Annotated in this window: 41 protein-coding genes, 3 tRNA genes, 1 other RNA gene and 1 pseudogene; 18 read left to right on the top strand and 28 right to left on the bottom strand. The window is 46.7% G+C overall.

The genetic code is table 11. The features are described 5' to 3' along the window. Positions 1-320: 320 nt before the first annotated feature. Together ACO5GU_RS07070 and ACO5GU_RS07065 are read right to left on the bottom strand one after the other, a co-directional pair. A complete protein-coding gene (locus ACO5GU_RS07070; protein ID WP_484853695.1) occupies positions 321-752 on the bottom strand; it encodes a hypothetical protein in 432 nt (143 codons plus the stop codon). Between the two features lie 93 nt (positions 753-845). After that, positions 846-1,979: an acyltransferase gene (locus ACO5GU_RS07065; RefSeq protein ID WP_484930580.1), complete on the bottom strand. Its 1,134-nt coding sequence runs from the start codon at positions 1,977-1,979 to the stop codon at positions 846-848. Between the two features lie 72 nt (positions 1,980-2,051). Here ACO5GU_RS07065 and ACO5GU_RS07060 point away from each other — a divergent pair, with 72 nt between their 5' ends. After that, positions 2,052-3,278, top strand: a complete 1,227-nt coding sequence (locus ACO5GU_RS07060) for an Mbeg1-like protein (protein WP_484813941.1) — start codon at positions 2,052-2,054, stop codon at positions 3,276-3,278. Here ACO5GU_RS07060 and ACO5GU_RS07055 read toward each other — a convergent pair. Both ACO5GU_RS07055 and ACO5GU_RS07050 read right to left on the bottom strand, forming a co-directional pair. After that, a complete protein-coding gene (locus ACO5GU_RS07055; protein WP_035427752.1) occupies positions 3,247-3,624 on the bottom strand; it encodes a phage holin family protein in 378 nt (125 codons plus the stop codon). The genes ACO5GU_RS07060 and ACO5GU_RS07055 overlap by 32 nt on opposite strands. Before the next feature lie 68 nt (positions 3,625-3,692). Next, the gene (locus ACO5GU_RS07050) at positions 3,693-3,965 is read right to left on the bottom strand and encodes an HPr family phosphocarrier protein (RefSeq protein WP_035427753.1); all 273 of its coding nucleotides are present in this window, start codon (positions 3,963-3,965) and stop codon (positions 3,693-3,695) included. Positions 3,966-4,148: 183 nt separating this feature from the next. Here ACO5GU_RS07050 and ACO5GU_RS07045 point away from each other — a divergent pair, with 183 nt between their 5' ends. After that, on the top strand, positions 4,149-5,459 hold the full coding sequence (locus ACO5GU_RS07045) for a hypothetical protein (protein WP_484891295.1): 1,311 nt from the start codon (positions 4,149-4,151) through the stop codon (positions 5,457-5,459). Between the two features lie 119 nt (positions 5,460-5,578). On the opposite strand, the gene queA is transcribed toward ACO5GU_RS07045, so the two are convergent. The 3 genes from queA to ACO5GU_RS07030 are packed head-to-tail and all read right to left on the bottom strand — an operon-like array spanning position 5,579 to position 8,230. Next, positions 5,579-6,742, bottom strand: a complete 1,164-nt coding sequence (gene queA / locus ACO5GU_RS07040) for a tRNA preQ1(34) S-adenosylmethionine ribosyltransferase-isomerase QueA (RefSeq protein WP_314018596.1) — start codon at positions 6,740-6,742, stop codon at positions 5,579-5,581. Further along, positions 6,732-7,364, bottom strand: a complete 633-nt coding sequence (locus tag ACO5GU_RS07035; protein WP_232215568.1) for an epoxyqueuosine reductase QueH — start codon at positions 7,362-7,364, stop codon at positions 6,732-6,734. The genes queA and ACO5GU_RS07035 overlap by 11 nt, the downstream gene beginning before the upstream one ends. Next, complete coding sequence (locus ACO5GU_RS07030; RefSeq protein WP_484885588.1) at positions 7,364-8,230, bottom strand: CPBP family intramembrane glutamic endopeptidase; 867 nt, start codon at positions 8,228-8,230, stop codon at positions 7,364-7,366. Before ACO5GU_RS07030 ends, ACO5GU_RS07035 begins: the two co-directional genes overlap by 1 nt. 127 nt (positions 8,231-8,357) lie before the next feature. On the opposite strand from ACO5GU_RS07030, the gene ACO5GU_RS07025 reads away from it, so the two are divergent. The 5 genes and pseudogenes from ACO5GU_RS07025 to ACO5GU_RS07005 all read left to right on the top strand — a co-directional run bounded on the left by ACO5GU_RS07025 (position 8,358) and on the right by ACO5GU_RS07005 (position 15,712). Further along, on the top strand, positions 8,358-10,397 hold the full coding sequence (locus ACO5GU_RS07025; protein WP_484845527.1) for a class I tRNA ligase family protein: 2,040 nt from the start codon (positions 8,358-8,360) through the stop codon (positions 10,395-10,397). A gap of 21 nt (positions 10,398-10,418) precedes the next feature. Continuing rightward, entirely contained in the window at positions 10,419-11,315 is an 897-nt protein-coding gene (locus tag ACO5GU_RS07020; protein WP_484930579.1) for an alpha/beta fold hydrolase, read from the top strand. Between the two features lie 144 nt (positions 11,316-11,459). Next, positions 11,460-11,924, top strand: a complete 465-nt coding sequence (locus ACO5GU_RS07015) for a MarR family winged helix-turn-helix transcriptional regulator (protein WP_484930578.1) — start codon at positions 11,460-11,462, stop codon at positions 11,922-11,924. Next, positions 11,909-13,810 (top strand): ABC transporter ATP-binding protein, encoded by a 1,902-nt coding sequence (locus ACO5GU_RS07010; protein WP_484930577.1) that lies wholly within the window; start codon positions 11,909-11,911, stop codon positions 13,808-13,810. Before ACO5GU_RS07015 ends, ACO5GU_RS07010 begins: the two co-directional genes overlap by 16 nt. Beyond that, a pseudogene (locus tag ACO5GU_RS07005) lies at positions 13,803-15,712 on the top strand (ABC transporter ATP-binding protein). Before ACO5GU_RS07010 ends, ACO5GU_RS07005 begins: the two are co-directional and overlap by 8 nt. A 71-nt stretch (positions 15,713-15,783) precedes the next feature. Here ACO5GU_RS07005 and ACO5GU_RS07000 read toward each other — a convergent pair. Continuing rightward, positions 15,784-16,494 carry an HAD family hydrolase gene (locus ACO5GU_RS07000; RefSeq protein ID WP_484824749.1) on the bottom strand — a complete coding sequence of 237 codons (711 nt, stop codon included), beginning with the start codon at positions 16,492-16,494 and terminating at the stop codon, positions 15,784-15,786. Between the two features lie 171 nt (positions 16,495-16,665). Here ACO5GU_RS07000 and ACO5GU_RS06995 point away from each other — a divergent pair, with 171 nt between their 5' ends. Further along, positions 16,666-18,936, top strand: coding sequence for a tetratricopeptide repeat protein (locus ACO5GU_RS06995; protein ID WP_484930575.1), 2,271 nt, complete (start codon positions 16,666-16,668; stop codon positions 18,934-18,936). 88 nt (positions 18,937-19,024) lie between these two features. Here the strand turns inward: ACO5GU_RS06995 and ACO5GU_RS06990 are convergent, their stop codons facing one another. Beyond that, positions 19,025-21,670: an N-acetylmuramoyl-L-alanine amidase gene (locus ACO5GU_RS06990; RefSeq protein WP_484930573.1), complete on the bottom strand. Its 2,646-nt coding sequence runs from the start codon at positions 21,668-21,670 to the stop codon at positions 19,025-19,027. A 113-nt stretch (positions 21,671-21,783) separates the two neighbouring features. On the opposite strand from ACO5GU_RS06990, the gene ACO5GU_RS06985 reads away from it, so the two are divergent. Beyond that, positions 21,784-22,446 (top strand): HAD family hydrolase, encoded by a 663-nt coding sequence (locus ACO5GU_RS06985; RefSeq protein ID WP_484809950.1) that lies wholly within the window; start codon positions 21,784-21,786, stop codon positions 22,444-22,446. An 87-nt stretch (positions 22,447-22,533) separates the two neighbouring features. Here ACO5GU_RS06985 and ACO5GU_RS06980 read toward each other — a convergent pair whose 3' ends face one another. Next, positions 22,534-22,737 (bottom strand): cold-shock protein, encoded by a 204-nt coding sequence (locus ACO5GU_RS06980; RefSeq protein WP_012808976.1) that lies wholly within the window; start codon positions 22,735-22,737, stop codon positions 22,534-22,536. A gap of 345 nt (positions 22,738-23,082) precedes the next feature. Between ACO5GU_RS06980 and ACO5GU_RS06975 the strand changes: the two genes are divergently transcribed. Continuing rightward, entirely contained in the window at positions 23,083-24,801 is a 1,719-nt protein-coding gene (locus ACO5GU_RS06975) for a hypothetical protein (RefSeq protein ID WP_484930571.1), read from the top strand. A gap of 48 nt (positions 24,802-24,849) precedes the next feature. Continuing rightward, positions 24,850-27,102: an N-acetylmuramoyl-L-alanine amidase family protein gene (locus ACO5GU_RS06970; protein ID WP_484930569.1), complete on the top strand. Its 2,253-nt coding sequence runs from the start codon at positions 24,850-24,852 to the stop codon at positions 27,100-27,102. Positions 27,103-27,183: 81 nt separating this feature from the next. Here ACO5GU_RS06970 and ACO5GU_RS06965 read toward each other — a convergent pair whose 3' ends face one another. The 7 genes from ACO5GU_RS06965 to dnaE all read right to left on the bottom strand — a co-directional run bounded on the left by ACO5GU_RS06965 (position 27,184) and on the right by dnaE (position 36,085). After that, positions 27,184-27,579 (bottom strand): hypothetical protein, encoded by a 396-nt coding sequence (locus tag ACO5GU_RS06965; RefSeq protein ID WP_313993388.1) that lies wholly within the window; start codon positions 27,577-27,579, stop codon positions 27,184-27,186. Positions 27,580-27,593: 14 nt separating this feature from the next. Next, a complete protein-coding gene (gene ruvB / locus ACO5GU_RS06960; RefSeq protein ID WP_035428715.1) occupies positions 27,594-28,661 on the bottom strand; it encodes a Holliday junction branch migration DNA helicase RuvB in 1,068 nt (355 codons plus the stop codon). After that, positions 28,661-29,293, bottom strand: coding sequence for a Holliday junction branch migration protein RuvA (ruvA, locus tag ACO5GU_RS06955; RefSeq protein WP_311409391.1), 633 nt, complete (start codon positions 29,291-29,293; stop codon positions 28,661-28,663). Before ruvA ends, ruvB begins: the two co-directional genes overlap by 1 nt. After that, positions 29,290-29,793 (bottom strand): crossover junction endodeoxyribonuclease RuvC, encoded by a 504-nt coding sequence (ruvC, locus tag ACO5GU_RS06950; RefSeq protein WP_035428717.1) that lies wholly within the window; start codon positions 29,791-29,793, stop codon positions 29,290-29,292. Before ruvC ends, ruvA begins: the two co-directional genes overlap by 4 nt. Positions 29,794-29,854: 61 nt before the next feature. Then, positions 29,855-31,642, bottom strand: a complete 1,788-nt coding sequence (locus ACO5GU_RS06945) for a nitrilase-related carbon-nitrogen hydrolase (protein ID WP_484930567.1) — start codon at positions 31,640-31,642, stop codon at positions 29,855-29,857. A gap of 131 nt (positions 31,643-31,773) precedes the next feature. Next, positions 31,774-32,139: a desulfoferrodoxin family protein gene (locus ACO5GU_RS06940; protein WP_035435483.1), complete on the bottom strand. Its 366-nt coding sequence runs from the start codon at positions 32,137-32,139 to the stop codon at positions 31,774-31,776. 109 nt (positions 32,140-32,248) lie between these two features. Beyond that, a complete protein-coding gene (gene dnaE, locus ACO5GU_RS06935) occupies positions 32,249-36,085 on the bottom strand; it encodes a DNA polymerase III subunit alpha (protein ID WP_484873722.1) in 3,837 nt (1,278 codons plus the stop codon). Positions 36,086-36,412: 327 nt separating this feature from the next. On the opposite strand from dnaE, the gene ACO5GU_RS06930 reads away from it, so the two are divergent. Further along, positions 36,413-37,771 (top strand): C1 family peptidase, encoded by a 1,359-nt coding sequence (locus tag ACO5GU_RS06930; protein ID WP_035435478.1) that lies wholly within the window; start codon positions 36,413-36,415, stop codon positions 37,769-37,771. A gap of 75 nt (positions 37,772-37,846) precedes the next feature. Continuing rightward, on the top strand, positions 37,847-39,316 hold the full coding sequence (locus ACO5GU_RS06925) for a C1 family peptidase (RefSeq protein ID WP_035428722.1): 1,470 nt from the start codon (positions 37,847-37,849) through the stop codon (positions 39,314-39,316). Positions 39,317-39,608: 292 nt separating this feature from the next. Here the strand turns inward: ACO5GU_RS06925 and ACO5GU_RS06920 are convergent, their stop codons facing one another. Together ACO5GU_RS06920 and ACO5GU_RS06915 are read right to left on the bottom strand one after the other, a co-directional pair. Next, positions 39,609-40,250 (bottom strand): IMPACT family protein, encoded by a 642-nt coding sequence (locus ACO5GU_RS06920; RefSeq protein WP_484930565.1) that lies wholly within the window; start codon positions 40,248-40,250, stop codon positions 39,609-39,611. A 21-nt stretch (positions 40,251-40,271) separates the two neighbouring features. Then, the gene (locus tag ACO5GU_RS06915) at positions 40,272-40,802 is read right to left on the bottom strand and encodes a PTS sugar transporter subunit IIA (RefSeq protein WP_484930563.1); all 531 of its coding nucleotides are present in this window, start codon (positions 40,800-40,802) and stop codon (positions 40,272-40,274) included. A 206-nt stretch (positions 40,803-41,008) separates the two neighbouring features. Between ACO5GU_RS06915 and rnpB the strand changes: the two genes are divergently transcribed. Next, positions 41,009-41,376, top strand: an RNA gene (rnpB, locus tag ACO5GU_RS06910) — RNase P RNA component class A. A gap of 504 nt (positions 41,377-41,880) precedes the next feature. Here the strand turns inward: rnpB and ACO5GU_RS06905 are convergent. Then, positions 41,881-42,690: a class I SAM-dependent methyltransferase gene (locus ACO5GU_RS06905; RefSeq protein WP_484930561.1), complete on the bottom strand. Its 810-nt coding sequence runs from the start codon at positions 42,688-42,690 to the stop codon at positions 41,881-41,883. Between the two features lie 68 nt (positions 42,691-42,758). On the opposite strand from ACO5GU_RS06905, the gene ACO5GU_RS06900 reads away from it, so the two are divergent. Next, a complete protein-coding gene (locus ACO5GU_RS06900; RefSeq protein WP_484930560.1) occupies positions 42,759-44,612 on the top strand; it encodes an elongator complex protein 3 in 1,854 nt (617 codons plus the stop codon). A 127-nt stretch (positions 44,613-44,739) separates the two neighbouring features. Here ACO5GU_RS06900 and ACO5GU_RS06895 read toward each other — a convergent pair whose 3' ends face one another. The 3 genes from ACO5GU_RS06895 to ACO5GU_RS06885 form a co-directional block, all read right to left on the bottom strand. Then, positions 44,740-46,383: an FAD-dependent oxidoreductase gene (locus ACO5GU_RS06895; protein ID WP_484930558.1), complete on the bottom strand. Its 1,644-nt coding sequence runs from the start codon at positions 46,381-46,383 to the stop codon at positions 44,740-44,742. Positions 46,384-46,399: 16 nt separating this feature from the next. Next, positions 46,400-46,963, bottom strand: coding sequence for an alkyl hydroperoxide reductase subunit C (gene ahpC, locus ACO5GU_RS06890; protein ID WP_314008521.1), 564 nt, complete (start codon positions 46,961-46,963; stop codon positions 46,400-46,402). Positions 46,964-47,109: 146 nt separating this feature from the next. After that, positions 47,110-47,185: transfer RNA gene (locus ACO5GU_RS06885), tRNA-Val, on the bottom strand. A gap of 271 nt (positions 47,186-47,456) precedes the next feature. On the opposite strand from ACO5GU_RS06885, the gene ACO5GU_RS06880 reads away from it, so the two are divergent. Then, positions 47,457-48,005, top strand: a complete 549-nt coding sequence (locus tag ACO5GU_RS06880) for a DUF6609 family protein (RefSeq protein WP_484815244.1) — start codon at positions 47,457-47,459, stop codon at positions 48,003-48,005. 7 nt (positions 48,006-48,012) lie between these two features. On the opposite strand, the gene ACO5GU_RS06875 is transcribed toward ACO5GU_RS06880, so the two are convergent. The 5 genes from ACO5GU_RS06875 to ACO5GU_RS06855 form a co-directional block, all read right to left on the bottom strand. After that, positions 48,013-48,216, bottom strand: coding sequence for a hypothetical protein (locus ACO5GU_RS06875; RefSeq protein ID WP_035436856.1), 204 nt, complete (start codon positions 48,214-48,216; stop codon positions 48,013-48,015). 97 nt (positions 48,217-48,313) lie between these two features. Next, positions 48,314-49,612 (bottom strand): lysylphosphatidylglycerol synthase transmembrane domain-containing protein, encoded by a 1,299-nt coding sequence (locus ACO5GU_RS06870; protein ID WP_484875558.1) that lies wholly within the window; start codon positions 49,610-49,612, stop codon positions 48,314-48,316. A 107-nt stretch (positions 49,613-49,719) separates the two neighbouring features. Continuing rightward, a complete protein-coding gene (gene mnmA / locus ACO5GU_RS06865) occupies positions 49,720-50,805 on the bottom strand; it encodes a tRNA 2-thiouridine(34) synthase MnmA (RefSeq protein ID WP_484930556.1) in 1,086 nt (361 codons plus the stop codon). Continuing rightward, positions 50,793-51,992: a cysteine desulfurase family protein gene (locus ACO5GU_RS06860; protein WP_484930554.1), complete on the bottom strand. Its 1,200-nt coding sequence runs from the start codon at positions 51,990-51,992 to the stop codon at positions 50,793-50,795. The genes mnmA and ACO5GU_RS06860 overlap by 13 nt, the downstream gene beginning before the upstream one ends. Before the next feature lie 57 nt (positions 51,993-52,049). After that, positions 52,050-52,925, bottom strand: coding sequence for a putative ABC transporter permease (locus ACO5GU_RS06855; RefSeq protein ID WP_484930552.1), 876 nt, complete (start codon positions 52,923-52,925; stop codon positions 52,050-52,052). Positions 52,926-53,127: 202 nt separating this feature from the next. Here ACO5GU_RS06855 and ACO5GU_RS06850 point away from each other — a divergent pair. Both ACO5GU_RS06850 and ACO5GU_RS06845 read left to right on the top strand, forming a co-directional pair. Further along, a tRNA-Gly gene (locus tag ACO5GU_RS06850) sits at positions 53,128-53,203 on the top strand. Positions 53,204-53,241: 38 nt separating this feature from the next. After that, positions 53,242-53,315, top strand: a tRNA-Cys gene (locus tag ACO5GU_RS06845). Positions 53,316-53,317: the final 2 nt, after the last annotated feature.

Raw genomic sequence — 53,317 nt, 5'->3', positions numbered from 1 at the left:
GACTTAGGTGTGTTCCGTAGATACAGAATTTATCGATAGTTAAATTTCTTATATTAGTATATTCATTTTCTAGCATATTAGATGAAGTTTATGCATAGAGATGCATATCGGGTAGTACGACCGCCTAACTGCCTAGCTATCTTGATTAAGAACATGTCGATTCTTCGGCAGAACCTACCAAAGCTGCGCTATTTTGTGCGCCAGGCCTAAAAGCCGACGCTAACACGCTGCAGAATCATAATCACCCGCATATGAACCGCCTCCCATTTCTTGGACATACGAAATGGGAGGCAGTTCAAATTTTTATGCAGGCTTATTTGTTAACGAATCACAATCCGACTAAGACAGATAAATACAAAAAGACCTATACCTGTATTGACAATTTTTCCGTCTAAACCCAAATCTATGTACGCTAAGCAGTAAATAAATAGAGCTGAGAACAACCAAATAACAAAGCATAAGCATAGGCTTTTAATTATCTTTTGAACTGTCCCATCATTAAGAATGCGATAAGCCTTATCAAAAACACAAGCAACAAAAATGCACATCACAAACGACACCAATGGTACATTGCAATAAACATCATCACCTGTAATTAAGATCATAGGAAAAGGCAGTCCACAGATTAAACTAAGCAAACAAAAGCCCAGTATTCTAGTGGAATTGAACGCATGATACTGTGGCACTTTTATTGCATTTTCGGGTGCGCTAACAGAAAAATCTTTATGTTTAAAAAACGTAAAAGAGCTCATCTCTGTACTCCTTCAGTTTATATAAACTATATTTTATATGATATTAAAATTATTTCTAATATCAACTCAATTTCTCTGATGACATAGTAAAAGCTATTTAGCAGAAAATTTCTGTTTGACCTGTCCCATCAGCCACTGGAACGCCATAACTACAACAATTGTGACTACAAAGACAAAGATGCCTCGTACAAAAGCATTCCCAAGCAAGCTGTATGGGAATCGACCAAGTCTTAGTCCCAAGAAATTAATAACAGGAATCTGGAACAGATAGACTCCTAAAACACCAGCAGATACCGTGCTGATGCATTTCTTGGCACCATCGGAAAGCTCCTGCAGCCTTGGCTCAAGATTCAGCACAAACAGGAACAAAGATGCCGCTTGTACTACACAAAGGAAGTTTTTAATAGCAACTGGATAACTCTGATACGTCATTTCTGGAGTCAATGGGGTTCCAAAGTTGTTAGCAATAAGTCCCCAGCCAAACATAGCCGCAGACGAAAGTAAGAAAATTACAGCAAGTACTAAATTGTTTTTAGTAAATATTGGAAGCTCATCGTAATACGTCTTAACGTAATATCCCAGCAGATAGTAGAAAAGGCCATCGCTGTTAAACGCAGCCCATCTAAACAGCTGATCAAAGTAAACACCACGAACACCAAGAAACTCAAGAAGAGGCAAACCAAAGCTCACAAAGAGCGTAAGTGCCATAACATAGAGCAGGGTTTCTTTCTTTTGAACTACCAAAGAAAGCACAGGCGTCAAAAGATATAGATACAAAATGGTATAGATGAACCAAAGAGTGCTGTTAACGTTATTGGTTAGAAAGCGCTTTACAAAATCAACAACACCAGCACTTGCGGCAACCTCTTCGGCACCCCAAAACTTTGTAGGAAAAAGCACGTACATCAAATACACTGTTACGCTGCCAAAAATGAGCGCCATCAGCGTCTTTCTCGCACGCTTCATAAAGAATGTTTTAGTGGAATATTTGCTTCTATACCCAAGCAGATTCATACCGCTCAGCATAAAAAAGATAGGAACCGCGTAAATAAACGCAGCTTGCAAAGCTAAAGAGAAGGCCCACGTTTTAGTGTGCGCAAGAGAAAAAACGTTAAGCGAGGTATGCAGCATAACAACAGCAATACCTGCCAAAATGGTAAGAACATCTGCAAAAACAAAGCGCTTCTTGGTAGCAATTGCTTTTGAAGAAACTGTAGCTTTTTCCACGGGCTTCTCCCCAAATCAATCAATCTTCATCTATGCTTAGTATACGAAAAGTACCAACAGGAAAGAGGCATCATGGCAAATGTCGTTGACTATCTACACTGGCGCGGCGATCTGACGTTTGAGAATGACCCTTTTAACAACGTCGATAACCTGATTCTCTCAATCCTTTCATATCTGGGATTTGGCGGCGTCGTGCCTTCTGAGCGTAGCGAGAAACGCGTTCAGCTTGGTGATGCCTGCGCCAAAATGCTGGAAAAGCTTAAAGATGACCCATCTCTTATCACGGGATTTTCTCGCGTTGATGGAACCTTCCTTGAGGCACTGGTTAACGCTCCCCGCTTTGCCAACATTGAACTTGGTCGCTATGTAGACCGCATTAATGTCGAGAAAAGCCTGCAGTTTGCAGCGTTTACCGCCTATCTGCCTACGGGACAGATGTTTGTTTCTTTTAGAGGAACTGACGGCACGCTCGTTGGCTGGCGAGAAAACCTTAACCTTAGCTTCCAGGTTACTTCCGCTGATAAATCAGCAGCACTATACCTTGAGAAACGTATTCGAGAACACCTTGCAGATGGCAATAGCACTACCTGCGCAAACGTTATGGTTGGCGGTCACTCTAAGGGTGGCAATCTTGCGGCATACGCAGCAACAGTCTGCCCTGACGAGCTGCTTGGCACAATTGATCGCGTCTGGAGTAACGACGGTCCTAACATGTGTCCAGAAATTCTTCCCACCACAGCCCATAAGGTGCTTGGAGATAAATACATCAGAATTTTGCCTGAGTTTAGTGTAGTTGGCATGATTTTTGATGATCCTGCTGTTCCAAAGCTCATCGTAAAAAGCTCCGAGACAGGTATGATGGCTCACGACGGCGTTTCATGGCAAGTCTCTCGCAATACCTTTGAGTTTGCTGACGACTTCCAGCTGGAATGTAAAAAGATTAACGAGGCGTTTAGCAACTGGTATAAAGAACTCCCGCTCTCTGATCGTGAGCACTTTACTAATGAGCTCTTTGACGCTCTCTCGGCAGGCGGAGCAGTCTATTTCAGCGACATTATTAGCTCGCCCGCAAACTTACAGCCTGTTGTTGCAGCACTCACTAAAACAGAAAAGCAAACCAAAGAAGTCTTCTTTGACCTCCTTAGTTCGCTTGTCAATGCATCAGCAACATCTTTGATTGAAAACATTACCGAGTCATCGCAGATCTCTCAGATTACTTCTGCTATCTCAGAAAGCTTTGCCAAACTGGATAAAGCCCAGAAGGAACTTACGAAAGGTTCTCCTTCTTCAGACCAGTAAGGCTAATCACAATTGAAGAGACAATTGAGATAACTATTGATCCCAGGATAGCGGTGCCTAAAGAATCAATAGCAACGCCCGCATGCAGCAAATTCCTAGAAATAAAACTTGAAAGCTCAAGCATAAAGGCATTAATAAAGAGCGAGAAAATACCTAGGGTTAGCACATTAATAGGCAATGAGAGTAGCTTAACAACAGGCTTAATGCCCGTATTGACTGCTGCGAGTACTAATGAGAACAGAATAGGACCTGCCCACGAGCCTCCCACAATAGTTAGACCTGGAATTAAGGTGCAGGCCACCAACGTAGCAACAGTAGTTACAAGCCATGTTGCAACAAATGTCATACTAACCTCTCTTTGAAAAAAGCCCGGCAAAAGCCGGGCTTAACATGCACAGTATGTAAGCCGTTAGCTTACTCGCCGAAGCCGCTGTCAACAAGAGCAACAAGAGCGTCAAGAGCTGCCTGCTCGTCAGCGCCGTCGCATGCAATCTCAATCTTGGTGCCAGTACCAAGGCCAGCAGCAAGAATCATCATGATGGACTTAGCGTTAACTGGTGCGGAGTCCTTGTCAACATTCTTGATGGTGACGTTGCTCTCAAACTTCTTTGCCTCAGAAACAAAGACGGATGCTGGACGAGCGTGAAGACCAGTTGCATTGATGATAGTAGTCTGCTTTGAAACCATAAGTGGACTCCCCTTCCGGAAACCAAAAATCTACTCGAGAGTTATTCTCGATTAATCGTTACTATCGTAACAAAACATAACGTATTATATCCAATCTTATTTCCAGAAAGAACCAAATTAGACTATGATTTGCTCAAAAACAGGGTAAAAATAAAAAGTCGGAACTCTTATAGGAGGTTCACCATGGCTGAAAACGATATCCAAAACTCTAAAACCGAGGATTTGGACACAATAGATACTCAAACAACAACTTCTGATGAACAGAATGAGTCTGAGAACACACCTGAAGTCAGCAAGTCCCAGGACATTCAAAAGATTGCCAAAGACACTACTCAGGTTGTAGCAAAGGGCGTAAGCAGTGCGTTTGAGAGCGCCACAACCGCTGTTGCAGAAGGTTTCCAGGCTACCAAAGAAGTCCACAACGCTGCCAAAGAGACAAACTCTGCAAAGCAAGAGCTTAAGCAGATGCAAGAACACCTTGCTCAAGACAAGCAAAACTTAGAGCACAGAGACTACGTGCAGAGTTCGTTTGATCAAATAATTGCTGAGCAAGAGAAAATTTTTGCAGAGACCGCTCAGGTCATGAGTGATCAATCTACGCAAGTGGATCTTCTCACGGTTAAGAAAAACCAGCTTATTCAGAAGCTTGAACAGCAAAAAGTTGACGACGAAGCAAAGATTAAGCCTTACAAAGAAGTTGCTGCCACAGCAAAAGGCAGGCTTGACGACATCTCAAAGACTATCTCTGAGGCGCAGCGTGGTGTTAAAAATGCTGAGGCTCAGCTCAAAGAAGTTACCGAGAAACGCGATGCTGCAGTAGCGTCTGCAAATAAAGCACTGGAAAACTCCCAGGCAAGACAGCTTTCTCTAAGAGAGGAGCTTGCTGGTCTTAAGACAGACCCTGCTGCTAACCACGATGCAATTGTTCGTATTGAGGAAGACCTAAAGTCAGAGCTTGCTCGTGCAGAGCAGGCCCAAAAGCAAGTTGAGGAACTACAGAACTCTTTCCAGTCTTCACTTGAGATGGCACAAACGCATTACTGGACCCAGGGCAAATCGTTGGAGTCTTCAGAGTCTTCTATTGATGCGGCTCGCAAAGATTATGAGCAGAAACAGCAAGAATATGACGCCGTAGTAGCTGAGGCTAATGCTCGTCAGAGGATTCTGAGCAAAGATATAGAGGATCTTGAAGAGAAAATTAAGACAGCCAAGGAGCTCTTTAACGAAGCAGCAGATAAACATGATGAAGCACAGTCAGTCATTGATGACGCTAAAGAAATTCATGCAACACCAGAAATTACTGAGGAGCTTAGAAAGTCTGTTGACGAGCAGGTAATTAACATCAATACCAAGCAGCTCACCCTTAAAGAGCTTATTACTGGCGAGAAAATCCTTCGAGAGACAACTCGTGGTCAGCGCATTGGCTTCATCATTGTTGTTCTTGGCATGATAGCGATTCTTGCGTCTTTTGTTTGGCTGATTTTTAACTGGTAATTTAGTCTTTGCCCAGACAAATCATCGTATGAAAAAAGTGCTCACAATACTGTGGGCACTTTTTCTACATATAAACTCTCAAGTTAAACGTAAGGGTCATGGTCACGTAACCAAACTCGCTAAATGATGATCATGGCATCACCAAATGACAAGAAGCGGTACTTCTCGTCAATGGCACTTTGATAGGCGTCCATAATCTGCTCGCGCGTTGCAAAGGCAGAAACAAGCATCATCAAAGTTGAACGTGGAACGTGGAAGTTAGTCACCATGGTGTCTACCACGTGGAACGTAGAGCCTGGCATCAGGTACAGATTAGTAGTTGCATTCTCTCGAGCAACCATATCGCCTTTATGAGTCACTGCAGCAGAGTCTTCTGCCTCCTCAAAGCGGCGAGCAACAACAGGAGGCTCAGCTGCAGGAATCTGATTATCCCAAGCACTTTCAAGCGAGCGAACACTGGTAGTACCAATGGCAATAACCTTATGACCAGCGGCTTTGGTAGCCTTTACTGCTTCTACAACTTCTGGAGCTACGTGGTAGCGCTCGGTATGAATGACGTGCTTAGTAGGATCGTCCTCTGTTACCAACCTGAAGGTATCAATACCCACCTCTAACTCAACAGATGCCCACTGGACACCCTTTGCTTTGATGGTTTCAATGAGCTCAGGAGTAAAGTGAAGACCCGCGGTAGGAGCTGCAGCAGAATGCTCGTCCTGCATAGCATAGACCGTCTGGTACTTCTCTGGGTCTCCCTCGTACTGCGTAATATACGGGGGCAGCGGAACGTGTCCTGCCTCATGAATAGCCTCGTCAAGAGTACGGTCTCCCTGTGCTTCAAAACGCACCAGACGACCTCCCCTGTTGTCGTCAACAAAATCCACAATGGTGCCCGTCAACACAACAGGAGCTGAGTCAGGAGCATGCAAGCCACCTGCACGGTATTCAATTACTGCACCAGGCTTAAGGCGCTTACCAGGGTTTACCAGACACTCCCATACACTACCCAAAGCATCAATGTCTTCTCGACGTTTTAAAAGCAGCGTTTCTGAGACGCCGCCCGTATTTTGCTTTTTACCTACAAGGCGAGCTGGCATAACGCGCGTCTGATTAACTACAACCAAATCGCCCGGCTCAAGATACTCCACAATATCAGTGAAGTGCTTATGCTCTATGCGCCCATCTTCTCTATGCAGCACCAAAAGCCTACAAGAGTCTCTTGGCTCAGCAGGAGCTTGTGCAATACGCTCTTCTGGAAGGTTGTAATCAAAATCGTCAGTTCGCATGACGTGCTGCCTTTCTTGCGTCACGAGCTTCATGACGCTCTATCTGAGCCTCGGCTGCAGAATATCTGCAACCGCAATAATTTTGTCGATACATACCAAGCTCACGAGACTCTTTTGTAGCCTCTGGGTAATACGGACGGAAATCTCTCCATACAGGCGTCAGTCCATGAGCATGCGCAATGGACACCAGCTCATCCTCGCACGCATCAAAGAGCTGATAGGGCGAGACAGCCAGTGTTGTAGAAACGTATTCAAACCCACGCTCGGCCGCCACACGACAACTCTCTGCCAAGCGGATTGCGTAACAAGCACGACAGCGACGATCTCGCTCAAATCCCTGAGGGGCCACAGCTCGCTCCCACTGCTCTCGCGGATCTCCTGCCACAATCACCTCAACATGAGCCTCTTCTTGAGCCCACGTAAGTAATGTCTGCAGACGCCTATCGTGCTCTTCAACTGGCTGAATATTAGGATTAGTCCAGCAGATGGTTGGTTCAAAGCCCTCTTCCCTCAGATGTTTTAAAGGTTCAAGTGAGCATGGCCCACAGCATGCATGGAGCAGCAGCGGTGTTCCCGGCTCTACTGAAAGAGTCTCAATTGACTGAAGCATGTTTGAAGCCATTAGTTCTTCTCGCCTTGTGCCTTATAACATTTCCAACCTACTATAGCGCAGGCAGCAAGGCATACAAAAATGGTAACAACGCTTGCTTCAATACCGTAGGCGCCACCCGAGATAAACTCAGATGCTGCAGGATACGCTGTTAAGAGCGTGGTAGGAAGAAGCGTAGTAGTAACCGAGATGCCCAGAATAGGGCCGGTTACAAAGTTCCAGATAAAGTGCATAGCAATGGTCATGAGCAGATTATCGGTAAGCCAAAACACCAAGCCATAAAGAATTCCCATCAAAAAGACTGAGATTGCTGCGGCAATAGAGATGTTAGGCGTTAGTCCATACGTTGCGGTAAAAAGCACTGCTTGAAGCACAAGCGCTACAGGGAAAGAACTCTTAGCCGCAACACCAGTTTGTAGATAGCCTCTAAACAAGATTTCTTCTGCTGCGGACTCAATAAGGGTTGCCACAAGTAAGAAGAGAGCAGCAAAAACGTTATAGGAAGCGTTGAAATTAAAATCAAAGCCTTCAATGAGCATGATAGAACCAAAGGTAAACAGCACCATCAAAAAACCAAAGGTAACTCCGCGCATAAATCCTGGCCAGGAGCTTACTCGAAGACCCAAAGACCTAAAATCTCGCTTATTGACGCGGGTAATCCACACGAGGATCAAGCCGCCTGCCAACATGCTTCCTAGAAGACCCAACACGGCTGGAAGGATGTCATTGGGTGGGAGCTCTCCCATAACCATCAAAGGAATATGACACACAAACATAAGCAAAAGTGCAAGGTCAGCCACAAGGAAGGGCGTCACCACAGACTTTGGTGGATCCTTTAGAACAAACTCAAGGCTTGTCTTTGGCTTTTTTCTTCCCACAAACTCTCCTTACATGATTTCTACTCACTATAGTATCGACTTCTGAATCTATTCGTGTAGTGAATCAAAAAAGATTAGAATAAGAAGATAATTTGCGTAATCTACTAATTCCAACTGCGAGGTATCCATGGCCGAAAGCTACGACATGAACAACCGCCCTCATTTTCCTAAGCGCGCTGTCATTACCGGTGGTATGCCCTACGGTAATAAAAATCTCCACTTCGGACATATTGCGGGCGTCTTTGTCCCAGCAGATTTCTTTGCTCGTTTCTTAAGAGATCGTATTGGCCAGAAAAACGTTTTGTTTATCTCGGGAACTGACTGCTATGGCTCTCCTATTGCAGAGGGCTATCGCAAAAAAGTTGAAGAAGAGGGCTACGAGGGCACCATTCTTGATTACGTTAATCATAATCACAACCTGCAGAAAAGCGCTCTTAACGCCTACAATATCTCGCTTGATTTCTACGGCGGTTCCGCGCTAGAACCCGCTGCAAAGATCCACGAAGAGATGGCTGACAGCATCATGCACCGCCTCTATGAGCGCGGCAAGCTCTCCAAGCTCTCAACCAAGCAGTTCTATGATACCGAGGCTCAAACATTCCTTAATGGTCGCCAGGTCAATGGACGCTGCCCTATCAAGGGTTGTAAGTCAGAGAAAGCTTATGCAGAAGAATGCGACCTGGGCCATCAGTTCAACCCAGAAGAGCTCATTGCTCCTGTTTCACAGCTCACCGGCACCACACCAGAGCTTCGACCTGCACCAAGCTGGTACTTTGACCTGCCACAATACAAAGAGTTCCTAAACAATCTTGTAGAGAAGTGGAAGAACAACCCACAGATTCGCTCAGTTGTTACCTCTACCGTTCAAGAGACTCTGACCGAGCCTATTATCTACATACAAAATTCCTACCGCCAAGACTTTGACGGCGTTGCCTCTTCCCTCCCAGCTCATAGCGTTATCGAGCCAGAAGGCAATGCATCTTCTTTCTCTGTTGTCTTTGAGAACTGGCAGGACAGAGATGAAGCCCGCGAGAAACTCAAAGAGGCAGGAATTCGCTTTAGAACAAGCAAGACGCTCCTGCCTTACCGTATGACGGGCAACATTTCTTGGGGCCTTAAGTCTCCAGACATTGAAGATCTCAAAGACCTTACCATCTGGGTTTGGACTGAGTCTCTCTGGGCTCCTATTACCTTCACCCGTGCTGCTCTTTCTGAAGACGCCAACAATGGCGGTAGCCGCTACTCTTCTGACGAGTGGCGCGATTGGTGGTGCAGTGACGATGCTGCTGTGTACCAGTTCATTGGTCAAGACAACATCTTCTTCTACTGCATTGTCCAGAACCCACTGTGGGATGCACTTGATTGGGGTCTTATCACCGATACTCCCGTTGCTAACTACCACATTCTCTTTATGAACAAGAAGGCTTCCAGCTCTGGTGCTATCAAGCCTCCAATGGCTGAAGAGCTCCTTGAGTTCTACACTCCAGAGCAGCTCCGTGCTCACTGGCTCTCGCTTGGCCTTGATCAGCGCGCCGTGTCCTTCTCGCCTAAGGCTTTTGACACCTCCGTTTCCAGGAAGGGCAAGGACGGCGAGCCGGATCTTCTGGTAAAAGATGACCCTCGCGTTGTTGATCCAGCGCTCAAGGAGTCCGCATTCCTCACTAACATCTTTAACCGCATGGCTCGTAGCTGTCTGTATGGTGCCGCCAATGCTTGTGGTGGTCACCTCCCTGTCAGCGAGCCTCACCAGGAAGTCATTGATGCCGCTCAAGAGGTACTGCTTAAGTACGAGCAGCTTGCATACGGCTTTGACGCACATTCCGCGCTTGCCGCTGTTGATGAGTACGCTCGTGCAGAAAACAAGCGTTGGGGCGAGGCTTCCAAGGCTGCTCAGGGCAGTGACGAGGCTTACGACCAGGCACTTGCAGACGCATTCTATGCACTTAAGACCATCACGCTGCTCATGCACCCAGCTGTTCCAGAAGGCTGCGAGCGCATCGCAGATGCCCTCAACTTCCCACATGAGGAGTTCTTCTCCTGGGAGAACGCCTTTATGGGTCCAAAGGAGCTTGCAGCAAAGCTTGGTCAGAGCGCGGAAGAGCACCAGCTTGAAGAGCTTCCTCCTCGCTTTGACTTCTTCAAAGCACATCCAAGCCAGAAGAATTAAAACACGCAGCTAGGAGCACACGTGGTCGAGTTTCCACCCGTCTATCGTCCAAAACCCTATAACAAGCCAACAGCACACCTGAAGAGCCATCTTCAGGTGTTGCTTGATGACGGTGCGGAGATTGCAACGTTTGTCTACACTCCCCACACCTCTGCTGGCGAGAAACCCTGTGAAGACCTTGCTTCAACTGCGGCTTATTTGAAGTCTGTTACCGACGATACAGTTGCTACTCCTATTGTTTTTCTCCATGGAAACGGCGAGGAACACGGTATCTTTGGAACCATCATTGATGAAGTATGCAAACGTGGCTACAACGCAATAGGTATAGACTCCAGAGATCAGGGACAAAGTACCCGAGGAACAGCTGCCTTTACCTACGAGCAGATGGCAGAAGATGCATACGTTGTCCTGAAGCAGCTTGGCGTTACATCTGCTCATATTGTGGGCTTTTCTGATGGCGCCATCCTAGGTCTTCTTTTAGCACGCGATTATTCAGATATTGTTGCCTCTCTCGTGTCTATTGGCGCAAATCTTGAGCCTGATACGCTAGGTGATATGACTTGGCTCTATGAAAGCATCCAGGGTAATAAACGTTGGGCGGCTCAAGGCTGGGAAGGCGCCGTTCTAGAAGACGGCTACCCTGTTCCTTCACCTGCAGAAGCCGCTCGTATTGCAGAGCATCTTGAGCTCATGGTAGACAATCCACATATTGATCCTGCAACCCTGGGACATATCTCTGTTCCTGTTGTTGTCATGGCTGGTGAGTACGACGAGATTTATCCAGAAGAAACCCGTCGAATTGCTGAAGCAATTCCAACCGCACGACTTCTCTTCATTCCAGGATGTCCTCACAATGTTCCCAAGGTATCTCCGGGTGCAGTGGTGAGAAGAATTTTTGCAAATCTTTCCTACTTTTAAAAACAGAGCTAGAACTCTAACCTGATTTACCTGCTTTTGTTTCAAGAAAATAAAACTTAGGTACTTAATTGTTAAGTACCTTGCTATCTCAGAAATTTTGAGTAAAATACCTAGCAAGAATTATTTCTGTTACGGGAGGTACTCATGCATCAGGCATCAACCTCACCTACTCAAGAGATGCGCATCATTCGCAATCTTGGCCACCTAGGCCATTATCTTTACATCACGCGTGGATGTCGTGGTGGTCAGCAGTTTATTTTGACCACACTATATCGTGATGGAGAAATGACCCAAAAAGATCTTCTCGCCAAAACTAAGAATGCATCTGCATCACTTTCAGAAATGGTGAGCAAACTTGAAGCAAAAGGTCTTGTTGAACGTGCTCGTGTAGACAAAGATCGCAGGCAGACACTTCTTTCTTTGACAAAAGAAGGTCGAAAACAAGCAAAAGAAGCTCAAGAGGCTATTGAGTCATTTGAAGCGCGCGCATTGTCTATTCTTTCTGTTGAAGAAAAAGTTACATTCTGCGCATATCTAGATCGTTTAGTTGAACATTGGGACACAATTAACAGAGACGAGAAGGGAGAAACAGCATGTCAGAAGAAGTAACTTCAACTGAAGAACTTGAAAACATAATTGAATCAACTGAAGCAGAAACTGCTATGGTTCCCTCTGCTCTGACAGGTATTGTAGATGTCAGCAATCTTTCCATTAAAGAGATTGCTTTAGTGCTTTCAAAGAGTATCGGTGAGTTCAAAAGAGACACTATCCTCACTCCTCTCTTTGTGTTAATTGAGACCATCTTAGAAATCCTCATTCCTTTTAGAACAGCTAATCTTGTTGATACGCTTCGCACGGGGGCAGAACTAAACGTTGTCATTCAGTCTGGAGCTGTTCTTGCTGCTATGGCAATGCTGTCGCTGCTGTTTGGAACACTATCCGGTATTTCTGTTGCCAAAGCTTCCACAGGCTTTGCGCGCAATCTTCGCCGTGATATGTTCCGTAATATCCAAAATTTCTCGTTTACCACTATTGATGCATTCTCTTCGTCATCGTTAGTAACACGCCTTACTACGGATATTTCTAACGTACAGATGGCATTTATGATGCTCATCCGCATGGCCGTTCGTGCTCCATTTATGTTTATTGCAGCGTTTATTGCTGGCTTTATCATGGGTGGCTGGCTTGCCATTATTTTTGTTGCCGTCATGCCTCTTCTAGGAATTGGTCTCTACTTCATTATTTCTAGAGTCATTCCTATTTTTAAAAAGGTATTTAAGAGGTACGACGCACTCAATGAATCCGCTGAAGAAAACTTGGCTGGTATCCGTGTTGTTAAGTCATTTGTAAATGAAAATTTTGAGCGTCAGAAATTTGATAAGGCTTCAGAAGAGCTGCGCGAAGATTTTACAGCAGCCGAGAGGCTCATGGCTCTGAACTCTCCATTTATGAACTTCACTATTTACGTGCTGTTTGTCTTCATTCTGTACTTTGGCTCGTATCTGATTGTTTCTTCTCAGGGAACTGCATTTGGCGTTGGACAGCTTTCTTCGCTTATTACGTATGGCTTTATGATGCTTATGTCACTCATGATGCTTTCCTTTGTCTTTGCCATGATCATCATTGCGGAAGAAGGTGCTCGCCGCATCTGTGAGGTACTTCTTGCAACTTCCACTATTAACAACCCAGAAAATCCTCTGACCGAGGTTACAGACGGATCCATTGATTTTGAGAACGTTGGATTCTCCTATTCCGGTCCAGAGGGTCGAGAAGCCCTGTCTGGTGTAGATCTTCACATCAACTCTGGTGAGGTCATCGGTATCATCGGTGGTACCGGTTCTGCAAAGTCCACGCTGGTGCAGCTCATTCCTCGACTATACGATGTAACCGCTGGTAGCGTTTCTGTTGGTGGACACAATGTCAAAGACTATGACATTGACACTCTTCGTGGTGCTGTTGCCATGGTTCTTCAGAAAAACGTTCTCTTTAGCGGCACCATCAAAGAGAATCTCCTGTGGGGTAACCCTGACGCTACCGATGAAGAGATTCTTGAGGCAGCTCGTCTTGCTCAGGCTGATAGCTTTGTTCAAACCTTCCCTGATAAATATGAGACTCATATTGAGCAGGGTGGCAACAACGTTTCTGGTGGTCAGAAGCAGCGACTCTGTATTGCGCGCGCACTGCTTAGGCGCCCAAAAGTACTTATTCTTGATGACTCTACCAGTGCTGTTGATACAAAGACAGATTCTTTAATTCGCTCTGGTCTTAAAGATTTCTTGCCTGATACCACCAAGATCATCATTGCTCAGCGTACTTCCAGTATCGAAGAATCTGACAAGATTATTGTTCTTGATAACGGTCGCGTTAACGCAATTGGTACGCACGAAGAACTCCTGAAAGATAACCCAATCTACCGCGAAGTGTACTTCTCACAGAACAAGCAAAGTGTTGATGAAAATCAGTCTCAGGAAGGTGAGGTGACTTCTCATGAGTAGGGCAACAGAAACAAATAACACAAGACCAAAGCTTCCCGTGGGAAAAATTCTTACTCGAACCATTAAAATGCTCTGGGAGTTCTATCCTGTCCTTCTCCCCGTAGCACTCCTTGGTGCTGTTATCCAAGCAATTATGCAGTCACTCCCAAGTGTCTTCTTGGAGCGAATTCTCTCTATCATCTCTAACTTTATTGATACTGGAGTTCTGCTGAAGGCTTAGTCTTCCAGAACGTGGCTCTTCTCGCCACCTTCTACGTCATTGGACTTCTTGCGAATATCATCTCTACCCAGGGTATGGCTATTGTCACCCAGGGAGCTCTGCAAAAATGGCGTTCAAAGATGTTTTCGCACATGCAGGACTTGCCTATTAGGTACTTTGATACACACCTCAATGGCGACATCATGAGCTATTACACCAATGATATTGACGCAATGCGCCAGATGATTGGTACCAGTCTTCCAAACCTCCTCTTTACCTCTGTGGTTATCATCGCAGTTATATTCATCATGTTTTACTACAGCGCACTTATGGCCATGGTTGTTCTGTTTGGCTTCTCTTTGATGGGCCTTGCTACTAAAAACCTTGGTGGTAAGTCCGCAAAGAACTTTGTTAAGACTCAGAAAACCACCGCAGATGTAGAGGGACACATTCAGGAAATGATGAATGGCGAGAAGGTCGTTAAGGTCTTTAGTCATGAGGCAGAAACTATTGAATCATTTGACAAAATCAACGATGAACTGATGGTTGTTGCAAGAAATGCAAACCTTTATGCCAACACGCTTATGCCTATCCTTAACAATCTGGGCAACATTATGTACGTTGTAGTTGCTGTAGTTTCTGGTGTGTTTATTACTCTGAACATTCAAAACGTTTCTTTGTCTGGACTGCCTTTCACCATTGCTGTAGCTGTCCCCTTCCTCAACATGACACGTCAGTTCTCCGCCCAGATCAACCAGATTTCTAGTCAGATTAACTCTGTTGTTATGGGTATCGCTGGTGCTAATCGAGTTTTTGAGCTACTTAATGAACCAGCAGAGACTGAAGAAGGTTACGTTACTTTAGTCAACGCAGAAACCATTGACGGTAAAGTTCAGGAAGCTGAGTACCGCACCGGTTACTGGGCTTGGAAGTATCCACACAGTGACGGCACGGTTACTTACACCCCTGTTAAGGGAGACGTTCGCCTCTTTGATGTTGACTTTGGCTACGAGCCTGGCCACACCGTACTGCATGATATTTCTCTTTATGCAAAACCTGGTCAGAAGGTTGCCTTTGTTGGTGCAACAGGCGCTGGTAAAACAACCATTACTAACCTGCTCAACCGCTTCTACGACATCGAAGACGGCAAAATTCGTTACGATGGCATCAACATTAACAAGATTAGGAAGAGCGCTCTTCGTCGTGCTCTCGGTATTGTTCTGCAAGACGTCAACCTCTTTACAGGTACCGTCTTGGATAACATCCGCTACGGGCGTCTTGATGCTACTGATGAGGACTGCGTAAAGGCCGCAAAACTTGCTGGTGCCGATGACTTTATCAAACGTCTTCCAGAGGGTTACCACACTATGCTTAAGGACAACGGTAGCGCCCTCTCCCAAGGACAGCGCCAGCTCATCTCCATTGCTCGCGCAGCAGTCGCAGATCCACCAGTCATGATTCTGGACGAGGCTACCTCCAGCATTGACACACGTACTGAAGCAATTGTCCAGCGTGGTATGGACGCTCTGATGTACGACCGCACCACCTTTGTTATTGCTCACCGTCTTTCTACGGTTAGAAACGCAGATGTTATTGTCGTACTTGACCACGGTCGCATTATTGAGCGCGGCACGCACGATGAACTTCTCGCCAAGCGAGGAACGTACTACCAGCTCTACACAGGCGCCTTTGAGCTTGAGTAACGTCTGACACGTAAAACGCAAAACGCCTTGTCATCTTAGTGACAAGGCGTTTTTTGTGTATGTAACGATTCTTAGGCGAGAAGAACGTGGTGTAGATCTTCTACGGTATCTACAATTGCAACCGCTCCCGCATCAATAAGCTCCTGTTTATTGGTAGTTTTGCCATACAGAACGCCAATGCACGGAATCTTATTTGGGAATGCTGCTTCCATATCAAAACGACGGTCGCCAATCATGACGCTTTCAGAAGCTTCAAAGCCAAGCTGGCGCATAACGTAAGCAATAGCAGTGATTTTATCAGTTGCTGCCTCATCTATTCTTCCAGCATAGGTATCAAGAACACCAATAAGGTTGTTGTCCCTAAGGCCCATCTCTAGCATGGGCTGATTCTTTGAGCTTGCTACCGCAACCTTTTTACCGGCGGCATGAAGGTCATCAATGAGGTCTCTCATTCCCTCAAAGAGTGGCCATTTTCCTGTAGTTACATAAAGCTCTCGGTAACGCTTAGTAACCGCAGCAGCGTCCTCATGGCTGAGTCCAAAGACCAGCTCAAACGCATAAGGAAACGGTGGTCCTACAAGCTTTTTAAGGTCTGATTCTATAAAGTCTGTGTGACCGCAGTCTGTCATTGCCATCTTCGCGGTAGAAACAATGGTGGGCAACGTGTCTGCCATAGTCCCATCAAAATCAAAAATAATAAGCGAACGATTCTGCAGATCTGAAATTACATCAGAAGCTACCAGCGATTTATTTGTATCAGTTGCGTTTTGCATTATTGCCATGTCAATCCAATCATCTACGTATGTGAGTATACCGTTCATGGCGCAAAACTAACCAGTCAATGACATTTTCTTCTCGCCTGCCGAATTAACTATTGACAGCTGAAATGTCGTACACCAGCAAAGGTATATAGTTAACTATAGATGAATCAGTATGCCTAACTTGGGAGGTGTATGATGACTCGTCAGGAAAATAATCCAGAAGCTAAGCAACCTGGAAGAAACAGGCTTGGAAAACTCTATCCGTCTCTCGTCAATACAGACGTTCTGCTTGATGAGTCTCTAGACGCTGCCCAAAATAATCAACATGTTGGTTCTATTGATCAGACTGGTTGGCATACAAAGCTCAATATTGAAGCGCTTTCTCTTGCGCTTACGGAGTCCGCTACTCCCCTTGAAGTGCTTAAACATTTTGTGAATACGGCGTTTTTGCGAGAAAAAGATTCTCACCGAAAAGGTGGATCTGTTGCCATCCCGCCTAGTGACTTTGAACTACATCTGGCTCAAAGACTAAAAGATGCTGGTGTTCTCGATGCGCAAGACATTACTATCCCCTGCCGCGTGGTGCGCCTGCGTACCAATGGCCTCTTTTATCTGCGCGCTAATCAAAAAGCACTTTCCTATGAACAGAAGATTCAGCTCCTTACTATTGAAAGCGCACTGAACACTGCCCTCTTTGCAGAGCGATACTTTCTTGATGCAAATATGGCATCTGAACTTGACTTACTTGCTTTTGAGCAAAAGATTGTCTCTACCATGATGAAGCAATCTCGCCCCCGTTGTGCCACTACTCAAAGCACCCAAGAAGACGGCGAGTGGGTTGTCCGCAAAGCCATCTCTCTACACATTGAAAGCCTGCGTCTATCTCAGCGTCTTGTCACTGAGTTTAGGACCAACGTACACAAAGGTATTGCTGCCTTTAGAGTGCATCTGGCCCTTCCTGAGCAATTCCCAAGAAGCTTTCTTAGCTCAGATGGAAGCATCAAAGAGGCAACCTTTGATGACCTCAGCCGTGCGGCAACCGCTTACAACTTACACCTTGGTATGCTCATCACCGCAAGTGCTTTTAGAAGCTCGAAGAGGATTAACGAGGTATGGCTCTCTGGCATATGCAATACAAACAAGCTGCATGCCTGTCTTTTCTCGTTCCACATTACTCGCAAGCAATTTGAAGATACAAACATTACAGAAGAGACTAATCCGCTTTCTGTCTATCAGCTCTGGAACGCGCAAATCGACGAGGCAGATGGCATTCTTCATGCGGTTCATCCACTCTTTACCTTAGATGATGAGATTTTCTGTCCACCCAGTAGATACGATTTTGTTGAATCGTCTCAAAAACGCCTTGATAGCGTCGCAGCTCACGCACTAGGCACCGATGAAGTGTCGGGGCTTTCTATTGATGAAGGTCAGGCGCGAGAAGAAATTATCACCAAAATTTTGCGCAACCTCTCTTCTTCTACAGAAGAAAACGTCCGCACTATCTTGTCGTATACCGCAAACTCCACCGATCCTACGGTGCGAGCTGCAGGAGAACGCGTGGTTTCTCGCTTTATTAAGGGCACGCTTGCAGAAGATGACTTTGAGGCTATTTCAGAAGAATTTGTTGACGGAGGCGTTCTTTCCTTGGCGGTCACCAAGGCCCAGCGTCTTATTAGCGAGAAAAACTATCAAGACGCAGAACTGCTCCTACGTGAAGCGCTGGACTCCGTTGATGGCAATAACACCTACACGGACTCAAGCACTACTCAGTGGCGCGTATTTATGAACTACGTCGATCGAGTGCTCTACAACAGAATTCTCTCTAATCCCGAGAAAAACACTCGTCTAGCTCCTATGTCTTACTTTGAAGCACATCTTCTGATATCTATTGCTCAGACGCTCCAGGGGCAAACTCAAAGTGCTCTTCAGCACGCGAGAAGGGCTGTTGAGATTGCTCCTCTTAGCATGAGTGCAAGGCTACACCTCTCCCACTGTCTTGAAGAGTCGCTGGACATTACTGCAGCGGCAGATGAGCTCAAGAAGCTCCTGCTGCTTGCCCATGACCCCGAGAGTATTGGGTTTGGCTATTACCGCATGGCATTCTTCCAGTGGCGTTTGCGACATCTGAAAGCCGCCCAAGCCTGTTATCAGTTTGCCTTGAAGTTCTTACCAGGAGCTACATTTATTATTGGCACCGAGACAGCAATTCTCGCGCAAAGTGAGCCTGAGTTTAGTTGCGAAGATATGAACGATGATGAGATTTACGCCACGCTCATAGAAAATCAAATTCCTGTTGCTCCAACAGATGAGGTCTCTACTATTTTCTTAGATGGTACCCGCGCCTCGCTTGACGCAGAGCTTTTCAGTGTGGCCAAGAACTTCATGATGAACCTAGGAATTATGACGAAAGATGACGTCTACTTTGACATGCTCAACTCCATTGAAGGAGAGCCTGATAGATAAGATAACTCAACTCAAACTCACAAAGAATTGGCATAAAAAAAGGAGTTCCGATTTCTCGGAACTCCTTTTGCACAATGTGCTGTGGCTTTTACAGCTCATTCATTACGCGAACAAGCTTGACAGCATAGTTCTTATCCATTGCCCAGGTGCCAGCAAGCTTGCGGATAATATTAGCCTTCTTAGAAAGAATCCAAGCACCATAGCGAGGGTCAACGTCTCTAGCCTTGCTTGGGTCAACGGTCAGTGGCTCATAGCCTGCATATGCACGAAGATGTAGTGCCTGTGCACGAAGTCCCTTAAGAACGGTATCAAACGAGAGTCCGCGCTCACCGTTTCCGGTTGCACCAAGACCACCAAAGTTACACTGCTCAGGGAGGACATCGCCACCAAAGCGGAGGTTACCCGTCTCAATCATGACCTGTGCATAGAGAAGTTCTGGACGAACTCCCTCATCAATTGCAGCCTGCCATAGCTGATTTACAAAATCGGTTCCTGTTGCAGCACCCTTCTCGGCATAGACATCTGGATAAGCAGAACCTACGCGCTTGTTGAAATCTCGCTGAAGATCCTCTTTCGTGACAAGAGGCGCTCCAAGAACGCTAGTGCGATCAGAGAAATTACCACGAGTTGGCTCAATTGGAGAACCGTCATCAGCTGGAGTGTTGTTAGCGTCTCTGTTATCTCCGCCATTACCACCGTTGTTGTTATCTGCAGACTTGATGTTAAGAACGCCATTTGCATCTGCGTAAGCAACACGACCATCAGGAAGAGTGACATTTTGAGAGCGCAACAATCCATTACTCTGGTCAAAGTAATAGTATGAGCCGTTAATTACCTGAAGACCAAAGAGAGCACCGTGCTCTTTTGTATTTGGATCAAAGTACCATGTCTTGCCATTTGGTGTATTAAACCAACCAGAAACAAGAGCACCATTAGATTGAGCCCAAGCCCAGACATTATTAGGCATCTCTACCCAGTCATTAGCCTTCATGCCGCTATTGGCATCAACGAAGTATGAGCCGCTAGCTGTGATAACAAGTCCAGTCTTCATCAGTGGATACTCAGCATTCTCATCAAAGTAGAACCACTTGCCGTTAGACATGTACTTCCAGCCAGAGTAAAGAGTACCGTCGTCATTAAGCCAGATCCAATCTCCATTAGCAAGATTGACCCAACCGCCGTAAATCAGACCACGATTCTGATCAATGTAGTACTTCTTGTTTCCGTCAGTCATAAGACCAAAGGTAGCGTGATAGCTGTTGTTAGCATCAAAGTAGAACCACTTGCCATTTGGCATGTACTTCCAACCTGCGTGCAGAGAGCCATCTCCTGTCGCCCAAGACCAAGAATCATCAGCCTGGTGGACCCAGGAATTCTTTGCCATTCCATTAGTCTCATCAAAGTAATAAGACTTGCCTGAAATGGTCCTCTGGCCAAGAGCGGCAGCGTTATGAGTTGCAGCTGCGTCAAAGTACCAAACTTTACCATTTGGCGTAGTAAACCAGCCAGAAACAGCAATTCCCCTAGCATCAAAATAATGCCAGCCATCATCGTCTTTAAGCCATCTGCTTACATAAGCAGTGCCGTTGTCATCAGAATACATCCATCCTTCAGCAGCTCTGCGCCAGCCATAGGATTCTTTAATCTTAGCGTCATAGTTTGTCTGGCGGGTTACTTCTTGACCATCAGAAGATCTTGCTGTGATATACAGGGTGTAACGGCCGCTAGCAGGAAGTGTAAAGGTAGATGAAGTTGCCGTAGTGTTAGATGCAACCGTTACCTTTGTTCCATCTGGACCAACATAGCTGTAAGTAAATGTTGCGTCAGTAACTACGCCAGTAAGAACTGGCTTTAAAGTGACATCGTTATCCTTTTGAGCTACTGAAACACTACTCATGCTCCACCAGGTATCAGAACTGTACATTTCCCAAATTGCCCATGCATCTGCCCAGCCAATGTAGTCAATCTTGGAATTATCGCCAAGGTCTTTAAACTCAGCAGCATGTGCTGGATTAGAAATGAATTGATGCTCAATAATTACGCCAAGAATTCCCTTTTGACGAGCATAGCGGACAATACCGTAATAATCAGACTCATCGCCATTCTCGTAATAGTCTGTTCCGTATTGGTCGTTGTAGCCACGTTCTGTTGCGCCGTCACCGCGGGTAACAATACCAACTTTATTTCTGAGGTAATAGTTAACCTTACCGGCAAAAATTTGACCGGAGAGATAAAGGTCATAGTTGTAGCTTACCTTATGAGGAACAAGTACCTCTGAGCCCGTTGCAGATGCAGGGCCGGCATTGTAGTGAAGCGAGATGATGGCACAAGCGTTTGCGTCAACAGCACGCTGTACGCGCGTCTTGATCGATGGATCCTCGTGTTCTCCACGAACAACAACAACCTGTACACCCCATTTTTCCAGATACTTCTTGGCGTACATGGCAGTTGCCCAAGCCAGATCTCCCTCTTTGAGTCCAAAGTAGGTAGCACCTGGATCTCTGCCTTCAAGGCCATCACTGTGACCTGGGTCAAGCGCAATAGGTCTGCCAGTTGCACGAGCAAGTGCTACGGCATCTTTTAGTGATTCACTCTGGATAATGTTTCCTTGGGCATCCATTGTGGTGTAGGTAGTTGCATATGCGCTTTGAACTGTTGTTGTAAACAATGCTGTGACAACAAAGAACAAAACAGCAAGCAATTTACCGCGAGTATTAAATAAGCTGCGTTTCATGCGGTCCTCCGAAAAGTATTGGTTTACTCCTCTTCATACTTGCTAAAAGTTTACACTAGACTGGCACGTCAACAATAAAAAACACAAGCTCACCGCAACTTGATTGGAACTCTGTGATTTTCTCGACACTTGAAGATATTCTTGCAACAGATTTTGAAGCAGCAATCTTTGATTTTGATGGCACTATTGCTCATACGCATCATATTTGGAAGCTTGTTGACCAGGAGTTTTTTGAGTCGCGAGGAATTCCTTATACACCAGAAATTGGCAAGATTCTCTCCCCTCTTGGATTTGAAAAGGGAGCCGAATGGGCAATTGCCACCTATGGGCTAAAGGAAGATCCAGAAGAAATTGTTGCCGAGTGGAAAGAGCTTAGTAAAAGCTTCTTTGTAAACTCCGTGCAGCTTAGACCTGGTGTTGTTGATTTTATTGGCAAGTTACAAGAAAAAGACATCCCTACTGCATTGGCAACTGTCAACGAGCCGGAGCTTCTTGCTCTCCTTGAACCTCGTTTACATCTATCCACTCTGTTTGATACTCAGGTGTTTGCAGCAGATGTTGGATCTGCAAAAGATGAGCCTCATCTGTATCTTGAGGTGCTTAAACGCCTTAATACTCCAGCCGAGAAAACAATTCTGTTTGAAGACATTCCACTGGCTCTTCAGACAGGAAATTCTGTTGGCCTTATCACCTGTGCTGTTAATTGTGATGATGAGCATCAAGATATCGAGAAACTCTCTGAACTTGCCGACCTTACCATCAAGCATTGGTATTAAAGCTCTTGGTAACTGTAACTGTAAAAATAGCGATGTAACAAAAAAGGAGACCCGAAGGTCTCCTTTTGATGGTAGTGTTCGCAAGTACTAGATCTTGTGGACGCTAGAAGCCTGGAGCTTACCGTTCTGGCCGGTGGTAATCTCAAACTCGACAGGCTGACCCTCATCGAGAGTCTTGAAACCGTCCATCTGAATCTCGGAGAAGTGTACGAACAGATCGTCGCCATCCTCACGAGAGATGAAGCCGTAACCCTTGTCTGGATTAAACCACTTTACAGTACCCTGAGCCATTTCGTGCCTTTCTTTCTTAGCCCCGCAGGGCAAAACTGCGCCTGTGGAGCGCGATACCGTGACGTTTAGCCACATGAAATATAATAACCTTAATCAACAACTTATGTGGCGAGAAACCACTCATGGAGATTTTCACACCATCTACCGGAAGAGCCACAGGTAATCAAGCTGTTTTCCAGCATTTATTTATGGATATATCTGCTATTAAACGTTTTTTATCTCATTAGTTGAGCATTTTTTCATAGAAGATAGAGAATTTGTATAGGATTAATTTACGGGAACAATAACAGACATATCAAACTATTATTTATATAGAAAGTTATCCCTTCAAAAAAGGATATGCCCATGAAAAAGAAGACATGTTTGTCCAGCAGGCCTTCAATGCAAAAGCTCATTGCAGTTGCTTCGTTGAGTGCAGCTCTACTTTGCGGACTCCACGCTACTCCTGCTCTTGCAGAGACTACTGATACTTCCACAGTAAGTGCTCCTGAATCAACTTCTAAATCCTATTATCCAAAGTGGAAAAAAGTTGATGGAAAGGTATATTTTTATACTGAAGATGGAACTATTCTAAAAAGTCAGTGGATTACTTATGACAGTCATCAATACTATGTAGATGAAACAGGTGCAGCAGCATCTGGTTTCTATACTACACCTGATGGCAAAACCTGGTATTTTGAGCCAGAGACATGGCTACCGCACGCTAGATATGGCTTATTTTATATTCTCGAAAATAAAAATACTCCTAATTATCACTACACTTACTACTACGTAGATAAAGATAACGGCTTGATAAAAAACAATTGGGTTAAAACAGATAAGGGTTGGAGCTGGGCAGGCGCTGATGGTCGTTTTACTGAAGGATGGTTTACTGCTCCTAATGGTAAAACCTGGTATTTAACTAGTGAAATTGGTTCGGGTGTTCCGGTTATTGCTAAATCAGTTCCGGTCGATGGAAAGCTGTACTTCTTTGATACTTCGACAGGACTTTTACGAAATTCTTGGGTAAATTTGGGCCATGGTGTAGAAGCTTGGTATTGGGCTGGTCCAGATGGCGCTGCTATCTCTGGCTGGTTTAAAACTCCAGATGGCAAAACTTGGTATGCCGACCCAGAACATTACAATACAGTAGTAATGGGCGGAATAGATATTGATGGTAAATATTATTTCTTTGATCACAGTAATGGCCTTGTTACCCATGGTTGGATTGAGGATGATGGTGAATGGGCTTGGATTGAAACAGTTGGCTCTGTTTATTCTGGCTGGAAACACATGCCAAATGGTAAGTGGTTCTATTTTGATGAAAATGGAGAATTTCCTTTGCTTAAGAAAGGTGTCTTCACTATTTCTAGCGGAACTTATTACGTTGACGTAAATGATGGAATGACCGCTAACGATTGGGTGCAGCTCCCTAATGGCGGTTGGGCTTGGGCACAGTCGAGCGGTGCATTTGCTTCTGGTTGGTACACCACACCAAATGGCAAAACTTGGTATTTTGATCCATCAGATCCGCAGCATCCTGCAATAATTGGTGAGACTGAAATTAACGGTCAATCTTATTATTTTGATTCAGGCTATGGTCTTCTGAAAAATGGATGGGTTCATAGAGCTGATGGTTCTTGGTCTTGGGCTGGAGAGAGTGGGGCGCTTCAATCAGGTTGGAAGCATATGCCTAATGGCAAGTGGTTCTACTTTGATCCAAAAGACCCTTATCATCGTATGCTTGTTGGTGTCATCCAAACTTCTAGTGGAACCTACTACATTGACGAATCCGCTGGTATGACCGCTAACAGTTGGGTACAGCTCCCAGAAGGCGGTTGGGCTTGGGCACAGTCAAGTGGCGCATTTGCTTCTGGTTGGTATACCACGCCAAATGGCAAGACTTGGTACTTTGATTCAGCAAAACCAAGCCATCCTGCTTATACTGGAGAACACACTATTGATGGTAAAGACTATTACTTTGATGCTGGATATGGTCTTGCTCGCAATCAGTGGATTACCCGTTCCGATGGCGTAAGACGCTGGGCTGGACCAGACGGCGTACTTACTGAATACAAGCGCTAAACCAGTTTGAGTTGCTCTTTATTACCTGGATTTATTGGAGTTAAAACAATGGAGAAGAAGATGCGTTTTTCCTACAGACCTTCTACACAGAAGCTTATTGCGGTTGCTTCGTTGAGTGCGGCTCTACTTTGCGGACTCCACGCTGCTCCTGCTCTTGCAGAGACAACTGATACGTCTACAGTAAATGCTCCAGTTGTAACAACTGAAACTACCGCAACAGCTGAAAATACTTCTCCTGCAGCACCTGAAAACTCTCAGCCTGCTTCACCTGCAGCACCAACGACAACTGCTCCAACAACAAACCAGACACCTGCTGCCCCAACAGAGAATACAACGCCAACTCCTCAGTCTTCTGGATGGAGACAAGAAAACGGCCAATTCCACTATTACAAAGAAGATGGAACACTTGTCACAAGCCAGTGGATCAAAGATGATTCTGGTTGGCACTATGTAGACGCTGCTGGTAATGCAGTCAAAGGTTTGTACACAACACCTAATGGAAAAACTTGGTATTTTGATCCAACTGACCCGCAGCATAAGGCAATCTTCGGTGAAGTTGAAATTGATGGTAAGTTTTACTACTTTGATTCAACAAACGGACTTGTAACAAATGGATGGGTATATCGTTCAGCAAGTTCTTGGTCATGGGCAACTGAAGATGGTACTTACTATTCTGGATGGAAGCATATGCCTAACGGCAAGTGGTTCTATTTTGATCCAGAAGAACCTCGTCATCGTATGTTAATTGGAACAATTCAGGTTTCTGGTACCTCATATTACATTGATGAATATGCAGGTATGATTTCTAACAGTTGGATTCAACTACCAACTCGTGAGTGGGCTTGGGCTCAAAAAAATGGCGCTCTTGCCTCTGGTTGGTTTAACACACCAAATGGTAGAACTTGGTACTTTGATCCATCTGTTCCACAGCATCCAGCGCTTATTGGCAACGTCGAAATTGACGGCACATATTATCATTTCGATGAAAACTATGGAATCCTTAGAAATAGTTGGATTCACAATGATGATGGTTCATGGTCTTGGGTAGATTCTTATGGCTCATTCTATTCAGGTTGGAAACATTTCCCAAATGGTAAATGGTTTTACTTTGATCCAGAAGACTCAATTCATCGCATGAAAACTGGACTTTTCCAACTTCCTAGCGGTTCATATTACGTTGATGAAAATGCTGGTATGACTTCAAGTAATTGGGTGTCCCTACCAGACGGAAATTTGTCCTGGGCTCAATCTAGCGGCGCGCTTGTCTCTGGATGGTTTACTACTCCTGGCAATAAAACATGGTACTTTAATCCATCTTCAATTGACCATGCCGCATACGTTGGAGAGCATTCAATTGATGGAAAGAATTACTACTTTGATAAAAACTATGGTCTAGCAAAAAATGAATGGGTTACTCTTTCAAATGGTGTAAAACGTTGGGCAGGTCCAGACGGAGTACTGACTGGATTCATTTCTCCCGAAGGGGTCTTCTCTACAGATGACGGTTCACAGCCAACAGGAACGGTACATCTTCCAGGATTGACTGTAAACGTTGGCTCTGACCATAAAATTAAGACGGGATGGTTAAAAGAAAATAGTAAAGATTTTTACTATCTTTCTAATGGTGCACCAGCAGATGGATGGCTTAATATTCATGGAACTTGGTACTATTTTAGTTCCAATGGAGAAAAACAAACTGGTTGGATTAATTCAAAGGGCAGTTGGTACTTCCTTGATTCTGACGGCAAGATGAAAACCGGATGGATTAAAGATAACGGCAAGGACTACTATCTCAGTAATAATGGTTCCATGCAAACTGGTTATGTATCCTGGGGTGGAAAACTGTATTGGTCAGCTGCTGATGGCGCCATGGAGGAGCAGCCTTGCTACTACCCCGACATGTATCGTTATGCGCAGAACTATTACAGCGCTACTAACTGGCTCATCCAGATTGATACTACCGGCAATCGCTTTGCTGTATATAGGGGCTCGCACGGCAACTGGGTTGTTTGGTACGAATGGCAGTGCACTACAGGAGCACCAGGCATGTGGACTCCTCATGGTCAATTTACCGTAGGTAACAAGGGTCTCTACTTTGGCTCTGGCTTTAGATGCTGGTATTACACGACCATTTCTGGTGAGTATCTTATTCACTCCATTCTCTATAACTCCGACGGTTATACCGTCCGTGATGGTAGGCTTGGATACAACGGTTCCCACGGTTGCGTACGCCTTGCAACAGAAAATGCTAAGTGGGTTTATGACAACATCCCTTATGGAACTAAGATTGTCATTTGGTAATCCAACTAGTTACATCGCTCAATAGCAATAAACCCCAACTCATATTGAGCTGGGGTTTATTTGTTAGCTTATAAAATGTGGTTACGCAAAATACTTTGCTTCAAAATCCTTAAATTGCTCTGGAGTAGCGTTTTGATCTACCGAGAAGGACTGTGCAACCGCTACGGCCTGCTGTCTTCTGAGACCAGCCTTATCCTCGTCTCCTAGTTGCTCATAAACGTGAGAGAGCCTGTCGAGGGCATACACCACATACTCTGCAACTGAATCAGCTACGCCGGAGAGCAACATCATCGTTACAAGAGAGTCTGGCGAAAGCGCAAGAGCAGTCTCTGGGCTCAAATCAATGAGCTCTGCAACAGCTGCCTCTACCCCATCGAGTGACTCTTCAGTTTGAGTCTCTAAAGCATTTCCCAAACCTGCTGTGACCGTTGAAGTAAAGTCATCGATTACTTCCAAAATGTAATCACGTTGAAGCATTTTGTTCCAATCTACTAGTTAGTAGGAACAGGAATACGTAAGTGATCAAATGCAGCATGCGTTGCCTGTCTACCTTGAGGTGTTCTAATGATAAGCCCTTGCTGCAAAAGATATGGCTCATAAACATCTTCAAGTGTAGACGGATCCTCTGAGACTGCACTTGCAATGGTTGTGAGACCAACCGGACGACCTCTGAACGTCTCACAAAGCGCACGTAAAACACGTACGTCCATTACATCTAGACCAAGCTCATCAATCTCAAAGAATGAAAGCGCTTCTGAGGCTACCTGCCAGGTAATAGTACCTTCAGCTTTAACTTGTGCGTAATCTCGTACGCGTTTTAACAGACGATTTGCCAAGCGTGGTGTGCCTCTTGATCGAGAAGCAATTTCAGCAGCTCCCTGCTCATCAACTTCTACATCAAGGATGTTTGCCGAGCGCATGACAATAGTCTGAAGCTCAGGAACAGTATAGTAATCAAGGCGATAAGAAATACCAAAACGATCGCGCAAAGGACCAGTCAAAAGTCCCGTTCTTGTTGTTGCAGCCACAAGGGTAAAGCGTGGAATATCAAGCCTGATTGACCTTGCCGCAGGACCTTTGCCAATAACAATATCTAAGAAAAAATCTTCCATTGCTGGATACAGAATTTCTTCAACCTGGTGATTAAGCCTGTGAATCTCATCAACAAAGAGGATATCTCCCTCTTCAAGATTGGTGAGAATTGCTGCTAAATCTCCTGCTCGCTCAATTGCGGGGCCAGAGGTTGTATGAAGCTTTGAGCCCATTTCTCCTGCTAAAACACCTGCAAGCGTTGTTTTGCCAAGGCCTGGAGGGCCAGAAAAAATAACGTGATCAAGCGGCTCATTGCGGCTTTTTGCAGCCTCAATAAGAACACGGAGATTTGATTTAACACGCTCCTGACCAAGATACTCATCAAGAGTTTTTGGTCGCAAGTTTCTATCTTGCTCCAGGTCTTCTGCCTGAAGTCCACTAGAAACTACACGTTGAGAAGTGTGTCCTGGAAATGGAGCTGGAGTAGACGACGACTCAAATAAGTTATCTGCATCTGCTTCCCACATTAATTACCACTTCCCAAACGCCTTAGTGCATATCCAATAGCAGCTTCAATTGTAATAGCACCAGCCTCTTCATACCCCTCAAGAGCAAGCGTTGCTTCCTGAGAAGTAAAGCCCATTCCAAGAAGAGCCTCAATAGCCTCTGATTCTACAGAGGTTACAGCAGGTTTTGGAATAGCAGCAAAGTCTGCAGGAGACGTAAGACCAACAAGCTGCTTAAGCTCTGCATCTTTTGCGAACACATCAGAAAGTTCAATTACTAAACGCTCTGCCTTCTTCTTACCAAGGCCAGACACGCTCTTAAGACGATTTCCGTCATTGGTAGCAACAATTACCGCAAGTTGCTGTGGCGTAAACGTAGAAAGCACAGAAAGAGCCAATTTAGGACCTACTCCAGAAATTGCACGCAAGCGATCAAAGAGCGCACGCTCTTCTCGCGAAGCAAATCCAAAGAGTTCCATTGAATCTTCTCTGACCACCATACGAGTTAAAACGGTAACGCCTGCTTCACCCGCTTGTGGAAGCGCAGCAGCTGTTGAAGCTGATATACCCAGCTCATACCCAACGCCATTAACGTCGAGAACAGCAACTGAAGGAGTAACGGATACAAGTGTGCCCGTAAGCTGGACAATCATAGTTGTATTCTTCCCTTTCCAAGCGAGGTAGTTCTTACAAGATTAGCGTGACAAACTGCGGCAGCTAAAGCATCTGCTGCGTGATCTGGATGAGGCTGATGATCCAAGCACAATATGTTTTGAACCATATACATAACCTGCTGTTTATCAGCAGCTCCTGTACCAACAACAGCTTGCTTTATCTGCATTGGAGTATATTCTCCAACCGTAAGACCTGCTTTAGAACAAGCGACAATAGCGGCACCGCGAGCATGTGCAGTAGGAATAGCCGATTTAACGTTTTGTCCAAAGTAAATGCTCTCAATAGAAAGAGCTTCTGGTGAAAACTTATCTATAACCTCAACAATCTGGTTATAGATTCTTCCCAAGCGCATATCTATTGGTTCATCTGCGGTTGTAGTTATGCATCCATAGGCGCGTGCACGGCATTCAGAACCCCTTGTCTCTACAATTCCCCATCCAGTGTGAGCAAGACCAGGGTCTATTCCAAGAATTACCATTGCACCTCCTAATATAGAACGTTAGTTCTATATTATCACAGAGTATGAGCAAACGATGCAACTAATTTTCTGAGAAAGGGCCTCTCCACATTTTGGGGTCAACCATGCCAATTTGTGCATCAGATTCTTGTGCCAGCTCTTTTAAAAGCTCCAGCATATCCTTAAAGCCTTCCTGAGCCTCTGTTGAATCAACTGACAACTCAGGCAGATGCATAGAAGCTCCTTGAATTTCTCGCAAAGAATTTCGTAAGGACTCTACCAGGTCGGATTCGGAAGCCTTTGTATCTCTAATTCTGTCTTGCCAGACTGATGCGTGTTGAATTTGGGCATTTATAAGACTCTTTGAAGACATTTCCAGAACCTCAGTGGTATTTCTGCGGTCTTTTTGGCGGGCGTGGAGCATAGAAATAATTGCTTTGACCTCGTCAACCTTTCCCATTTCTTCCACAATGGCAGAAATGCTCTTATTCCACTCAAGATAGCTGGTAAGCACGTAATCAACAAACTCGATGCGTTCTTGAGGTGTTGGTGCAGCATTTTCTAGCCCATCAGTTACAACCTCAGAGATATTCTCGAGAACTGCATGGTCAATAGCTGGCGAGAAGGTATTTCTTACCCTTGCAAGGTCAACAATATCTGCATGATACATATCCCCTAGAGGCCACAGAGAGTGTGCACTAGAAATCTCTGTTCCCTTGAGCGCAAGGATGGTCTTATCGGCAGTCTCAAGCGTTAAGTAATTGTGCTGGTCAGCATATGCGTAGCCGTATGCACTCACCAATTTTGTATCGGTAAATGTCGAGAAAACCGCGCTATCCACAGTAACTTTATTAACCCGAAGTCTTGCAGTAAGCAACTCCGCAGCGCTTGTTGCTCGAGAATCTTTATTTGGAAGCAACAGTACGTGGACGCGCATAGGACCTAAAGCGTCTGAAGCAAGTGCCAAAGTAACAAGTGAGTTAAGCGAACCATCAACCGCAATAAAAGCACCGTTAAACCCAGACTTTACCGTGTAGTCTCGCACTCCTGTAGCCAATACGCCCCATGTAGTAAGCGCGCTGTTATAGACACCCGCAGTATCTTCTCTATCAAAGTTTTCGATAGTATCTTGGTCAACCTCGCAGACAACCATATCTTCTGAGAATGAGGCTGCTTGTTTGACCAAATCTCCTGAAGGAGACAAGAAGAAGCTTGAACCACAAAACACCTGGTTACCATAGGCGCCAACAGCGTTTGCAGCGATAAGCCAGCTATCAAACTCCTCAACATCTCCCAGATAGCGGCTTTCTGCCACCGCCATGCCCATGGCGGACGACGAATCATCAACAGCAAAGCCAAAATACGGCAGATAAATGACAGCATCTAACGAGTCGTCGACATCTTGCCACGCGTCAAGATCGTCGTAGGTAAAAGCAACGCCAAACGTAAGGCCGCCTGCTTCAAATTTTGCGAGCTCAAAGGTATTCTCGCCAGATGTTTGTGCAGAGCTAGCAGAACGAGCAAGAGCGCTCATGTGCGCTATCTGGGCAGTCAATTTCAGCGGAGTTACGGCTCCGTTTCTAACGAGAAGGGCCTCGCTCGCTGCACTTCCATCAAACTCTGTTACAACAGGAATAAGGGCCGCAATTGGAAGCTTTTCTGAAAGCGAGTTGATAATCTCCGAGAGGTCCGCAAAAAGTCCTTCTATGTCAGCCTCTGGCACGCTTAGCAGCCCTGTAAGAGTTGGCGCAGGATAAATGACTAGCTCAGCACCTTGCTGTTGAGCTCTCTGAGCATATTCCAGCATGGTCTGAGCGGTAAACTCGAAGTCTCCGGCCTGAGTATTCATTTGTGCAACTGCTATGCGCATACCATTCCTATCATAAAGTGCTTAATTTGTTTTTACCCAAAAACAAACAGGTGTAGTAAGAAAAAACGGAGCTGCAGGTAGCAGCTCCGTTTGACCTTAATAAGCTAGTGCTTATTGTTGAGTCAATAGACTTAGAGAGAAGCCTTCCAAAGACCATGAAGGTTGCAATACTCATAAGCCTCTGCCTCAACACCCTCTTCAAGAGTGAAGGTAGCAACTGGCTCCTGGCCAGGTTTAAGCTGTGCAAACTGAGCGCCGTTCTCAGAAACAAGAGCAATGAACTCAATGTAGTGCTCTTCGAGCATTGGATGAGCAACCTCACCAACACGGACGGTAACGGTGTTGCCCTCACGAGTAACAAATGGAACGTGCTTCTCAGCTGCACCGTCAGTAACGCCAGCCTGGAGAAGCTCAAGGTCTGCTGCCTCTACGTTGCCTGCGACACCGTAAACAACAGCGCCTGTCTCCTTGTTGCGATAAAACTTTGCGTCGATCATTTTTTCTCCTCTCACGACATCCGAAGATGTCAGAATTTCTTAGCAAGTGCTACTTAAATAGTAACAGTTATTACTTAAGAGTAACCTGCAAATTTAGAATCGACAAAATCTAAACAATCTGTGCGTATCCGCTTTGACCAATAAAATCTTTAAGCTCGGTCAAAAGAACCATGCTACGTCCATCAATCCTGGTAGGAATTTCCATGCGCATAACATCGCCCATGTCTGTTTCTACCCTAATCTCAATACAGTCCATGCCGGGATAGCGCGAGAAGATCTGTCCAAGTGTCTCGATAGCCTGTCTTTGAAGTTGAGAAGCAGGCATATGAATAACGAGTGTCTTTGGTGTGTTGTTAGCACTGTTAAGCTCAATAGGATTAACCTCTTGAGCAATAACCTGGTCTCCTCTATCAGAGCGCTCAAGCTTTCCAAGAACAGAAATGAAGATGTCGCTCTGGCTCTCGCCAGTCTCTGGGTCAACATCTCCAGCAAGAAGTCTTGCAGCCTTCTTGTAGAGCTTAGGGAACATGACAATAGTGACGCTACCCTCCATGTCTTCAAGCGTAACAATTGCCATTGGATCGCCGTTTTTTGTAGTGCGCTTCATAACATTAGTAACCATGCCCGCAAAGCGAATAGGTTTACCTTCTGGAACTTTGAACTGCTGAGACATAGCACCGTTAGGAAGCTGAACCTCTACATTCTCTTCAATTTCTGCAAGGGCATAATCTCTGCTCTTAGCGAGGGCGTACTCGTATGGACGAAGTGGATGATCAGAGACATAAATGCCTAAGACCTCGTACTCTTTAGTAAGCTTGAAACGCCTATCCCACTCAACACCATCTGGCTCTGGGACACTATCGCTAAAACCGGAACCCTCTACTTCTGCAAACATATCAAACATAGAGAACTGGCCAACAGCCTTATCTTTTTGACGCTTAGTAGCAGCATCAATAATGTTTTGTGGGTTGTTCTTATCCACAAAACTCATCATCTGCATACGGGTATAGCCTGTTGAGTCAAAAGCTCCTGCTTTGATAAGAGCTTCAACAACATTGCGCTTTGCCTGACTTGCATCAACACGATCGACAAAATCATGAATGTTGGCAAAAGGACCACCTTTTTGGCGCTCAAGCATAATGGCTTCACCAACACCAGCTCCTACGCCGCGGATTCCCGCAAAGCCAAAACGAATACCCTCTTTAGTAGCCGTAAAGTCTTTACCGGACTCGTTGATATCTGGTGGAAGAATCTTGATGCCCTCATGACGGCAAGCGCTTACGTAGTGAACAATCTTATCCGTCTTGCCCATGTACGAGGTAAGAACTGCTGCCATAAACTCATGTGGATAATGCGCTTTAATCCATGCGGTCTGCATAACAAGAATTGCATAGCCAGCAGAGTGAGACTTGTTGAATGCATAAGATGCGAACTCAAGAACATCGTCCCAAATGCTTTCTGCAACCGAACGATCAAATCCATTACGAACTGCGCCGTTTTTCCAGTGAGCCTCCATGGTCTCATCAGTACCGTCATCCCAGTGCTGGACAACTTCCTGCATGAGTTTGATCTTCTTTTTTGCTACTGCTTTTCTGACCTTGTCAGACTCGCCTGCGGTAAAACCAGACATCTTCATAGAAATCTGCATAACCTGCTCTTGGTAGACCATGGTTCCGTAGGTTTCTTCCAAGATATCGTGAAGACGTGGATCGTAATCTTTGACTTCTTCTCTACCGTTCATACGGTTGATATAGCTGGTAACCATACCTGCGTTAAGAGGACCAGGACGATAAAGAGCGATAAGTGCGACGATGTGCTTATATTCTGTTGGTCTCATGCCCTTAATGGTTGCAGTCATACCTGCAGACTCAACCTGGAAAACACCAGCAGTTCTGCCTTCTCTAAGAAGTCTATAAATTTCTGGATCAGTAAACGGAATGTTATCTACATCGATATCAATACCGTAGTTATCCTTCACGTTTTTGATTGCACGAGAAATAACCGTTAGGGTTCTCAGTCCCAAGAAGTCCATCTTAAGAAGGCCCATGTCTGCGACAGAGTGGCCCTCGTACTGCGTAATTTCTACGCCGCCCTTGGTATCTACCTTGGTGGGAACGTGGTCATTTACAGGCGTAGGAGCAATCAAGACCGCACAAGCATGCACACCCTCACCACGATGCAAGCCCTCAATAGACAGAGCTGCATCAATGATTCTTCTAGCATCAGGGTCATTCTCGTACGCATCTTCAAAATCAGCAGAATACTGATCAGCGCCTTTTTGGCCTTCTTGAGCCTTATGAAGAACAAACTTAAGGTGAGCGTTAGGATCTCCTGGAATCATCTTAGAGAGGCGCTGACCCATATAAACGGGGTAACCCAGAACGCGGCACGCGTCATTTATTGCCTGTTTTGCCTTGATGGTCGAGTACGTAATAACGTGAGAAACACGCTCAGATCCATAAATCTGACGGACGTGCTCAACAACCTCAAGACGACGCTCATCGTCGAAGTCCATATCAATATCTGGCATCTCTGAACGCTGTGGAGACAAGAACCTCTCAAACATGAGGCCATTCTCAAGAGGGTCAAACGAGGTAATATCCATAGCGTATGCAACAATAGCGCCTGCTGCAGAACCACGACCCGGCCCTACGCCAATACCATTCTCTTTTGCCCAGCGGACATACTCCTGAACAATCAAGAAGTAATCTGCAAAGCCCTTTTTGCAGATGATGTCATATTCATACTCAAAACGGTCTTTAACGTTAATCTCGTTGATGACAACGTTTTGCCAATCATCTCCATAACGTCTTGCAAGACCAAGCTCACACTCTTTTCTAAAGCGCTCCTCTGAGGTCTCTCCCTCTGCCAAGTCTGGGAACTTTGGCAGATACATGTGAGTCCAGTCCAGCTCATAGTTGCACTTATTTGCAACCTCAATGGTGTTCTCGATAGCTTCTGGACACCACGAGAAAATCTGGCGCATTTCTTGCTCACTCTTAAGGTAGAACTCGCTGCCTGTCATGCGCTTGCGGTTCTCATCATCAACGCGAGCGCCTGAACCAATGCAGGAAGCAATATCTTGAACGCTTGCATCCTCTTTAGTGAGATAGTGGTTATCGTTGGTAGCAACTACCTTAATACCAAGGTCATGACCCATCTTTACAATACGCTCAGCAAGGGTTCTATCGGTATAGCCGCCCCAGCTTGGATCAGACAAACCGTGGTCTTGAATCTCTAGGTAGAAATCATCTCCAAAGATATCTTGATAGATTTTTGCCCAACGCTCTGCTTCTTCTGGACGACCTTCAAACAACATACGGGGAATGATGCCAGAAACACAAGCTGAAGTGCAGATAATTCCCTCGTGATAACGCTTGAGCATCTCAAGCGTAGTGCGTGGCTTGTAATAGAACATATCTTTTGAGCCCGCCTCTGACATCATCTTCATCAGATTGACATAGCCGGTCTCATTTTTAGCAAGCAGGATAAGGTGATAACGTACCTGCTTAGTGCCCTTCTCAATACAATCATCAAGAATGAAATAAGCTTCACAGCCAAAAATTGGCTTAATAAGTGGGGATGGTTTATTGGCTTTTACTGCCTTAATATCATGTGTTTGATTCCAAATTTGAACGTCAGAAGCCCACTGAGCATGAACCTTATCATGCTCACCAGCATTGGGATCATCTGCAGGAGGCTCTTCTAGATCCCAGCCCTTTTCAAAACATTCCACATCATGGCACCACTGGCCAAAGTCTTTAAGCGCCTCATTGTACTTGCGGCATGCAAGGTCAAAATCTGGAATTCCAAAGAGATACCCATGATCAGTAAGAGCAAGTGCTGGCATACCAAACTCTACAGCTTTACTAACCATGTCTGGGACACGGCTAGCTCCATCAAGAATGGAAAAATCTGAGTGGTTGTGGAGGTGAACAAATGCCATCTTTTTCTACGCTCTTCTCTTTGTGCTTCAAAATTTGTTCTTTTACCAAGGGCTCTTAATTTCTTTGTATAGTGTAGCCGATTCGCCGGACAATAACTACTAATACAAACATATGTTCTATGTGCTAATACTTCTATTGCCGCTGGTAAATTGGATGAAAATATTTTCTCGCCAATTTCATAACGTCACAAAATCTCTCTTAGTTGGCGTAGACCATCCGTTCAAAAATTTCTCAAAATAAAAGTTTCAAACTGGTAACTCTTAGACTAGGGACACCTTAATTGGGAATATAGTTTTTGTATTACCTATTCCAGTTAAGGAGATCACATGGATCAGATGAAAAGCATTTCCTTTGACGACATTGCAGCGGCTCAGAAGAACTTTGAGTCCGACCGCGCTCACACAGTAGCTAAAAATGCTGCTACCAGCGCTGGTGTTAGAAAAGCAGCTCGTGTACCAGAAGGTGTTGCCCTCAATCCTCTTACCTTTGATGTTGAGGTAAAGCAGGGTGACCGCACTAATCAGAAGCGCTCTGGTCGTTGCTGGATGTTTGCATCACTTAATACGTTTAGATATCGCATCATCAAGAAATACAACCTCTCCACTTTTGAGCTTTCCCAGGCATATCCACTGTTTTGGGACAAGATGGAGAAGTCCAACTGGTTCCTTGAGAACATTCTGGATACCCTTGATGAGCCTCTAAATGGCCGTCTTGTATCCTTCCTGCTTACCGACCCAATTGGCGACGGTGGCCAGTGGGATATGTTTAAGAGCCTCGTAAAGAAGTACGGTGTAGTTCCAAAGAGCGCTATGCCAGAGACTGCTAACTCCTGCAACACCCACGAGATGGACGCATACCTTACCCGCTATCTTCGTAGTGCTGCAAAGCGTCTTCGTGAGACCGCAACAGCTGGCGAGTCCCTCGAGTCTCTGCGCGAGATGAAGAAAGAGATGATGGAGGACGTCTACACGCTGCTGGTAACTTGCCTGGGTCAGCCTCCTGTATCTTTTGAGGCACGCCTGCGCGATAAGGACGACAACCTCGCTCTTTCTGGCACCTTTACCCCTCAGGAGTTCTTCGCTGAGACTGTTGATATGAATCTTGATGATTACATCTCAATCATCTCTGCACCAACCGCAGATAAGCCTTTCAACCACACCTATACCGTTTCCCGCTTGGGCAACGTTGTTGAGGGTGGCGGCGTTCGTTACCTCAACCTTGAGATTCCTGAGCTCAAGCGCCTTGCTGTGGCTCAGCTTAAGGACAACCTGCCTGTCTGGTTTGGTTGTGACGTTGCTCAGTCCTACCTTCGCGAAGAGGGCATCATGGATACCCGTGCGCTTGACGTTGACGGCCTCTTTGGCTTCCCTGTTGAGGGCGCACTTGACCGTGCTGAGCGCCTTGACTACGGCGAGTCTCTGATGACTCACGCTATGGTTCTTGAGGGTGTTAACTTTGACGCAGAGGGCAACACTACCCTTTGGAAGGTTGAGAACAGCTGGGGTAAAGACCACGGCCGCGATGGCTTTGATACCATCTCTGACCCTTGGTTTGACGAGTACGTCTACCAGATTGTTGTTGACAAGAAGTACCTCACTCCTGAGCAGCTCAAGACCTTTGAGACCGAGGAAGCAACCGTCCTCGAGCCATGGGACCCAATGGGCTCTCTTGCAACGCTTCGCTAAGGTACAAACCATCTGGCGAGAAGATCGGTCTTCTCGCCAGGTTTTTTCTAAACGCTACAAACAAAAGGAGCCTCAATGGCTGATCAGACCGTAAATCCACAGTGGGCAAACGAGGAAACCGCTGCATTTAGTGCAGACCGTGCTAACCGCGTTGCTCGCAACTCCGTAACCTCTATGGGCGTTTCCGCAGCTGCTCGCGACATCACCACCATGCGCACCTACGCTGACACCTACGGTGTTGCTGTTGCAAAGACGGGCGACGTCACCAACCAGCGTCAGAGCGGTCGCTGCTGGATGTTCTCTTCTTTCAATGTGCTTCGCCAGGAGGCAATCAAGAAGCTTGACGTTGATACCTTTGAGTTCAGCCAGGCATATGGCATGTTCTACGACAAGCTTGAGAAGGCAAACTCTGCACTTGAGTACATCATTCAGACTGCTGACCAGCCAACCGATTCTCGTGTTGTCAACACACTTCTGACCGAGGGCATTGGCGATGGCGGCTACTACTCATTTGCTATGAGCTTGGTTGAGAAGTACGGCCTGGTTCCTAAGGACGCCATGCCAGAGACTGCTTGCTCCAAGAACTCTACACAGATGGATGAGCGCATTGACCGCCTGTTCAGAAAGAGTGCTGGCGAGCTTCGCGCAGCATACGCAGCTGGCAAGTCTCAAGACGAGCTTCGTGCGCTTAAGCAGGAGCAGCTCAAGGGCTTCCACCAGATTCTGTCCGTCTGCCTCGGCGAGCCACCTCTGACCTTTGATTTTGAGTGCAAGGTTGGCAAAAACGCACAGGTAGATAAGGCAAAGCTTTCTCCTGTTGAGCCAAGCAAGGCTTCTGACAACAAGGACAAAAAGGACGGCGAGAAAGACGAGGAGGGCACTCAGATTCTTCGCGACTTTGGCATTACTCCTCTTGAGTTTGCTGAGCGCTATTGTGGCGTTGATCCTCGTGGCTTTGTCCAGCTCATTTCTGTCCCAAGCAAGAAGTATCCTTACGGCAAGGTATATCACCCAACCTTCATCGATACCGTTTTAGGCGGCATTAAGACTCGCTTCTTAAACGTTGAGCCAGAGGTTCTTGAGGCAGCTACCATTGCTTCTTTGAAGGATGGCAACCCTGTCTGCATGGCCTGCGACGTTATGCAGGAGTTCCCTCGCCACAATGAGGACTTCAACTACGTCCTCTCAACCGACACCATGGATTACAACGGCCTCTTTGGCGTTGATTTTGACATGGATCGCGCCTCAATGATTGAGAACTATGAGACTTCCCTTACCCACGCAATGACCTTCCAGGGTGTTGAGCTTGATAAGGACGGCAAGGCTAAGCAGTGGCGCATTGAGAACAGCTGGGGTAAGGACTCCGGTAAGGACGGCTACCTCATCATGAGCGCAGACTGGTTCCGCCTCTACGGTGGCGAGGCTGATGTTCGTCGTCAGTACGTTCCAGAGGACCTGCTCAAGGTTTGGGACGAGGGCGAAGATGTCCAGATTGATTTCTGGGAGAACCTTGGCTACTCCCTTGGTGGCCGTAACCGCAAGTAAGGTACGTGCAACCACAGCCTACTAAGCACGCACATAAAAGCACCCATGGCCGGTACAGAATTTTCTGTGCCGGCCTTACTGGTCTATACTGAAAAGCATAAGCTTATTTAGGAGACCCTCATGAAATACATTTCAAAAGAGCGCGTCATATTACGAGCTACTATCCTAGTGTTCTTTTTATTAATCTGGTATTGCGATTCCAGAGGCATGCTTCCAGAAAATGGTCGCACTATCCTTACTATTCTTTTATTCGGTATTTTTTGGTTTATCGAGGCTAGATTTATTAAACCCACTAGAACAGATCAAAATGCGCCGCGGAGACCTCGGCTGTAATCTTTCCAGCACTGAGCTCTGTCAGCGCATCCGTAAACGCCGCTTCTTCTCCGCACCTAAAGTCTATGGCGAGAAAAACGTCCGCTCCAAACTCTGCCGTTATTACCTTGCCGCCGGTATCTGAGACCAGGCGTTGAATCTGCTCATACAGGTTATACGGGACCGACAACTCCACCCTCACAACCTGCAGCATTTCCTGAACAGTAGATGCTTCCTCAGCAGCAGCCAAAGCCTCTTGAGTTGCTGCCGTATACGCACGAACAAGTCCACCAGGTCCCAAAAGCGTTCCGCCAAAGTAGCGTGTGACAACGCAGCAGACGTTCTTAAGCTCCGCTCCGCGCAATACCTCCAGCACCGGCATCCCCGCCGTTCTGGAAGGCTCTCCGTCGTCGGAGGCACGCTCTGTGCCGTCCTCCAATATCCACGCAGGAACGTTGTGGCGAGCATTGTAGTGCTTTGCTCTTACCCTGGCGAGAAACTCTTGCGCTTCTGTCTCTGTCTCTACATGACAAAGCTGGGCTATGAAGCGGCTTTTTCTGTCTTCAAAAAGACCTTCCGCAACAAAGTCCAGCTTGAGTGTCTTGTAGGATATGTCAGACATAGAGCAACTGCAGTGCCGCAGTTATGCGAGCACACAGACCTTCTCGCCAGCAGAAACCAGCTGGTCTGCAGAGGCAAGAATCTCTACATTGCTGTACTCGCTAGAGTTAGTGATAGCAAGAATGACTACCTCAGGATGGCCCGCATCCTTAACCTTATCCAGGTCAAACGTCATGAGTGGCTGACCAACCTCAACGCGCTGATCCTGCTCGACAAGAGCAGTAAAGCCGTCGCCCTTCATCTCAACGGTATCAACACCCACGTGAATCAAGACCTCTTCTCCAGAATCGGCAGTGATTCCAAATGCGTGAACAGTTGGAGTAGTTGCGGTAATAGTGCCCGAGACTGGCGCGTACACAACGCCCTCAGAGGGCCAGATACCCAGACCCTGACCAAGCATGCCACCTGCAAAAACAGGATCAGGAACGTTCTCTAGCGCAACAACCTTTCCGCTGGCTGGTGCATAAATTGTTTTAGCAGTGTAATCAGAAACAACAAGAGCCTCTGGCACAGCTGTCTTGGAAGATTTCTTGAAAAGATCAAAGAGTCCCATGCTAGTCCTTTCGTGTTTAAGCCTCTTTATCATAGCAGCATTCAAAGTGGCCACCGTTGCTTTTCATGAACACAGCGTGCCAAATTGCGCCCTTCTCGCCACCCAGCACGTGGCGAGAAGGGCGTGCCCTCGCAACATCTCATTTACTTGGAGATTGTTTGACTTCGGAGCTTCTAGCCTTATGAACGTGATACAATCGCCCATGCAAAGTGGACCAGACAACCGCGGAGTGCCCGTCCAGCTAAGTGGAAGGGTGCTATGAGGAAAGTCCGGGCTCCACAGGGCAGGATGCTGGCTAACGGCCAGGCGGGGTGACCCGACGGAAAGTGCCGCAGAAAAGAAGACTCTCACCTGCGCATTCGCGTAAAGAGAAAAGCTGAAACGGTAGTGTAAGAGACTACCAGCATGCTGGCAACAGCGTGGCTTGGTAAACCCCATCCGGAGCAAACGCAAATAGGAGCGCTATGGTGTGGCCCGCACTGCGCTCGGGTTGCGCGCTAGAGACCAGCAGCAATGCTGGTAGTAGATAAATGGTTGTCCGCGACAGAACCCGGCTTATACGTCCACTTTGCCTACTGAATGCAAATCCCCCGTGCACTTTCTGCGCGGGGGATTTTGATTCTGCAGCGTGTTAGCGTCGGCTTTTAGACCTGGCCCACAAAATAGCGCAGCTTTGGTAGGTTCTGCCGAAGAATCGACATGTTCCTAATCAAGATAGCTAGGCAGCTAGGCGGTCGTACTACTTGATATGCATCTCTATGCATAAACTTCACTTAATATGCTTGAAAATGAATAGAGAAATATAAAAAATCTAACTATAGGTAAATTCCGCTTCTAAGGAACACACCTATGACAGATATTCTGCACAATTGCGGGCATATTACACACCTAATGAAGATAATCTGCACGTTTGAGGTATTTTCAGCGTAATGTATACGTCTTTTTGACAGATTATCTGTCATAGGTGTGTTTTGAACTGACTCCAATTTCTCGTGTCCAAGAAATGGGAGGCAGTTCAATTTCTGTGCGGGGGATTTTCTTGTACGAGGGCATTTTACCGAGATATTCTCGTGAGCAGCTATACGCGTTGCAAAATCACATACCGATTCAGATTGTTGTCTTTGCCATCTGCGCTAATCTGCGCACAAACATGCACGTCTGAACCAAGACTTGAAAGAAGTTCATCAAGTTCCTCTTGCGAGAAGTGATGACAATAACGCCAGGTATCCACCTTATCTTGCCAACCAATCAGATAGTCATGCTCCTCAAGCTCTGAGGCATCTATGCCCAGCGCACGCAGCCCCTGAACAGTGGTTTCTTGAGCTTTGGCAGCAAGTTTTTGGCTGTTCATAAACTGCCAGAAAGAAACGCAGACAAAGCCGCCAGGTTTTGTTTTCTCTAACAGAGTGCGCAGAAGCTGGAGCCTCTTCTCTGCGCCTGGCACATGATGCAAAAAGCCAAACGCAACTACTAAATCACAGGACGGAACAGTCAGCTCAGAAGAGAGCGTGTTATCAAGCAGACTCTTTATCACATCTAGCTCAATAAACGCCAGTTCAGAGACTTGAGCGCCTGCGTCTCCACTCTCCACAAGAGGCTTGCAATTATCTACGGCAAAATACTTTGACAGAACAATCCCGGCTTCATCGCAAAGAAAGCGAGCAAAGCGTAGGTTGCCGCAACCTACGTCAAGCACAGAGGGTTTCTCGCCAGCTAAAAGCTGAGGCATAGCATCTAGGCACTGCTGCCACCCCTGCCAGGGCATCTGTCGTGTGGCCGAGAAACTCTGAGCCTGCTGAGCATAAAACTCGGAGGTAATACAGGTTAGCCGCTCAGCGGTAGATGCGCTGATAGATTGAGCGTTTGTTATGTGAGAAGAAGTATCCATACAGAGATTTTACGTCACCGTTTTACTCCTAACGGCCAGAAGCTCGCCTTATTGCCTATACTGTTTGTATGGATGAACTCATTTTAGACATATTGCAGCAGCTCAGAGATGGCTCGCAAGGAGCTCTTGATACGCATCAGCTTGAGATGCTCATTAACTCGCACAACAGCGGAATTGACTCTAGCACCCACAGTACAGAGCGCGAGAAACTCATTCCTAAACGAGCAATTCTCCCCTATTTTTTGCAGGTCAAGCAGAAAAACGATGTGCTCTGGCAATCGTGGAATGTGACCTCTGAGCTGGAAGAAAGATTTATTCGCTCCGTGCGAATGAAGCCTCGTCGCACCGCTTCTGGCGTAGCAACCATTACCGTGATTACCAGGCCGCATACCTGCTCAAGTAATTGCATTTATTGCCCGTGTGATCTGCGTATGCCTAAGAGCTACCTTGCTAACGAGCCTGCCTGTCAGCGCGCTGAACTAACGTTTTTTGATCCATACGTACAGGTTGCAGCCCGTCTTCAAGCGCTTCATCAGATGGGCCACTCAACCGACAAAGTAGAGCTTATAGTGCTCGGTGGCACCTGGAGCGATTATCCAGAGAGCTACCAATACTGGTTTATCAAAGAGCTCTTTCGTGCACTCAACGAGTGGCCAAACTCTCCTAATCACATCAAGGAGCGCCTAAATTGGTACACCTTGTTTGGCTTGCAGAACTCTGAAAAGGCTCTCTCTTCCTTTGTTGCTGAACAGCAGGCGGCTGTCTTTGATGATAATGCCACGTATAACCAGGCTTTTCATAAGCTCTACGACACCAGCCAGCCTCATCAAAGCGCATGGTCTCAGATGCAGAGCACCTATGATGAGCTGGTGGAGCAACAACACGTTAATGAAACAGCTGCTGCCCGCGTGGTTGGCCTTGTAATAGAAACCAGACCTGACACTATTACGCCGGATAACCTACGCATGTTTAGGCAGCTTGGGTGCACCAAAATTCAAATTGGCATTCAGAGCACACGTCAAGAAATACTTGACGCAAACAAGCGCCAGATGTCGGCCGCACAGATCAAACGAGCTTTCTCGCTGATTCGCTTGTACGGATTTAAAATCCACTCTCACCTGATGGTTAACCTGTTAGGCGCAACTCCTGAGGCGGACAAACAGGACTTTAAAATGTTTGTCACGGATCCAGGATTTCTCCCTGACGAGATTAAACTCTACCCCTGTGCACTGGTATCTGGAACGCAATTGGTCCAGAAATACCGTGAGGGTGCATGGCAGCCATACGCCAAAGATGAGCTTGTAGACGTGCTTGTTCAAGACGTGCTTGCAACGCCTCCATACGTGCGTATTTCTCGCATGATCAGAGATATTAGTGCCACCGATATTCTGGTGGGAAACAAACATACCAACCTTCGTCAGATGGTTGAACAAAAGCTGGCCACCGAAGACGTCGCAAACCACGTACAGGAAATTCGCTTTAGAGAGATTAACCAGCAGCAGGTAAGTGCCGCAGAACTTACCCTTCAAGACTTTGTTTACACTACCGCGGTCAGTGACGAGCACTTCCTGCAGTGGGTAACTGCTGACAATAAAATCGCAGGTTTCTGTAGGCTTTCGCTTCCCCACTGGGACAACCTGACCTCTGGTGCATGTGATGTTTCTGCCGATGAACTGCTGGTACAGCCAGGTCAAGCCATGATCAGAGAGCTTCACGTGTACGGACAGGCGCTCTCGCTGGGCTCGGAAGGAATGTCTGCTCAGCATCAGGGCTTGGGCCAAAAACTTCTTGCCAAAGCCTCCTCTATCGCAGCTGAGGCAGGTTATACCAGTCTTAACGTTATCAGCTCAATTGGAACGCGAGCCTACTATCGCGCACAGGGCTTTAGCGATGCAGGTCTCTACCAACAAAAAGCGCTGTAGAAAGGTAGCCTTACACTTCCAAACCAGCTTTATGTGCTCACTTTAAAAGTCGCAAAAAATGCCGAGAAGACCGTTGGTCTTCTCGGCATATTCATGAGCGCCACCCTCTCCTGGACGCAAATGGATCTTATGGAATGAGCGACAAAATCTGAGAGAGATTTTTCTTACCGAAGTCAACCTTCTGACCGTCGTTGATAACCAAGCATGGAACACTCATCACATCGTAGGTGTCTTTGAGCTCCTTGAAGTGGTTGATGTCGTAGACGTCGCAGGTGACCTGAGGATTATCTGCAGCAATGCGCTGAGCAGCCACAACAACATCTGGGCACATGGTGCAAGAGAGTCCTACCAAGACCTGCAGATGCGTCTTTGACTCGATGGCGGCAATGGATGCCTTATCCTCGTCACTAATAGGCTGACCAGGACCTGCGGCGTTGTAGAGGCCAAGAACAAACGAAGTGAACTCATGACCGCCAGGAACACCATGGAACGCAAGACCTGTTGGCGTACCATCCTGTGCGCACACACGAACAACAGGAAGGTTCTTCTCGCCCGTGCCTGAAACCGTCTGAACGCTCAGTTTGTCGGTCATGGAAGAAAGTTCTTCCATATAAGCTACAAGCTCCTCAGAGACAGGTCTCTGATCTAGCTCCAACTGAAGCACAAGCGGACGAGCCATGCGCTCAAAGACAGCGTTGAGCTGTGCCTTCATGTCATCGGTGAAAATCTCTCCGGAGTCAGAGGCACTCTTAGCCGCTGGAGCCTCAGGAGCCTCCTTCTTGGACGAGATACGCGTGACGTTCATCTGTGGAACAAGGCCGGTTTTCTCCTGAGCACGCTTGATATAGCGCTCCATCTCAGTAGCGGTAGTTGCTGCCTGACCGATAGCCGTTGCAACCTGACGCAGTGGTTTCTGGCACACATCACCAGCACCAAAAAGGCCCTCACAGGTTGTTTCTTGATGCTCGTTGGTGATCAGATAGCCGTAATCATCAGTCTGTGCCAGCTCTTTTACCAGGTCGGTCTCTGGCGCGTAACCCGCGAAGACAAAGACACCAATGGAATCGCCATCTTCTGGAGCAAACGTGGTCTTCTCGCCCGTCTTAAGATTCTTGTACGTAATAGACCTAAGTGCGGAATCTCCGGCAACGGATTCAACCTGAGTGTTGTAGAGAACCGTAATGTTTGGATTTGTGCGAGCAGCCTCGGACGACGCAGGGGCGCAGGTAAATGCTTCCTCGCGCACAAGAACCGTGACGTGCTTTGCGTACTTAGTTAGAAATACGCTTTCTTCTGCGGCTGCAAAGCCTCCACCAATGACAAAGACTTCCTTGCCGGTAAAGAACTCGCCGTCGCAGGTGGCGCAGTAAGCAACTCCGTGGCCCTGGTAATCCTCTTCTCCCACAAAGCCGATATGGCGAGGATGTGCTCCTGAGGCGAGAAGAACGGAGAGGCAGGGACGCTCGCCTTTGGTGGTGTGAACTACCTTAACATCTCCAGACATGTCCAAGTCAGTAACTTCTGCCAGCAAAAACTCTGCACCAAAGGCCTCAGCCTGCTTACGCATGGTTTCTGAGAGTTCAGAGCCACTAGTAGAGAAAACTCCCGGGTAATTAACGACCTCATTAGTAATAGTGATCTGTCCGCCAAAATGGTCCTTCTCGACAACTAGAACACGGTAGCGAGCGCGGGCCAGATAGAGGGCGGCGGTGAGCCCAGCTGGCCCACCGCCGATAATCACCGCGTCGTAGAGGTCTTTGACGTCGGTCATTGTAAGCTCCTAAATCTTAGAGCTGACCAACAAGGTCAAGGCTTGGCTTCAGGGTCTCAGCACCTGGCTGCCACTTAGCTGGGCAGACCTGATCGCCGTGCTCTGCAACAAACTGTGCAGCCTGGAGAAGGCGGAGAAGCTCCTCAGCGTTACGGCCAATGCCACCAGCGGTGACAAGCTCAACCTGGATGACACCCTCAGGGTCAACGATGAAAGCACCGCGCTCAGCAAGGCCAGCATCCTCAATAAGGACCTCAAAGTTCCTTGCAAGAACGTGAGCTGGGTCAGCGAGCATTGGGTAGGTTACCTTAGAGATACGCTCGGACTCCTCGTGCCATGCCTTGTGGACAAACTCAGTGTCGCAAGAGACAGAGTAGACCTCTGCGCCAGCAGCCTGGAACTTGTCATAGTTGTTAGCAAGATCCTCAAGCTCAGTTGGGCAGACAAAGGTAAAGTCAGCTGGATAGAAGAAGAACAAGCTCCACTTACCCAGTGTGGACTCCTTGCTTACCTCGGTGATGTCACCGTTCTGGAATGCGTTTACCTTAAAATCACCAATTTGCTTACCAATAAGAGACATAGTCAGTTCCTTTCTGTAAGTAAAACAACTTATAAAACGTGCTAGTTAGAAGTTTACCATCTTTAACTCATTTGTCAATAACAATAATGATTACTATTTATATACACAAAAAGAAACAGGCCAGATTACTCTGACCTGTGAACAGTTGGTGGGCGTTATAAGATTTGAACTTATGACCTCTTCCGTGTCAGGGAAGCGCTCGTCCCCCTGAGCTAAACGCCCGAATATGTTTGCTGCTGGGGATGCAGCAAGGGATATATTACGAGAAACCCGCCCCTCTTGCAACCGTCAAACTCAACTTTTTTAGAAATTTGCACAAGAGCGTCTTGTCAATGCATTGATGGCTATTTAAATACCGCGGGCTATCAAATGAATGACCGCCTTTTAAACCCGTACGTCTTCTGCATCTCAATTATTAAAAAATAGGTAACTGGATTGTAAAAGCATACGGTCAGAAGTATTATGGCAAGTCGTTCGATTAAGGGAGAAACTTATGAACTTTCTGGAATATAACAAAGACGAGAAGCTTCACTTTAATTATAAGAAATCATGCGGTCTCTGGTTAATTGTTGTAGCTCTCATCATTTTTGCAGCTACCGTAATAGGTGGAAAGCAGATTATCAATATGTCCGTATTTAGCTTTGGATATGTTGCAGCCTTCTTATCTATAAACACAAATAAGAAAGTTCTCAATAAGTTTTCCGATGGTCCTTCAAGTAAGTTCCAGAACAAAATGTCTCTATACGCGGTGATTTTCTTATTCATTTTGATGTTTTTATTAGGTGGACCATTTTTTGCAACTGAAAACTGGAGACTTATTTGGTTGGGCGCGTTAATGGCCACGGCGCTGCACTTTTTCCTCTATTACTATGTACACGGAAAATCGATGATTTATCTGGCAATACTCTGTGCCATCAATGTTGGTATAGGTTATATTTTTCCAGACATCCCACTGACAATAACTGCCTATATTGATGCGGCAATTAAACTTGGCTTTGGAATATACCTGTTCTTTTTCTCAAAGCCAACTCAACAAAAATAACCTTCGCCTAGAGACCGTGTGCGTCAAACGTGTCCTTAACCAGTGCAACAAGCATTGGTATAAACACAGCCACGCCTGCTAAAAGCATTGGATTGTCACGTACTTCCGGAATGTCCTGTAAGAAATTCTGCAGATCATAGACAAGACCAACGGCAACGGCAATAAGAATAGGTGCCAGAATAATCAAAATAGGATTTGGTGGTTTACGCATAAGGATGCTTTCTTTTACAAGTACTGCACACGCAGCGGTCCAATAGAGCAAAGATACGTATCAAGCCACATTCTGGCTTTTCTTCCTTACTTCTTCCCTACTTCTTACGCTTAACCTTAATTTGAATGCCAGAGGTCTCTGGACGAGACGATGTAGAAGCAACAGCGGGTTTCTCGCCATTTACAAAAGCAGAGAAACGCTGGCGGAAACGGTTCCACTTGTGGTAGATAGGCTCGTGGTCATGAGATCTAAGGCCCAAAAGCATGCTTGCGGCCATAGTTGGAAGCAGATACTCAATAGCGCGCCAAAGCACAAAGCCTGCGGCAATTTCCTCGCCAAACATATGGCCAAACAGGAAGGCAAAGCCACCCTCTGCACCACCAGTACCACCAGGAAGTGGAATGGCCGAGGTCAAGAGCTCAAGCATTGATCCAGATGCAAGGCAGGTCAGAAGGTCTGCAGGCTGGCCAAGTGCTCGCAAAACAAAGTATGGCAGTGCATAGAGGCAGCCAAGCTGAAGCAGTGTTACAAGCAGAACAACGCACATCTCTGGGATGTTCTTTGCGGCAGTCTTAAAGCCGTTTGAGAACTCATCTACCTGCGTGTTAATGATGCCATGCCAGTGGTCGTACTGCTTTACGATACGAAGACGTGAAAGCAGCCTTAAGCCCCAGTTGCCCACGGTCTTAACCATTTTAGGAAGCAGGCAAATGGCCAAGATAACTGCAACCATCACTATCTTTGCGCCAAACAAAATAACGCCAATAACGGTTACATCGCCAAATTGCTCGTAGAAATAATTGGCCCTAAAGATAAGCATCAGAGCTGCAAAGATGCCCTCGCCTGCCTCGTACATAACAAAACGGGTGAACTGTAAAGCTCCTGCCTGACCAACGGAAATACCCGCACGAGTGAGGCGATAAATTTGAGCAGGAGCAGCACCTGCACCGTTTGGCGTGAGGTTCATAAAGAAGATGCCCGACGCCTCAACGCTCATCAGGTCACGGACACCAACAGGACTCTCGGGGTCTGTAATGACTGAAATTACATAGGCGAGAATACCCAGGAAATAGTAGACAAAGTAGCAAAGAGCGCCAGCAATAAGCCAACCTGTATCTACGTCTGCTAGAGCAACAACAAACTCATCAAACTGACCAGAGAAAACGATATAGAGTGCGTACAGTATTACAACCGCAAAGAGGAAGAGAATGCTCTTTCTAACTTGACCAAAGCTCTCTTTTGCCTCTTCTACCTGCTCAGATGAAGAAGTTGGAGCAACACTAATCTTAGGCTTTTTGGTTGAAACACCCTTAACGGTTGTAGATCCAATCTTCACCGTTACCTTCGGTGTAGATGAGGGGTGCTCGGTTTCAGACGCGCCATCTGGGCGATCCATGGGCACCTCCTTGGACTCTGGATCACAATACGTGTACAGAAAGAACACTCTTTGCAGATAAACGATGCAACCTCAAAGGGTTTCTCGCCACCTACCTGCTTTTCATTTTACATGAACCGCTCAAGTATACTCTTGTCGGCCTCAATAATGCCACCGCCACAAACTTCCTGGCCATCGTACAAAACCGCCGATTGACCTGCTGCAACAGTTTTTACCGGCTGGTCAAATTCAATAAATCCACATTGATTATCTGTGAGCGTAAACGTTACGGGAACCAGCGCGCCTGTGTGACGAGTTCTGACCACATACCTACCGTTATCTGCAGGTTCTCCAGAAATCCAGTGCATGTCCGAGAGCTCCATGCGACGAGTCCAGAGCGCAGGACAGTTGAGGTCAGAGGTTACATACACCACATTCTTAAGCGTATCGGTTGCCACAACATAGCGAGCAGGTCCTCCACCGATGTTCAGGCCTTTTCTTTGGCCAACGGTAAAGAGGAATGCTCCGTCATGGGTGCCAAGAACCTTGCCTGTCTCCCACTCAATGACGTCGCCCTGCTTTTTCTTGAAGGTGTCCAGCAAAAACGTACGCAGACCAACAGGGCCAATAAAGCAAATACCGTCGGAATCTGGCTTAGTTTCTATGCCCAGACCTCGCTCTGCACACATAGCGCGTACCTCTGCCTTAGTGACAATGTGTCCAATTGGAAAGAGTGTTCGCTCAAACAAATGACCAGGTACACGCCACAGGAAATACGTCTGATCCTTGTGAGCGTCTGCGGCGCGCAAAAGTTTTTTGGTGCCAGGGACATTCTGCGTATAGTGACCTGTTGCAACAAAATCTGCACCCTCAGCAAAAGCGCGTTCTGCAAAGGTGCCAAACTTTACCGTCTGGTTGCACATAACGTCTGGATTAGGCGTACGGCCGTGCTCATAGGCATCAAGCAGGTAATCCACAACGGTAGCCTTATACTCGGCTTCACAGTCCCACACGTCCAAATCAATGTCCAGCGTTACGCAGACGCGCTCGGCATCAGCCAGGTCATCTGCCCAGGGGCACTTAAAGCCTGGCAAGTCCTTTGACCAGTTACGCATATAGATAGCCTTGACGTTGTAGCCCGCCTCAAGAAGCAAGGCCGCGGACAGCGCCGAATCAACGCCGCCACTCATGCCAAGGTAAACTAATTCTCCCATATCACTCCTACACGAGCAGACTCCTGCTTAACAGCCTCAGCGATTGCCCAAGCCGCGTACAAGATGTCGTCTTCTGTGGTAGTTCTTCCAAGCGTTAATCTGAGGCTTCCTGCTGCCACTTCTCGCGGCGCGCCAATTGCCTCAAGCACGTGAGATATTTGCATCTTTGATGCGGCGCAGGCAGAGCCCGTTCCCACCGACACGCCTAGACGCTCAAGCAAAATAACCAGACGGCGAGCTTCAAGTCCCGGGAAAGAAACGTGTAGCAAATTAGGAAGCCTCAGCTTGGCGTTCTTTGGTCCCGAGACAATCATCTGCGGGAACTCTGTGCAAAGCAGCTCCTGTAGCTGATCTCTGAGGCGAGAAACCCGTTTTGCCTCGTCAGTGCGAGTCTCATCAGCAAGTGCTAAAGCACACGCAAAGCCAATGACGCCCGCGACGTTCTCCGTACCTGAACGAACACCGCCTTCTTGTCCGCCGCCGAGCACCAGCGGCCTTAAGTGCACATCGTCGGAGGCCCACAAGAGACCCACCTGCTTTGGACCGGAAAGCTTTGCTGCAGAAAGCGTCAACATGTCCACGCCCAACGATGACACGTTCACGCTCAGGTATGCCGCAGCTTGAGAGGCGTCTACGTGCAAATGCAGCGGACGAGTCTCCCCCGCTGCAAGCCTGCGTGAGCGCTCCTTGGCAAGCACCTGCGAAATCTCTCGGATAGGCTGAATGGTGCCAATCTCCCCGTTTGCAAGCTCAATGGAAACCAGCTCAGTCTCTGGCTTGAGCGCTTTTGCAACGCGCTCTGGATCCACACGACCGTCTGCTTCTACGCGTAGTGTCTTGTGCGAGAAAATCCCTGCACACGCAAGGACACTCTCATGCTCAATAGCGTCAACAATTACGTGCGCATCTTCAGAGACCGTTGCAAACGCCAGGTTGTTGGCCTCTGTAGCACCTGCTGTGAGCACCACGTTTCCTGGACGAGCACCAATGGCATGCGCCAAGACAGCGCGGGCACGTTCTACCTCGTCACGAACCTGGCGAGACAGCGCATACGGTGCTGAAGGGTTGTAGAACCTCTCCGTGAAGTACGGAATCATTGCATCAACTACTCGTGGATCCATAGGTGTAGCTGCGGCAAAGTCCAGGTACACGTTGCCTGTTGGATGTTCTGGTTTTGCAGAAGGCATGTGCATTACAAATCCTTTGGGTTTCTCGCGGTCTTGCGGGCTTACGGGCGTGCGGCGTTACGGGCGTGCGGCGTTACGTGCTTGCGGTGTAAAGGTCATGTTCTGAAAACGAGTAGATACAAAGCTGTCGTCGTAATGAGTATCTACCCACATCTCAAACGCATTTGACGGAGGAACGCCAGCGTCTCGCTGAGCCTTTCTACCTAGGCATGCCACCGTCATTGAAATGTCGGCGACAAGATACACCGTAAGCAGGGTAACAAAAATTGCTTGCCTTTTTGATGTTGGCTCACCTATCTTGTAGAGCGCACGAGGCATAATAACCCGACACCAAATCAGACCCAAAATGCCCCAAAATCCCAAGAATCGCCAGGCCACCCACTGTGTGATGGCGTCTGGAAGATGAGCGTACGTCCACGATTCCGAGTGGAAAATCTCTTGCATTCCCCAGCCGGTAAGTTGCTCCAGCGTGCCACCAACAACAACCGAAACCAGGAAAATGACCAGATTATTGGCATGATGCTTGTGCAGCTGGTAACAAATAACGGTGAGAAACACCGCGCCAGTTCCATAAAGCGGGGAAAATGGTCCCCAGATGAGGCCAACCCTGCTCTCGGTCAGGCCAGCGGTAACAAGCATCCAAATCTCTTCAATAAGAAGACCGGACATGCAGCCCACAATGAAGAGGATGACCACCTGGTACCAGCCAAGATGCATCGTGTCCAAATATGCTGAGAGCTCCGCTTGCGTTGGTTTTGGCTTGGAGAACGGAGCAGTCTGGGGTGCGGCTGATACGGCATCGCCTGCAAGCCCATCGATCTTCTCGCCAGACGAAAGCCAGCCCCAGAAATAGCGCACCACGCGAACAAAACCGCTTGCGACAAGATACGCAAGCGTCAAAAGAGCTAAAAGTGACGCGACAATAAAGAACATACAACCTCATTCAAAAAGTTCTTGTTCTATGATACGGCAAGCAGTCACACTTGGCAATCTACCTGCTCTTATTTACAAGTTTTGCAAGAAAAATCCACCTCTTAGGCAAGTCAGGATTCGTGACTTTTCTAAAAAAGTTTGACGATTTTGAAATTTACACTTGCGCTCAGCCGTGAACTTGCGTATATTATTCCTCGCGTTCGCGGGCTTAGCGCAGTTGGTAGCGCGCAACCTTGCCAAGGTTGAGGTCGCGGGTTCGAACCCCGTAGCCCGCTCCATGATTTTTCGGCCGGATTCGTTTCGGCCTTTTTCATATGGCGAGATGGCCAAGTGGTAAGGCAGAGGCCTGCAAAGCCTTTATCCCCGGTTCGAATCCGGGTCTCGCCTCCAGT

The sequence above is a fragment of the Lancefieldella sp. genome (assembly GCF_057237245.1).
The sequence above is the reverse complement of the archived record's forward strand: the minus strand, read 5'-3'. Positions and strand labels throughout refer to the sequence as shown.

What these genes read in the sequence shown, in the direction of transcription:
- ACO5GU_RS07070 (WP_484853695.1), bottom strand. Translation starts at nt 752, where the DNA reads ATGAGCTCTTTTACGTTTTTTAAACATAAAGATTTTTCTGTTAGCGCA.
- ACO5GU_RS07060 (WP_484813941.1), top strand. Translation starts at nt 2,052, where the DNA reads ATGGCAAATGTCGTTGACTATCTACACTGGCGCGGCGATCTGACGTTT.
- ACO5GU_RS07055 (WP_035427752.1), bottom strand. Translation starts at nt 3,624, where the DNA reads ATGACATTTGTTGCAACATGGCTTGTAACTACTGTTGCTACGTTGGTG.
- ACO5GU_RS07050 (WP_035427753.1), bottom strand. Translation starts at nt 3,965, where the DNA reads ATGGTTTCAAAGCAGACTACTATCATCAATGCAACTGGTCTTCACGCT.
- ACO5GU_RS07045 (WP_484891295.1), top strand. Translation starts at nt 4,149, where the DNA reads ATGGCTGAAAACGATATCCAAAACTCTAAAACCGAGGATTTGGACACA.
- queA (WP_314018596.1), bottom strand. Translation starts at nt 6,742, where the DNA reads ATGCGAACTGACGATTTTGATTACAACCTTCCAGAAGAGCGTATTGCA.
- ACO5GU_RS07035 (WP_232215568.1), bottom strand. Translation starts at nt 7,364, where the DNA reads ATGGCTTCAAACATGCTTCAGTCAATTGAGACTCTTTCAGTAGAGCCG.
- ACO5GU_RS07025 (WP_484845527.1), top strand. Translation starts at nt 8,358, where the DNA reads ATGGCCGAAAGCTACGACATGAACAACCGCCCTCATTTTCCTAAGCGC.
- ACO5GU_RS07015 (WP_484930578.1), top strand. Translation starts at nt 11,460, where the DNA reads ATGCATCAGGCATCAACCTCACCTACTCAAGAGATGCGCATCATTCGC.
- ACO5GU_RS07010 (WP_484930577.1), top strand. Translation starts at nt 11,909, where the DNA reads ATGTCAGAAGAAGTAACTTCAACTGAAGAACTTGAAAACATAATTGAA.
- ACO5GU_RS07000 (WP_484824749.1), bottom strand. Translation starts at nt 16,494, where the DNA reads ATGGCAATAATGCAAAACGCAACTGATACAAATAAATCGCTGGTAGCT.
- ACO5GU_RS06995 (WP_484930575.1), top strand. Translation starts at nt 16,666, where the DNA reads ATGATGACTCGTCAGGAAAATAATCCAGAAGCTAAGCAACCTGGAAGA.
- ACO5GU_RS06990 (WP_484930573.1), bottom strand. Translation starts at nt 21,670, where the DNA reads ATGAAACGCAGCTTATTTAATACTCGCGGTAAATTGCTTGCTGTTTTG.
- ACO5GU_RS06980 (WP_012808976.1), bottom strand. Translation starts at nt 22,737, where the DNA reads ATGGCTCAGGGTACTGTAAAGTGGTTTAATCCAGACAAGGGTTACGGC.
- ACO5GU_RS06975 (WP_484930571.1), top strand. Translation starts at nt 23,083, where the DNA reads ATGAAAAAGAAGACATGTTTGTCCAGCAGGCCTTCAATGCAAAAGCTC.
- ACO5GU_RS06970 (WP_484930569.1), top strand. Translation starts at nt 24,850, where the DNA reads ATGGAGAAGAAGATGCGTTTTTCCTACAGACCTTCTACACAGAAGCTT.
- ACO5GU_RS06965 (WP_313993388.1), bottom strand. Translation starts at nt 27,579, where the DNA reads ATGCTTCAACGTGATTACATTTTGGAAGTAATCGATGACTTTACTTCA.
- ruvB (WP_035428715.1), bottom strand. Translation starts at nt 28,661, where the DNA reads ATGTGGGAAGCAGATGCAGATAACTTATTTGAGTCGTCGTCTACTCCA.
- ruvA (WP_311409391.1), bottom strand. Translation starts at nt 29,293, where the DNA reads ATGATTGTCCAGCTTACGGGCACACTTGTATCCGTTACTCCTTCAGTT.
- ruvC (WP_035428717.1), bottom strand. Translation starts at nt 29,793, where the DNA reads ATGGTAATTCTTGGAATAGACCCTGGTCTTGCTCACACTGGATGGGGA.
- ACO5GU_RS06945 (WP_484930567.1), bottom strand. Translation starts at nt 31,642, where the DNA reads ATGCGCATAGCAGTTGCACAAATGAATACTCAGGCCGGAGACTTCGAG.
- ACO5GU_RS06940 (WP_035435483.1), bottom strand. Translation starts at nt 32,139, where the DNA reads ATGATCGACGCAAAGTTTTATCGCAACAAGGAGACAGGCGCTGTTGTT.
- dnaE (WP_484873722.1), bottom strand. Translation starts at nt 36,085, where the DNA reads ATGGCATTTGTTCACCTCCACAACCACTCAGATTTTTCCATTCTTGAT.
- ACO5GU_RS06930 (WP_035435478.1), top strand. Translation starts at nt 36,413, where the DNA reads ATGGATCAGATGAAAAGCATTTCCTTTGACGACATTGCAGCGGCTCAG.
- ACO5GU_RS06925 (WP_035428722.1), top strand. Translation starts at nt 37,847, where the DNA reads ATGGCTGATCAGACCGTAAATCCACAGTGGGCAAACGAGGAAACCGCT.
- ACO5GU_RS06920 (WP_484930565.1), bottom strand. Translation starts at nt 40,250, where the DNA reads ATGTCTGACATATCCTACAAGACACTCAAGCTGGACTTTGTTGCGGAA.
- ACO5GU_RS06915 (WP_484930563.1), bottom strand. Translation starts at nt 40,802, where the DNA reads ATGGGACTCTTTGATCTTTTCAAGAAATCTTCCAAGACAGCTGTGCCA.
- ACO5GU_RS06905 (WP_484930561.1), bottom strand. Translation starts at nt 42,690, where the DNA reads ATGGATACTTCTTCTCACATAACAAACGCTCAATCTATCAGCGCATCT.
- ACO5GU_RS06900 (WP_484930560.1), top strand. Translation starts at nt 42,759, where the DNA reads ATGGATGAACTCATTTTAGACATATTGCAGCAGCTCAGAGATGGCTCG.
- ACO5GU_RS06895 (WP_484930558.1), bottom strand. Translation starts at nt 46,383, where the DNA reads ATGACCGACGTCAAAGACCTCTACGACGCGGTGATTATCGGCGGTGGG.
- ahpC (WP_314008521.1), bottom strand. Translation starts at nt 46,963, where the DNA reads ATGTCTCTTATTGGTAAGCAAATTGGTGATTTTAAGGTAAACGCATTC.
- ACO5GU_RS06880 (WP_484815244.1), top strand. Translation starts at nt 47,457, where the DNA reads ATGAACTTTCTGGAATATAACAAAGACGAGAAGCTTCACTTTAATTAT.
- ACO5GU_RS06875 (WP_035436856.1), bottom strand. Translation starts at nt 48,216, where the DNA reads ATGCGTAAACCACCAAATCCTATTTTGATTATTCTGGCACCTATTCTT.
- ACO5GU_RS06870 (WP_484875558.1), bottom strand. Translation starts at nt 49,612, where the DNA reads ATGGATCGCCCAGATGGCGCGTCTGAAACCGAGCACCCCTCATCTACA.
- mnmA (WP_484930556.1), bottom strand. Translation starts at nt 50,805, where the DNA reads ATGGGAGAATTAGTTTACCTTGGCATGAGTGGCGGCGTTGATTCGGCG.
- ACO5GU_RS06860 (WP_484930554.1), bottom strand. Translation starts at nt 51,992, where the DNA reads ATGCCTTCTGCAAAACCAGAACATCCAACAGGCAACGTGTACCTGGAC.
- ACO5GU_RS06855 (WP_484930552.1), bottom strand. Translation starts at nt 52,925, where the DNA reads ATGTTCTTTATTGTCGCGTCACTTTTAGCTCTTTTGACGCTTGCGTAT.